At 48.9% G+C, this 55,397-nt stretch carries 46 protein-coding genes; 22 read left to right on the top strand and 24 right to left on the bottom strand.

The features are described 5' to 3' along the window. Nucleotides 1–1,093: calcium-binding protein (locus B152_RS23185; RefSeq protein ID WP_020592240.1), on the top strand; the 1,093-nt coding region annotated here is incomplete at its 5' end. 85 nt (nt 1,094–1,178) lie between these two features. On the opposite strand, the gene B152_RS0109785 is transcribed toward B152_RS23185, so the two are convergent. Next, nucleotides 1,179–2,594 (bottom strand): amidase, encoded by a 1,416-nt coding sequence (locus B152_RS0109785; protein ID WP_026261438.1) that lies wholly within the window; start codon nt 2,592–2,594, stop codon nt 1,179–1,181. Nucleotides 2,595–3,087: 493 nt separating this feature from the next. On the opposite strand from B152_RS0109785, the gene B152_RS0109775 reads away from it, so the two are divergent. Together B152_RS0109775 and B152_RS0109770 are read left to right on the top strand one after the other, a co-directional pair. Beyond that, complete coding sequence (locus tag B152_RS0109775; RefSeq protein WP_083921858.1) at nt 3,088–3,651, top strand: substrate-binding periplasmic protein; 564 nt, start codon at nt 3,088–3,090, stop codon at nt 3,649–3,651. A 425-nt stretch (nt 3,652–4,076) separates the two neighbouring features. Then, the gene (locus B152_RS0109770) at nt 4,077–5,663 is read left to right on the top strand and encodes a PAS domain-containing sensor histidine kinase (RefSeq protein WP_020592236.1); all 1,587 of its coding nucleotides are present in this window, start codon (nt 4,077–4,079) and stop codon (nt 5,661–5,663) included. A gap of 93 nt (nt 5,664–5,756) precedes the next feature. On the opposite strand, the gene B152_RS0109765 is transcribed toward B152_RS0109770, so the two are convergent. The 3 genes from B152_RS0109765 to B152_RS0109755 form a co-directional block, all read right to left on the bottom strand. Further along, on the bottom strand, nt 5,757–6,344 hold the full coding sequence (locus tag B152_RS0109765; RefSeq protein ID WP_020592235.1) for a cytochrome P460 family protein: 588 nt from the start codon (nt 6,342–6,344) through the stop codon (nt 5,757–5,759). Nucleotides 6,345–6,585: 241 nt separating this feature from the next. Further along, entirely contained in the window at nt 6,586–9,366 is a 2,781-nt protein-coding gene (fdhF, locus tag B152_RS0109760) for a formate dehydrogenase subunit alpha (RefSeq protein WP_020592234.1), read from the bottom strand. Then, nucleotides 9,366–11,078: an NAD(P)H-dependent oxidoreductase subunit E gene (locus tag B152_RS0109755; protein WP_020592233.1), complete on the bottom strand. Its 1,713-nt coding sequence runs from the start codon at nt 11,076–11,078 to the stop codon at nt 9,366–9,368. The genes fdhF and B152_RS0109755 overlap by 1 nt, the downstream gene beginning before the upstream one ends. 498 nt (nt 11,079–11,576) lie before the next feature. Here B152_RS0109755 and B152_RS25280 point away from each other — a divergent pair, with 498 nt between their 5' ends. Next, nucleotides 11,577–12,212, top strand: coding sequence for a histidine phosphotransferase family protein (locus B152_RS25280; protein WP_020592232.1), 636 nt, complete (start codon nt 11,577–11,579; stop codon nt 12,210–12,212). 266 nt (nt 12,213–12,478) lie between these two features. Then, nucleotides 12,479–13,504 (top strand): Fe(3+) ABC transporter substrate-binding protein, encoded by a 1,026-nt coding sequence (locus B152_RS0109745; protein ID WP_020592231.1) that lies wholly within the window; start codon nt 12,479–12,481, stop codon nt 13,502–13,504. Nucleotides 13,505–13,587: 83 nt separating this feature from the next. Here the strand turns inward: B152_RS0109745 and B152_RS0109740 are convergent, their stop codons facing one another. Beyond that, on the bottom strand, nt 13,588–15,309 hold the full coding sequence (locus tag B152_RS0109740; RefSeq protein ID WP_020592230.1) for an ABC transporter permease: 1,722 nt from the start codon (nt 15,307–15,309) through the stop codon (nt 13,588–13,590). Nucleotides 15,310–15,581: 272 nt separating this feature from the next. Between B152_RS0109740 and B152_RS0109735 the strand changes: the two genes are divergently transcribed. From B152_RS0109735 to B152_RS0109715, 5 genes are all read left to right on the top strand, one after another. After that, nucleotides 15,582–18,302 (top strand): hybrid sensor histidine kinase/response regulator, encoded by a 2,721-nt coding sequence (locus B152_RS0109735; RefSeq protein WP_020592229.1) that lies wholly within the window; start codon nt 15,582–15,584, stop codon nt 18,300–18,302. Nucleotides 18,303–18,368: 66 nt separating this feature from the next. Continuing rightward, entirely contained in the window at nt 18,369–18,824 is a 456-nt protein-coding gene (locus B152_RS0109730; protein ID WP_020592228.1) for a chemotaxis protein CheW, read from the top strand. 86 nt (nt 18,825–18,910) lie between these two features. Further along, on the top strand, nt 18,911–19,276 hold the full coding sequence (locus tag B152_RS0109725) for a response regulator (protein WP_020592227.1): 366 nt from the start codon (nt 18,911–18,913) through the stop codon (nt 19,274–19,276). Next, nucleotides 19,276–20,460: a protein-glutamate methylesterase/protein-glutamine glutaminase gene (locus B152_RS0109720; protein WP_020592226.1), complete on the top strand. Its 1,185-nt coding sequence runs from the start codon at nt 19,276–19,278 to the stop codon at nt 20,458–20,460. The genes B152_RS0109725 and B152_RS0109720 overlap by 1 nt, the downstream gene beginning before the upstream one ends. Beyond that, nucleotides 20,457–21,296: a CheR family methyltransferase gene (locus B152_RS0109715; RefSeq protein WP_020592225.1), complete on the top strand. Its 840-nt coding sequence runs from the start codon at nt 20,457–20,459 to the stop codon at nt 21,294–21,296. The genes B152_RS0109720 and B152_RS0109715 overlap by 4 nt, the downstream gene beginning before the upstream one ends. Nucleotides 21,297–21,432: 136 nt before the next feature. Here the strand turns inward: B152_RS0109715 and ctrA are convergent, their stop codons facing one another. Then, nucleotides 21,433–22,146, bottom strand: a complete 714-nt coding sequence (gene ctrA, locus B152_RS0109710) for a response regulator transcription factor CtrA (protein WP_020592224.1) — start codon at nt 22,144–22,146, stop codon at nt 21,433–21,435. 295 nt (nt 22,147–22,441) lie between these two features. On the opposite strand from ctrA, the gene fliI reads away from it, so the two are divergent. Together fliI and B152_RS0109700 are read left to right on the top strand one after the other, a co-directional pair. Further along, nucleotides 22,442–23,833: a flagellar protein export ATPase FliI gene (gene fliI, locus B152_RS0109705; RefSeq protein ID WP_020592223.1), complete on the top strand. Its 1,392-nt coding sequence runs from the start codon at nt 22,442–22,444 to the stop codon at nt 23,831–23,833. Further along, the gene (locus tag B152_RS0109700; RefSeq protein ID WP_020592222.1) at nt 23,830–24,258 is read left to right on the top strand and encodes a hypothetical protein; all 429 of its coding nucleotides are present in this window, start codon (nt 23,830–23,832) and stop codon (nt 24,256–24,258) included. Before fliI ends, B152_RS0109700 begins: the two co-directional genes overlap by 4 nt. 61 nt (nt 24,259–24,319) lie before the next feature. On the opposite strand, the gene B152_RS0109695 is transcribed toward B152_RS0109700, so the two are convergent. The 17 genes from B152_RS0109695 to rfbA form a co-directional block, all read right to left on the bottom strand. After that, a complete protein-coding gene (locus B152_RS0109695; RefSeq protein ID WP_020592221.1) occupies nt 24,320–25,813 on the bottom strand; it encodes a hypothetical protein in 1,494 nt (497 codons plus the stop codon). Continuing rightward, on the bottom strand, nt 25,810–26,604 hold the full coding sequence (locus tag B152_RS0109690) for a MinD/ParA family protein (protein WP_020592220.1): 795 nt from the start codon (nt 26,602–26,604) through the stop codon (nt 25,810–25,812). Before B152_RS0109690 ends, B152_RS0109695 begins: the two co-directional genes overlap by 4 nt. Further along, nucleotides 26,604–27,581 (bottom strand): flagellar biosynthesis protein FlhF, encoded by a 978-nt coding sequence (locus tag B152_RS23175; RefSeq protein WP_020592219.1) that lies wholly within the window; start codon nt 27,579–27,581, stop codon nt 26,604–26,606. The genes B152_RS0109690 and B152_RS23175 overlap by 1 nt, the downstream gene beginning before the upstream one ends. Before the next feature lie 61 nt (nt 27,582–27,642). Then, nucleotides 27,643–29,760: a flagellar biosynthesis protein FlhA gene (gene flhA, locus B152_RS0109680; RefSeq protein ID WP_020592218.1), complete on the bottom strand. Its 2,118-nt coding sequence runs from the start codon at nt 29,758–29,760 to the stop codon at nt 27,643–27,645. A gap of 43 nt (nt 29,761–29,803) precedes the next feature. Beyond that, complete coding sequence (locus B152_RS0109675) at nt 29,804–31,240, bottom strand: sigma-54-dependent transcriptional regulator (RefSeq protein WP_020592217.1); 1,437 nt, start codon at nt 31,238–31,240, stop codon at nt 29,804–29,806. A 39-nt stretch (nt 31,241–31,279) separates the two neighbouring features. After that, a complete protein-coding gene (locus B152_RS0109670) occupies nt 31,280–32,122 on the bottom strand; it encodes a motility protein A (protein ID WP_020592216.1) in 843 nt (280 codons plus the stop codon). Nucleotides 32,123–32,210: 88 nt separating this feature from the next. Continuing rightward, the gene (fliN, locus tag B152_RS0109665) at nt 32,211–32,585 is read right to left on the bottom strand and encodes a flagellar motor switch protein FliN (RefSeq protein WP_020592215.1); all 375 of its coding nucleotides are present in this window, start codon (nt 32,583–32,585) and stop codon (nt 32,211–32,213) included. Next, nucleotides 32,582–33,256 carry a FliH/SctL family protein gene (locus tag B152_RS0109660; protein ID WP_157231024.1) on the bottom strand — a complete coding sequence of 225 codons (675 nt, stop codon included), beginning with the start codon at nt 33,254–33,256 and terminating at the stop codon, nt 32,582–32,584. Before B152_RS0109660 ends, fliN begins: the two co-directional genes overlap by 4 nt. A gap of 137 nt (nt 33,257–33,393) precedes the next feature. Continuing rightward, nucleotides 33,394–34,404 carry a flagellar motor switch protein FliG gene (gene fliG / locus B152_RS0109655; protein ID WP_033405992.1) on the bottom strand — a complete coding sequence of 337 codons (1,011 nt, stop codon included), beginning with the start codon at nt 34,402–34,404 and terminating at the stop codon, nt 33,394–33,396. Between the two features lie 45 nt (nt 34,405–34,449). After that, the gene (gene fliF, locus B152_RS0109650) at nt 34,450–36,204 is read right to left on the bottom strand and encodes a flagellar basal-body MS-ring/collar protein FliF (RefSeq protein ID WP_026261435.1); all 1,755 of its coding nucleotides are present in this window, start codon (nt 36,202–36,204) and stop codon (nt 34,450–34,452) included. A 258-nt stretch (nt 36,205–36,462) separates the two neighbouring features. Next, nucleotides 36,463–36,768, bottom strand: a complete 306-nt coding sequence (gene sciP / locus B152_RS0109645; RefSeq protein WP_020592211.1) for a CtrA inhibitor SciP — start codon at nt 36,766–36,768, stop codon at nt 36,463–36,465. A 208-nt stretch (nt 36,769–36,976) separates the two neighbouring features. After that, nucleotides 36,977–38,644, bottom strand: a complete 1,668-nt coding sequence (locus B152_RS0109640) for a flagellar hook protein FlgE (RefSeq protein ID WP_026261434.1) — start codon at nt 38,642–38,644, stop codon at nt 36,977–36,979. 87 nt (nt 38,645–38,731) lie between these two features. Beyond that, entirely contained in the window at nt 38,732–39,439 is a 708-nt protein-coding gene (locus B152_RS23170) for a flagellar hook assembly protein FlgD (RefSeq protein WP_020592209.1), read from the bottom strand. Between the two features lie 21 nt (nt 39,440–39,460). After that, on the bottom strand, nt 39,461–40,957 hold the full coding sequence (locus B152_RS0109630) for a flagellar hook-length control protein FliK (protein WP_020592208.1): 1,497 nt from the start codon (nt 40,955–40,957) through the stop codon (nt 39,461–39,463). Between the two features lie 15 nt (nt 40,958–40,972). After that, nucleotides 40,973–41,410 carry a flagellar protein FliS gene (locus tag B152_RS0109625; RefSeq protein ID WP_020592207.1) on the bottom strand — a complete coding sequence of 146 codons (438 nt, stop codon included), beginning with the start codon at nt 41,408–41,410 and terminating at the stop codon, nt 40,973–40,975. 200 nt (nt 41,411–41,610) lie between these two features. After that, a protein-coding gene (locus tag B152_RS26005; RefSeq protein ID WP_245549960.1) for an IS5 family transposase occupies nt 41,611–42,326 on the bottom strand; the annotation gives its coding sequence in 2 pieces (ribosomal slippage) (nt 41,611–42,050 and nt 42,050–42,326; 717 coding nt in all). Between the two features lie 107 nt (nt 42,327–42,433). Then, nucleotides 42,434–43,303, bottom strand: coding sequence for a glucose-1-phosphate thymidylyltransferase RfbA (gene rfbA / locus B152_RS0109610; RefSeq protein ID WP_020592204.1), 870 nt, complete (start codon nt 43,301–43,303; stop codon nt 42,434–42,436). 450 nt (nt 43,304–43,753) lie between these two features. Here rfbA and B152_RS0109605 point away from each other — a divergent pair, with 450 nt between their 5' ends. The 9 genes from B152_RS0109605 to B152_RS0109570 all read left to right on the top strand — a co-directional run bounded on the left by B152_RS0109605 (nt 43,754) and on the right by B152_RS0109570 (nt 54,859). Next, a complete protein-coding gene (locus B152_RS0109605) occupies nt 43,754–44,635 on the top strand; it encodes a flagellin (protein WP_342664234.1) in 882 nt (293 codons plus the stop codon). A 169-nt stretch (nt 44,636–44,804) separates the two neighbouring features. After that, a complete protein-coding gene (locus B152_RS23165) occupies nt 44,805–45,926 on the top strand; it encodes a DegT/DnrJ/EryC1/StrS family aminotransferase (protein WP_051083005.1) in 1,122 nt (373 codons plus the stop codon). Between the two features lie 271 nt (nt 45,927–46,197). Next, on the top strand, nt 46,198–46,998 hold the full coding sequence (locus B152_RS0109595) for a flagellin (RefSeq protein WP_026261431.1): 801 nt from the start codon (nt 46,198–46,200) through the stop codon (nt 46,996–46,998). 114 nt (nt 46,999–47,112) lie between these two features. After that, nucleotides 47,113–47,526, top strand: a complete 414-nt coding sequence (locus B152_RS26000; protein ID WP_157231022.1) for a hypothetical protein — start codon at nt 47,113–47,115, stop codon at nt 47,524–47,526. Nucleotides 47,527–47,579: 53 nt separating this feature from the next. After that, nucleotides 47,580–49,265: a flagellar filament capping protein FliD gene (fliD, locus tag B152_RS0109590; protein ID WP_020592198.1), complete on the top strand. Its 1,686-nt coding sequence runs from the start codon at nt 47,580–47,582 to the stop codon at nt 49,263–49,265. A gap of 27 nt (nt 49,266–49,292) precedes the next feature. Further along, nucleotides 49,293–49,760 (top strand): flagellar export chaperone FliS, encoded by a 468-nt coding sequence (fliS, locus tag B152_RS0109585; protein WP_083921856.1) that lies wholly within the window; start codon nt 49,293–49,295, stop codon nt 49,758–49,760. Nucleotides 49,761–49,809: 49 nt separating this feature from the next. Beyond that, nucleotides 49,810–50,481: a PglD-related sugar-binding protein gene (locus tag B152_RS0109580; RefSeq protein ID WP_020592196.1), complete on the top strand. Its 672-nt coding sequence runs from the start codon at nt 49,810–49,812 to the stop codon at nt 50,479–50,481. A gap of 64 nt (nt 50,482–50,545) precedes the next feature. Further along, complete coding sequence (locus B152_RS0109575; protein WP_020592195.1) at nt 50,546–52,843, top strand: tetratricopeptide repeat protein; 2,298 nt, start codon at nt 50,546–50,548, stop codon at nt 52,841–52,843. A 69-nt stretch (nt 52,844–52,912) separates the two neighbouring features. Then, entirely contained in the window at nt 52,913–54,859 is a 1,947-nt protein-coding gene (locus B152_RS0109570; protein WP_020592194.1) for an O-linked N-acetylglucosamine transferase family protein, read from the top strand. Nucleotides 54,860–54,877: 18 nt separating this feature from the next. Here the strand turns inward: B152_RS0109570 and B152_RS23160 are convergent, their stop codons facing one another. Beyond that, nucleotides 54,878–55,174 (bottom strand): transposase, encoded by a 297-nt coding sequence (locus B152_RS23160; protein ID WP_020592193.1) that lies wholly within the window; start codon nt 55,172–55,174, stop codon nt 54,878–54,880. Nucleotides 55,175–55,214: 40 nt separating this feature from the next. Between B152_RS23160 and B152_RS0109560 the strand changes: the two genes are divergently transcribed. Beyond that, nucleotides 55,215–55,397 (top strand): transposase (locus tag B152_RS0109560; RefSeq protein WP_020592192.1); only part of this gene is annotated, 183 nt, incomplete at its 3' end.

Below are 55,397 nucleotides of genomic sequence, written 5' to 3'. Positions count from 1 at the left end.
CCGTATCGATGGTGGTGCCGGAAATGATTCGATCACCGGGTCTGCCGGGGATGACACCATTGTTGGTGGCACCGGGAATGACAATCTGCGCGGTGGTGATGGCGATGATACTTTTATCGTTGAAGGCAACGGACAGGGAGCTGATCGTTATAACGGTGGTGCGGGCCGGGATAAAATTCAGGGCACAGATGGCGACCAGACGGTTGTTGTCTCGCATCTGACCGCGGGTGATTCAATTGAAGAAATTGATCTGAGCTCTGGCATCAATGTGCTGTCCGGGACTTCAGGCAACAACACGATTGATTTGAGCAATACCACTCTGGCCAATGTCACCCGTATCGAAGGCGGTGCCGGAAATGATTCGATCACCGGGTCTGCCGGGGATGACACCATTGTTGGTGGTACGGGTAATGATAACCTGCGCGGTGGTGACGGCAATGATACTTTTATCGTTGAAGGGCAGGATCAGGGCGCGGATCGTTTCAGTGGTGGCGCGGGTGCTGACAGAATTCTGGGTGGTGACGGCGATGATACAATTACCGTTTCGCATCTGACCTCGGGAGATTCCATTGAACAGATTGACGGTGGAGCAGGCGTTAACATTCTGTCCGGAACGTCCGGCAACAACACGATTGATCTGAGCAACACAACCCTGACCAACATTGACCGTATTGATGCGGGTGCTGGGAACGATACGCTGATCGGTTCAGACGATGATGATATTCTTTTCGGTGGTCTTGGAAATGATCGTCTTACTGGGGGCGGGGGAGATGATAGCTTTGCCTTCAGTCTTTCGATGAATGCTTCTGGCAGTGTTGAAGCCCAGGGTAAAGATACTATTATGGATTTTGATTCCGGCGATCGGCTGGTCTTTGAAGATATTTTGGGTAGTCTGGGGGGGGCAGCTGACCCTCTGGCGGCTCTTGATAGCCTCGGGGGTGTTACGGTCGTGGATGGCGGTGCTGGCCGCGATGTCTCGATCCAGTTTGAAAATGGCGACAGCATCACATTGCGGGGGCTGGGAACAGCGGATCACTCACTTGATTCCCTGACGGACCTGAATGATAACGGCGTCCATATCGACGTTTTCTGATAGTTACGTAATATTGCTTTGATCGGCTTTAAGAGGAGCTTTCCACAGGGAGAGCGCCTCTTTTTTTTGAGATTTTCAATCTTGCTCAGCACTTTTTTGGTAAAATCGGAGTTGGTATCCTCGGCAGAATATCTTCCAGAAAATTGGCTGCCGAGAGAAGGGCACCATCTGCGCGGGGGCGTCCGACAAGCTGGAGACCCACAGGCAACCCTGTTGCGGTGAAGCCGCAGGGGAGCGAAAGGGCGGGGGAGGCTGTTATTGTGATGCTTGATACGATGGCAAGCCAGTCGATGTAGCTCTCGAATTTCTGCCCGGCACATTCGCTGACATAACGCTGTTCAATTGGAAAGGGAGGGACGATTGTTGCCGGGCAAAGCAGCAGATCATATTCCCCGAAAAAGTTTTGCATCCGATGATAGATTTCACCGCGTTTTCTTTCAGCCCAGGCGATGTCTTCGGCAGAAAGAGTCCGACCGTATTCAATATTGAGAACGATGTCTTCCTTGAGCTTGCCGGGGTGCTGCGTCTGTAGTGGTCCGAGGCCAACAAGAAAGTCCAGCCCGCGAAGGCGCCGGAAGACTTCCGGGGCATCGGACAGGTCAGGGCAGGTTTCTTCGACAATAACGCCTGCCTCTTGAAAACGCAGGGCGGCTGCTTTGCAAATATCGACAATTTCCGGGTCAACCGGGCTCACGCCCAGGTCAGCACTGAAGGCAATCTTCTTCGGGGGAATTTTCTTCTGGCTCGTTGACAGAAAACGCTCTCCAGATGCGGGTAGAGCCAAAGGGCTTGTCGGGTGGAAGCCAACCATAGCATCAAGAAACAGGGCAGTGTCTTCGACATTCCTGGCCATGGGGCCTTGCATGGAGAGTGTTTGGAACGGCGTTGTTGATGGTCCGCTTGCCAGAAGGTGCAGGGAAGGTCTGAGACCAACAACCCCGCAAAAACTTGCCGGGTTACGCAACGATCCCCCCATGTCAGAACCATGAGCAAGCCAGGCTGTGCCACTTGCCAACGCAGCAGCAGCTCCTCCTGATGATCCGGCGGCTGATTTTGCCACGTCCCAGGGATTGCAGGTCGGACCAAAAACTGGATTAAAAGTGTGGGCCCCGGCTCCAAATTCAGGGGTGTTGGATTTGGCATAGATAACCGCGCCGTTTCCCTCCATTGTCTCAACCAGAACATCCGAATAGTCCGGGATGTCATCGGCAAAAATTGGACTGCCGTATGTGGTGCGAACTCCTCTGACGGCTGTAAGATCCTTGATGGCAACGGGGATACCGCCAAGGATACCTCTGTCTGTGACAGGCTTTTTCTCCAGCTCGTTTACTGCTGCTCTGGCGCGCTCGAAACAAAGTGTTGGCAGGGCATTGACCTCTCTTTCGACAAGGTCAATACGGCTCTCCAACGCGTCGAGAAGGTCGTTAGGTGAAATCTTATTCAGGAGCAAAAGCTCTCTGATTTCACAGGCACTGGACTGGATAAGTTGTTCGCCGGTCATCTGAGGCATTGTTCCTTACTCTGAACCATTAAACGATTTTGGGAAAAGCTTATCTTGGGGAATAAATGTCAGGAAGGAAAAAAATATCTCCGAAATGTTTCTCGTCCATCAAAATCCGGTTTGCAATAAAAGGAATTCTGATCCTTGAGCGTCTCGCCGAGAATAGTAGCATTCCAGAGCATACGATTATCAAGAGTATTGGTCAGGCTTTGTTAAGTTTAACTGGGTAATCTTTTTCAGCATCAATCAGATCCTGTGAACGTTGTCAGTCGGGGAATATGGCGGAAATGGAAAAATCTCTATCGTGTCTGAGGGCGAGATATGGGGTCAAAATTTTTCCTGTGCTGTATTTTTGTCTTTTGATTACTGTCTTCTCAAGGACTGCCCTTGCCGAGGAAAAGATTGAAATTCTCGCAGTTGACTTTCCGCCCTATGAGTTTGAGCATCCGGTTGATGGGTTGGCAGGTTTTGATGTTGATACCCTTGTTACCGCATTCGCCCGGAGGGGGTTACTGCTCATGTGAGATTTGTTCCCTGGGCACGAGCACTTGAGATGGGCAGTCGGGGCGAAGTTCCTGGAATATTATCCTGTGCAAGGAATGCGGATAGAGAAAAGTACTTTTTACTTTCAGAGCCCATAAGTTATGCAGAATTCGGATTTGCAGCTCTTGCCAGCCGTGAGGTTAAAAAAATCAATCACCTTTCGGATGCAGACAAATATAAGGTGGGCTCAATTATTGGATACACCTCCAGTACCGAATTGACCGACGCGGGCATAGAGCATGATCTTTCTCCTACGGATAGAGTGGCGCTGAAAAAACTTGAGGCTGGCCGTATTGAACTTTTATATTCAGAGCTCAACACGACCAGATACCTTGTTAAAACTGAGCTCGAGGGAGTGAATCTAAAGTATTTTCTTATGGGGAAAAGGGCTTATCATCTCTGCATTAGCAAGCAGTGGCCTGATGCACAGTCTTTGTTGTCCATGTTTAACGCCGGATTGGCAGAAATACAGGCCGACGGCACCTTTGACAGTATCCAAAGAAAATATCAGTGATACCTTAAGCCTGCTAAGATGTCCGTTGATATCCGTGCTGAGGGATGCGATCAACCGGAACAGGAGAAACAGATTTTCCGGGAAATATTATGCAGACGAATTTGAAAAATATACATCAAATAGGATCTGACTGGATTGTTATTGTTGCTTAAGTAAATAGAATATATTCCTCAGGATTTTTGTTAATTCTGGAGTATGCGGGTAGGATAATATTTAGTTACAGGTTTCTTTGGAGCGGTTGTTTTCAATTTATTGGTGTTAATTCTGATTGTCATCTTTCTTGATAGTAACAAAATGACGTTTTTGTAACAGAATTTCTTCTTTTCATTTGATTTTATAACCTGTTTTTGCTTTCTGGGTACTGGTTGGTGTTCCCTACAGGGATTGGCCGACAGGAAACCGCTTCAAGAGAAAACAGGTCTTAAATGAAGAGTGAACATTCGCAAGAGTGTCCGGATGTTGCTGGTGTGTGCCGTGACGTGAGCAGTCTTTTTCTTGAGCAAAGTTTTGAGGCTGTTTTTGTAACGGATCTTTCCGGTTTGGTTCTTTATTGCAATCCTTCAGTTTCCAGAAATTTTGGTTTCCCGGCAGAGGTACTGGTCGGCCGCTCTGTTTTCGAGCTGATCACCCTGCCTGCCGAAGATCAGCAGAAAATTCTGTTGTCTGGATATCAGGGAAATCCCGAAAGAGAAGCCGAGGTGATAAATGGCGAAATCTGTTCGGCCAGGGGAACTATTTTTGATGTCCACCTGCGAGCTTATCCGCTGCTATCCTCCGGACAGCCGCTCATAATGGTGCTGGTGCGGGACATCAGCGCGAGAGTGTCTGTCCGTAAGGAGCTGGAAACGTCCCGCGAGTTGATGGGCCGGATTGTCGAAGGTGTTGCTGATGCCATTATTGCGACTGATGAAGAGGGAGATCTGACGCTTTTTAACAAGGGGGCGGAAAAGATGTTCGGCTATCAAAGCTCTGAAATTATCGGCACCAGTCTGGAGCATTTGATACCCGACGCTTTTTGTGATCCCGATACGGGCAATCCGGAAGACCTTGGCGGCAGGCAGGATAACAGCAGAAGCCTGGGATTTCGGAACGGCATTTCTGCCCTGAGACGCAATGGCGAGATCTTTCCGGCAGATGCGACGATTATGAAAATCAAACGGGACAATAGCTATATCTTTGCCGCTGTTGTGCGCGATGTGTCTGAACAGATCTCTGTTCAGAATGAATTGCGTCAGGCAAAAGAAATGGCCGAGGCCGCCAATAGAATGAAAACGACCTTTCTGGCGAATATGAGCCATGAGCTCAGAACACCGTTAAATGCCATCATCGGTTTCTCGGAGTTTATCAGCGAAGAACATCTCGGACGGATCGAGCCGCCAAAATACCGGGAATATATAAAGGATATTCTCTATAGCGGCTGTCACCTTCTGACCATTGTCAACGATATCCTTGACCTTTCGAGGGTAGAAGCGGGGGAGATAACCCTGCATGAAACAGCGGTTGATATCGAGGCTGCTATTGAGTCAGCCTACCGCTTTGTCAAAAGGCAGGCCCAGGAAAAAAATATCAGGCTACAAACTGTAGTTGACGCAACTCTTCCTTATCTTTTGGCAGACGAACGCCTGTTGAAACAGGTTGTTATCAATCTTGCCTCCAATGCGGTGAAGTTTACGCCAGAAGGTGGTTCTATTGTTGCCAAAGTTGTTCCGGGCACGGCCGAGGGAGAGCTGGCAATTATCATTTCCGATACAGGGATCGGGATTGCCAAAGAGGATCTTGATCGGGTGATCAAGCCTTTTGAACAATGTGAATCAAGCTATACCAAAACCATTGAGGGTACCGGTCTGGGCCTGTCTTTGGCCCTCTCCTTAATGGAGTTGCACAACGGACGCCTGTCCATCGAGAGTGAACTGGGCGTCGGCACTTCGGTAATTCTTACCTTCCCGGCGAACCGGGTCGTTACTGGAAATTCTGTCGAGGAGCTTCCGCAGCAAGCCATGATGAGCGCCTGATATTTCTCGAAGTGTCATTTGGGCGGAGGTTACAAAAAGGAGGCAAGGATAGTTCCCTGCCTCGATAAGGGTATATCTTGAAATCCGGACAGGTCAGTTTTGAACCCGGTAGTCTTCAGGCAGGAAAAACAGATAATCCTGATCTTCGCCAACAGCATTATGACAATCGGCGCAGAATTTCACTTTCTTTGAATTGGTTCCATTGGTTTCTCCGAATATTTTTCCGTCAGGAGTCACCAGTGTGTATTTCCAGTCGCCGCTTTCAGGGCTGAAACCCGCAGCCATTTTTTCCATCAGAAACAGGGGGCCAGGTTTCACGCCATTCTTGGTCACCTTGAAGCTGTCCTTGGCGGCAATCGCGCCAACGGGCAGGGTGCCTACCTCTTCGAATTTACCGTAATTCTTGGCGATATCATTGGCGTAGTTATGGACCAGACGGCCGCCATGGGTGCTGGAAGCGTAGGGAACAGTGCTGTAACGAGACCAGTTAAAGTACTCAGTTGCCACCGGATGACCTGACTTTGCGTAACCTTCTCTCAAAGAGGGGGCAATAGTCTCGTATTCTGCCGCGGCTTTCTCGTCTGAGATTTCTTCGGCTGAAACAGAAGTATGAAGAGTGGTCAAGAAAGGAAGCATGGCTGTACCAATAGCCATGGTCTTGAGTATAGAGCTGATTTTCATCTGGGTTCCCTCTGTTTCTCTGACGTTGGAATGGATGTTTTGTTCTTAATCTTGTTATCGCGCCTTGCTGATATTCGCTTATCTTTGATAGCACCGCATGCACCTGGCTGTTGCATAAAGCTTTATCACGTTCATGTGAATTAGAGGGGGGGGAGAATTCTTTTTGGCCTGAAAACCCGGGACGAAAAAAAGGGCCGCCTGTGCGACCCTTTTTCTGTTGGAAGGTGATCTTATGCCTGAACTATTCGGCGGCAACCGAAATGCGTTCCATTCTGGCGGCGCTGTATTTGAATTCCGGGATCTTGCCGAAGGGATCAAGTTGAGGATTGGTCAACATGTTCGCTGCTGCTTCAGAAAAGCAGAAGGGCATAAAGATCATGCCTTCGGGAACTTCCCGATCCTGGCGGATTTTCAGACTGACTGTGCCGCGGCGGGTTGAAACACTTACCCAGTCACCCGCAGAAACACCGAGCTTGTTCATATCCAGCCGATTGACAAAAACCACCGCTTCCGGCTCCAGATTGTCGAGAACCTGGGAGCGTCGTGTCATGGCGCCGGTATGCCAGTGTTCAAGCAGACGCCCGGTGGTGAGGACCAGCGGGAACTCCTCGTTCGGTAACTCGGCCGGATCAACAAGTGCTGTCGAGACCAGCTTGCCGCGACCGGATGCTGTCGGGAAACCCTGGGCGAAGAGAATTTCTGTACCAGGACCATCTGCGCTGGAACAGGGGTAGGTAACGACGTTTTCACGCTCAAGTCTTTCCCAGGTAATGTTGTTCAGGGATGGCATGATCTGGGCCATCTCGTTGAAAACATCGCGGGGATGACTATAGGACCAGCTCAGGCCCATACGTTTGGCAATTTCCTGGATCAATTCCCAATCCTGACGCGCTTCGCCGGGAGGAGAGACTGCAGCACGGCCAATTTGGACCTGCCGATTGGTGTTGGTAAAGGTTCCGTCCTTCTCGGCGTGGGCCGAGGAAGGGAGAATTACATCTGCATGCCAGGCTGTTTCTGTCATGAAAATGTCCTGAACCACCAGGTGGTCAAGCATTGAGAGGGCTTCGCGGGCGTGTTTCTGATCCGGGTCGGACATGGCCGGGTTTTCACCCTGGATGAACATACCGTTGATTTCGCCGTCATGGATGGCATCCATAATCTCGACGACGGTCAGCCCTTTTTTGCGATCCAGTTCCATTCCCCAGAAATCCTCCATCCTGCTGCGGATCTCGGCATTTTCCACGGACTGGTAATCCGGGTAGAGCATGGGGATAAGCCCGGCATCGGAAGCACCCTGGACGTTGTTCTGTCCACGCAGTGGATGCAGGCCAGTGCCCGGACGGCCGATCTGTCCGGTAATCAGGGACATGGCAATCAGGCTGCGGACGTTATCTGTACCGTGGGTATGCTGGGAGACACCCATGCCCCAGAGGATGAGTGACGCTTCTGAAGTGGCGTAGGTACGGGCGACTTCACGCAGGGTCTGGGCATCGATACCACAGATATCTGCCATATCTTCGGGCGAGAAGTCCTTGATGTTGGCTTTCAGTTCCTCAAAGCCCTCGGTGTTGGCCTGAACATATTGCAGGTCATAGAGGTTCTCTTCGATGATGGTATAGATCATCGCGTTGAGCATGGCGACATCACGCCCTGGCTTGAACTGCAGGTGCTTGTCAGCATAGCGCACAAGGTTCTGGCCTCTGGGGTCCATCACAAAGAGATGCTTATTGGGATCCTTTGCCGCCTGTTTGATATAGGTGGCGGCGACGGGGTGGTTCCAGCCGGGACGACAGCCGATAATGATGATGCAGTCGGAATCCGCAACAGAGGTAAAGGGGGCTGATACCGCCCCTGAGCCAACACCTTCCATCAGGGCGGCAACAGAGGAGGCATGACACAGCCGTGTGCAGTGATCCACGTTGTTGCTGCCAAAGCCGGTGCGAACCAGCTTCTGGAAAAGATAGGCTTCTTCGTTTGATCCTTTGGCCGAACCAAAACCTGCAAGAGCTTTGGGGCTTTTGTTGTCTCGGATCTTGCTCAGGCCGGAAGCCGCCCGCTCCAGGGCCTCTTCCCAAGTTGCTTCGCGGAAAAATTCCGAAAAGTCATTGTCTGGAACCTGAATGTCCCAGCCACGGGGGGCATCATCCCGGCGGATCAAGGGTTTGGTCAGGCGGTTGGGGTTGTGAATATAATCGAACCCGAAGCGGCCTTTGACGCAGAGACGTTTTTCGTTGGCAGGACCATCACGTCCATCAATCTTGAGGATCTTGTCGTCCTTGACATGAACCTCGGTCTGGCAGCCGACACCACAGAAGGGGCAGACGGAATTGATGATTTCATCAGCATATTCCGTACGTGTTCCTGCCGCGTTGAGCAGGGAGCCTTCCATCAGGGCTCCGGTCGGACAAGCCTGAACACACTCACCACAGGCGACACAGGTGCTTTCGCCCATTTCCGTATCAAAATCGAAAATGATGCTGGCTTTAGATCCGCGATAGGCCATGCCGATCACATCGTTGACCTGAACTTCACGGCAGGCCCGCACGCAAAGGTTACAGTTGATGCAGGCGTCAAGGTTGACGGCAATAGCTGTGTGACTGAGGTCGGCTACAGGGCTTTTGCGTGCCGGGAACCGGCTGGAAGTTACGCCGATGTCGGAAGCCCAGTTCCAGAACTTTGAATCGGGTTCATGGGCGGTTTCACGGGCTGGCTGATCGGCGACCAGAAGTTCAAAAACCATCTCGCGAGCTTTTTTCGCCCGCTGGGTTGCCGTATTGACTACCATGCCTTCGCTTGGTGCCCGGATACAGGAGGCTGCAAGTGTCCGCTCGCCCTCAATCTCGACCATACAGGCGCGACAGTTTCCGTCAGCGCGATAGCCGGGTTCCGGTTGGTAACACAGGTGCGGAATCTCTGTGCCGAGGCGGTCTGCGACCTGCCAGATGGTTTCACCGGGCTGGGCTGCGACCTGTTCACCGTTAAGGGTAAAGGTAACCGGGGCTTTATTTGCAACTACAGACATTACAGTTCCTCCGGAAAGTGTTTCATTACCGATAACAAGGGATTGGGGGCGGCCTGGCCGAGACCGCAGATGGAGGCATCCATCATCACAGTCGAGAGTTCTTTAAGCAGATCCTGATCCCAGGTTTCTGCCTGCATGAGCTTGACGGCCTTTTCCGTGCCGTTGCGACAAGGCGTGCATTGTCCGCAACTTTCGTCTTCGAAAAAGCGCATCAGATTGCTGGCGACATCCCGCATATTATCCTGATCGGACAGGACCACGATGGCGGCAGAACCGATAAAACAGCCATGAGCCTGTAGTGTATCAAAGTCGAGCGGTACATCCCCGAGGCTGGCGGGAAGTATGCCACCTGAGGCTCCGCCTGGTAGATAGGCCTTGAATTCGTGACCATCAGCCATGCCGCCACAATATTCGGCAATCAGTTCTCTGATGGTGATACCGGCTGGTGCAAATTTTACCCCGGGATTTTTGACGCGACCAGAAACAGAGAAGGACCGGAGCCCTTTGCGGCCGTTCCGCCCTTCGCTGGTGAACCACTCTGGGCCTTTTTCAATCAGATCCCGGACCCAGTAGACCGTCTCGACGTTGTTTGTCAGCGTTGGCAGGCCAAAAAGACCAACCTGTGAGGGGAAAGGAGGTTTGTGACGGGGAAGGCCGCGTTTGCCCTCGATAGATTCAATCATCGCGGACTCTTCACCACAGATATAGGCTCCGGCTCCACGGCGAAGATCGATTTTAACCCCGTTGTTCAACCCTTCGGCATAGAGGCGGTCGATCTCTTTTTTCAAGAGTTTGATTACCGCCGGATATTCATCGCGGATATAGATGTAACTGGCTTCAACTTCGCCGACCCATGCACCGATCAACATACCCTCGAGAAAACGGTGCGGATCGGTTTCAAGGTAGTGACGATCTTTGAATGTGCCAGGTTCACCTTCATCCCCATTGATCGCCATAAGACGGGGTTTGGGTTGCTGGCGAATAATGCCCCATTTGAGTCCAGTCGGGAAGCCTGCACCACCAAGGCCACGAAGACCTGTGTTTTTCAGCAGTTCAACGATCTGGTCGCGCTGATATTTGCCTTCGTAGCAATCGCGCAGGACCTTGTATCCACCATCGGCAAGATAGGCATCGTAATCTCTGTAGGGAACCTTGGCAGGTTCCAGATTTTTGGCCTTCGCCGTCTGGACGATTTTCTCAACGGTCGCATGTTCAACATGATGGTGACCAACTTCGGCAACAGGTGCACAGTCACAGCGGCCCATGCAAGGTGCTCTTACCACCCTCACATTCTTTGCAACAGCTGATGGAAGCTTGCTGAGGAGTTCATCAGCTCCGGCCATCTCACAGCTGAGGCTTTCACAAACCCGAACTGTAATCTCGGCGGGGGCGGCTTCTCCATCGAGCACGATATCAAAATGTGCATAGAAAGAAGCAACTTCATAGACCTCGGCCATGGGAAGTTTCATTTCATCTGCCAGGGCCTGCATATGATCCGCAGAAAGGCAGCCGAATGAGTCCTGTATCAAGTGCAGATGTTCAATCAGAAGATCCCGCTGACGCGAGCGGTTGCCAAGCAAGGCATGAATGGTTTCCTGTGCACCGGGGTTCAGTTGACGCCCTTTGGCGAAAACAGGGGGTTTGCGGCGGCCTGAACCCGGATGGATCTGGCGCTTGACGGGGGACTTGTCCAAGGTGGCATTATCCGACATTACTCATGCAACTCCACGACACGCCCTGCTGTGCGGGCGATGAACACCGGTTGATCCGGGCTCTTTCTGTTTCAGTTATTCGGGCGGAAAAATCCGGGCCGATATTTCCATATTCCTGTTGGCATCTTGCGGTCTTCCCGCATTCCCGGACATATCTGGAGCATTTTATAGCGCTTTGCCAGTGTTGGATAGCGATGGGGCATTCGCAAAGTCCTATGCCTTGATAGGCGATTGCTATTAATGTCGCTTGCCGGATGTCTGGTGTCGTTTGTCGAACCTCGGAGCCTGAATTCCTTGGCCAGAGCGTTCAATATATCAGACTGATTATGGAAGGATAATGACCGGAAGGCGGATAAAGATATCAGAGCAGCGCAGAAAGCCGGGGTCAGTAGTTTTTCTGTTAATATTTATGTGTTTAACTGATCGCAATCTGAAGCTTTTTTGGTATGTCGATTTCCAGAGCGAGTGTTTTTTTAGTCAAAGCGAGTATTTTTTAGAATGAGTGATCAAGTTGATTTCCGGGTTCTCGAGCTTCTGACATCGCGTTTGTGTCATGATCTTGTCGGGCCAGTCGGTGCTGTTAACAACGGCCTTGAACTGATGGAAGATGATTCTTTTGGTATGGCTGCTGACGCCTTGAAACTGGCAACAGGATCCGCTGTCCAGGCCGCGGCAACCCTGCAGTTTTACCGTATTGCCTATGGTCTGGCTGGCAGTCGGCTTGGAAGTGATTTTGCAACATTAAACCAGCTTGCGAGTAACTATCTTAAACACACCAAAGCGGAATTTAACTGGCCGAACCTGACGGTGCCTGAAGGCTTGCCGGAAGATGGGGGCAAGATTCTTCTAAATCTTATTGCCTTTGGGCTTGAGATGCTTCCTCGGGGCGGGGTTATTACTGCCCATAGTGGTGAGGCGGATAATCGTACTTTCGTTGCTGTTACAGTTGCCGGAGAATCCGTCGCGATTCGCGAGGAGGTGCGTTATGCTATTTCGGAAAAAGTTGATCCGGGAGAGCTGACACCAAGAAATGTTCATGCCTATTTCACCCGCTTTCTCGCTCAAAGAAGAGGAAGTGACCTGTTGGTGAACAGTTCTGTCGACGGGCATGTGCAGTTAATTGTTTCATTCTAAATAGACGGATAAGGCCTTCCTGTTTCTGGTAATTCAGACTGAAGTCCTTATATCTGAAAATGGCTATAGCCTGGGAAAAGCAGCTTCGGATCGATGAAGCTGCTTTTTTCTTTAAATTCAATGATTTTAATTTGCGAATAAGTCTCATTTCTAACTTGATATATTGCGAATGATTTGCAATATTCCGGGTGCTTTTTATCGGAAGAATTTTGTTCCGGTCAATTTTCTGATCACTCCCTGTGATAAACAATTAGGAGACAGTCGAAATGAAGACTGCTTGGTTCGTAACGACAGCAATCCTTTCTGCGACAGTACTGAGCGGTGTTTCCGCCAGTGCAGAAGAGGTTGTCAACGTTTATACAGAACGTCATTACCAGACTGATGACGCACTTTATGCTGGCTTCACCAAAGAAACCGGTATCAAGGTCAACCTGATCGAAGGTAAAGGTGCCGAACTGGTTGAGCGTATTAAAAGTGAAGGTGAAAACAGTCCTGCAGATATTCTGGTGACGGTTGATGCCGGTAACCTCTGGCGCGCGGACCAGGACGGGATTTTTAAATCCGTCTCTTCTGATGAACTGAATGAGCGCGTTCCGGCCAACCTGCGCCATCCCGACGGTAACTGGTATGGTTTTTCTACCCGCGCCCGGATGATCTTCTTTGATAAGGCAAAGGTAAAAGAGGGTGAAATTACCTCTTATGAAGATCTGGCTGATCGAAAATGGAAAGGCAAGGTTTGCATCCGCGAGAGCTCAAACATCTATAACCAGTCCTTGCTGGCTTCGATTGTAGAGCACAAAGGTGAAGCTGCTGCTGAAGAATGGGCGAAAGCCGTAGTTGACAACTTTGCGCGTGAACCTGTTAAGGGTGATACAAACCAACTGCGGGGTATCGGTTCAGGGGAATGTGAGATTGCCGTGGCAAACTCTTATTATTTTGTTCGACTGCAGACAACACCAGAAGAACAAGATAAAGGTATCGCTGACAAGATCGGTTACGTTTTTCCGAACCAGAATGATCGTGGAACCCACGTGAATATCTCTGGTGCCGGTGTTGTTAAAACAGCCCCACACAGTGAAGCAGCAGTTAAGTTTCTTGAATATCTGACCAGTGCTGACGCCCAGAATTATTTTGCTGACGGGAACAATGAATTTCCGGTTGTTGAGGGTGTTGCTGCCAACGCGGCTGTGACGGCTCTTGGTGATTTCAAGAAAGACACGGTAAATGTTTCTGTTTATGGCACCAATCAGGTGACAGCCCAGAAAATCTTTGACCGTGTTGGCTGGAAATAATTGAACGAGGCTCTTGTGCCTCAAGCGGTTCCAACTGTCGAAAAGCACCTCTGGATAATCCCAGGGGTGCTTTTTTTTAGGTTTTACAGGTCTTGTGGTGGCTTCGCCTGGCTCCCCGCCCGACTTTTTGCAATCGCCCGCGAGAGGAAAATCAATGGCAGGATACCAACGGCGACAATTGTGAGGGAAGCCGTTGATGCTTCCGAAAGTCGTTCATCAGAAGCAAGGTTGTAGGCATGAACAGCCAGTGTATCAAAATTGAACGGGCGCATGACAAGAGTGGCTGGCAACTCTTTCATGACATCAACAAAAACCACTAATCCAGCCGTAATAAGGCTGCCGCTCATAATAGGGGTGTGAACATGCCAGAGTGTTTTGATTGGCCCCATGCCCAAGGTACGTGACGCATCGTCCATACTGGGACGTATTTTCCCTAGACCGCTTTCAACAGTATTCAGGGAGACAGCCAGAAAACGGACAAGGTAGGCAAAAACCAAGGCTGTAATCGTACCGGTCAGCAGGAGGCCGGTTGAGATATCAAAAGTACTCCGCATCCAGGAATCTATAGTGTTATCCAAGGCAGCAAGGGGAAAGAGGGTACCAATGGCAACGACGGTACCGGGAATTGCATAGCCCATGGAGGCAATCTTTGTCGCTGTCCGGGAGAAGAAGTTGGCCTGCATCCTGTTGGTGTAGGCCAGCAAAACAGCAATCAATACTGCAAGACAGGCCGTCACTGTGGCCAAGGTAAAGCTGTTGAAGGCCAGCGTGATAAATTTGATGCCAAACTGTTTGTCACCCAGGGAAAGGGTCTTGTTGATCAGAATAACTGCGGGCAGGACAAAGCCGAGAAACAGGGGGATACTGCAAGCGGCAACGGCGAAACATTTTTTCAAGCCATGCAGCTTGTAGCCCGGCAGGTTTTGATAGCGATTGGTTGCGTGATGATACCGCGCTTTTCCGCGGCTGAGCTTTTCGATGATAAAAACCGAAAAAATAAAGACGAGTAAATATGTCGACAGCTGTCGCGCAGCAGCCAGATCGCCGAAAGTTGTCCAGGCGTTCATAATCCCTGTGGTAAAGGTCTGAATACCAAAAAAAGAAACCGTGCCGAAATCAGCAAGGGTCTCCATAAGGGCAAGAGATGTTCCAGCGATAATGGCAGGGCGTGCCAGCGGCAGAGCAACTCGGAAGAAACTCGATAGAGGACTGCAACCGAGGGTACGGCTGACTTCGAGCGCACAGACGGACTGTTCGAGAAAGGCTGCTCTGGCGAGCATATAGACATAAGGGTACAGGACGAGTGATAACATGGTGATCGCACCGCCCATGGAGCGGATTTCCGGGAACCAGTATTCTCTGTATTGCAGGGCAAATACTTCGCGGAGCAGGACCTGCAGCGGACCACTTGTCTGAAGAAAGTCGGTGTAGGTATAGGCCATTACATAAGCGGGCACAGCAAGGGGCAGGATAAGAGCCCACTCGAAGAGTCTGCGGCCCGGGAAGCGGCACATCGTTACCAGCCAGGCAGTGCCGCCACCGATTACCGTCACCAGGCAGGCGACCCCGGAAGCCAACAACAGAGTGTTGATGACATAGTCAGCAAGGACGGTTTGGACAAGATGATCCCAGACATCGCTGGTGGCGGTGAGGGCTGCAGTGGTCACACTCAAAATGGGGAAGGCAAAGAGGCCGGCCACAAAAAAAGCAAGCCAGGTCAGGACGCCTTTTTTACCTGAACGGGCGAAGACCCTGCCGCTGTCTGTTGTGATCTGGTTTTGAAGTGTTTTTCCCGAATCCGCCAAACTTCAGCCCTGTAATTATCTAATAACGAGTCTCAAAATCAGCTATCAGCTATACTTTGCGTCAGGGGCTTGTAAAAGGTCTTTCTTGCCGTGCTGCTGTCTCTACAGCTCTAAAATCATTAAATTTTGCATCTTTCCAATTAAAGTTAACAAACCAGCGTCGCGGGGTAAGAGGTTATTAATCTTCCTTTGACAAGCTTGTCGTTGATAAAGGCGGATAGCACACAAGCTGTGACCGCAGTGAATGATCAAGATGGAATGGAAGCGCAGTCATGGATGATCTTTTGAGCGAGTTTTTGACGGAGACCAATGAAGGTCTGACCACATTGGATGTGGAGCTTGTCAAACTCGAACAGAACCCAAACGACACGGAGCTGCTGAGTAACATCTTCCGGCTCATGCATACAATCAAGGGCACTTGCNGGTTCCTTGGTTTGCCGCGGCTTGAATCTGTTGCCCACGCCGGTGAGAACATCATGAACAAGTTTCGCGATGGAGAACTGGTGGTTTCTGCGATGGGCGTTTCGCTGATCCTGGAGTGTCTTGACAAAATCCGGGAAATTCTCGCGACGCTTGAAGCGACAGAAAAGGAACCTGAAGGGGACGACAGCGACCTTATCGCTCGACTGAATGCGCATGCTGAAGGGACCGATGGTGGTGAGGCTGAAGCTCCCGCACCTGTGGCTGCTGCGGGGGTCGCAGATGTGGATGAGGATGATGATGAGGAAGAGGATGAACTGGAGCGGGCGTTTCGCGAAGCTTTGGGTCCTGAAGAGCTGGCCGCACAGGCTGCAGAAGAAGAGCAGCCCGTTGCTGAAGTTGTGGCTCTGAAGCCTGAGCCAGCACCAAAAGCTCCTGCTGCCAAGGCGAAAAAGGCTGCACCTCCCCCTCCACCACCTCCTGCTGCCCCTGCCGGGGATGCTGCTTCGTCAGTTGCCAACCAGTCAATCCGCGTGAGTGTTGATGTTCTGGAAAACCTGATGACGATGGTCTCAGAGCTGGTGCTGACGAGAAACCAGCTCTTGCAAATTCTTCGGGCGCACAAGGAAAGTGATTTTGCGACACCACTGCAGCGTTTGAACCACGTGGTCTCGGATCTGCAGGAAGGGGTGATGAAGACCCGGATGCAGCCGATCGGGAATGCGTGGGCGAAACTGCCGCGTATCATTCGCGATCTGTCGCACGAATTGAATAAAAAGATCGACCTGGTGATGAAGGGTGCTGATACAGAACTTGACCGTCAGGTTCTGGAGCTGATCAAAGATCCGCTGACCCATATGGTGCGTAATTCGGCTGATCACGGGCTGGAAATGCCGGATGACCGCGTTGCTGCCGGCAAACCGGAAATTGGTCAGGTTGTCCTGAATGCCTATCACGAAGGTGGTCATATTATCATCCAGATCTCGGACGATGGTAAGGGGTTAAATACCGAGCGGATCAAGGAAAAATGTGCCGAGAACGGACTTGCTTCTGAAGCCGAACTTGATGGAATGTCTGATCAGCAGATACAGCAGTTTATCTTCAAAGCTGGTTTTTCCACTGCTGCAGCTGTAACCGCGGTTTCTGGACGTGGTGTTGGTATGGATGTGGTGCGCACCAACATCGAAAAAATAGGTGGTACGATCGAGTTGAGCTCGACGGAAGGAAAAGGGACGATCTTCACCATCAAGATTCCTTTGACCCTTGCGATCGTTTCCGCCCTGATTGTTGAGTGTTGTAAAGAACGATTTGCGATACCGCAATTGTCTGTCGTGGAACTGGTTCGGACATCAAATCATTCCGAACATGTGATCGAGCACATTAACGATACACCTGTTCTGAGACTTCGTAATCGTCTTCTGCCTCTTGTTAAACTCCGCGACTTGCTCAAGCTCTCGGTTGAAGGTGAGGAGAAGGAAACCAAACTGCGTGATGACAACTTTATTGTTGTGGCTCAGGTAGGGACTTACACCTTTGGTATTATTGTCGACCGGGTCTTCGATACAGAGGAGATCGTGGTCAAGCCGGTTGCACCGATCATCAGAAATATTCAGCTGTTCTCTGGTAATACCATTTTGGGTGATGGTGCTGTGGTTATGATCCTGGATCCAAACGGGATTGCTGCTGCTACTGGGGAGATTGCTGTGGGTGAAACAGAACTCAGTGGTCTTGCTGATCGCCATCATACTGCGAATGATGAAAAGGTGGCCATGCTGGTCTTCCGATCTGGGGATGATGCGCCAAAAGCTGTGCCTCTAGCGCTTATTGCCCGACTGGAAGAAGTGGATCTTACCAAAGTCGAGAGCTCCGGCGGGCAGCATGTGGTCCAGTATCGTGGCCAACTGATGCCGCTGATCCCGATGCAACCAGATATGAAGCTGGCAAAAGAGGGGCGCCAGCCGGTGCTGGTCTTCTCTGATCGGGAACGTTCCATGGGGCTGGTGGTTGACGAGATCATCGACATTGTTGAAGACCGGATGAACGTGGAACTCAGTGCAGAAAAACGCGGTTATATCGGCAGTGCGATTATTGCCGGTAAAGCGACGGATGTTGTGGATGCCGGTTTCTTCCTGACCCAGGCCTACCCTGACTGGTTTGGCTCTGAAACTGGTAAAGAGAATTTCGACAGTTCCCGTTCCCGTCTTCTGCTTGTTGATGACAGCGCCTTTTTCCGCAATCTCCTGATGCCGATGCTTTCGGTTGCCGGATATGACGTAAAGGCTGTTGATTCTGCAAAATCCGCTCTGGATCTTTGTGAGAAAGGCGAACTGTTCGACGTTATTATCTCTGATATTGAAATGCCGGGGATGAATGGCTTTGAATTTGCCGAAGCGGTTCGTGAAAACACGAAGTGGTCCAGAATCCCAATGGTTGCCCTTTCAGCCTTTGCTTCAAATTCTGATCTGGCGAGAGGGCGGGCTGCAGGCTTTAAAGACTATGTCTCCAAGACTGACCGTGAAGCTCTGTTGATGACATTGCAAGATACCATTGCCGAGATCAAAGGCGCGGCTTGATAGTAAAACGGGTCCACGGGCTCCCCGGTTATCGGAGCCTGGATCAAAACCATAGAGAGTAAAGCTGTGAGTGATACTTACAAAGAGAGCGAAGATTTTGTCACCTTCTATATCGCAGGCCAGCTCTTTGGCGTGCCAGTGCTCAGAGTACAGGACATTATCAACCCGCAACAGATTACACCGATCCCCTTGGCTCCGCCGGAAATTGCAGGATCTCTTAATCTCCGCGGACGTATTGTAACTGCTATTGATGTTCGTAAACGTCTGGGACTGGCACCGAGACCTGATAAGACCTGCATGAGCATTGTTGTCGAAAACGGTAATGACTTATATAGTCTTATGGTTGATAGTGTTGGTGAGGTTCTGGGCGTGGATGCTTCTTCCTTTGAGCGTAACCCGCCTACTCTCGATCAGAGATTCAGGGAGTATTCGATTGGTATATACAGGCTTGACGGGAAATTGCTTGTCATCTTGGATGTTAACCGCTTCCTTGATTATAATCGCGGTGTTGATGCTGCCTGAATTAATTGAGCGCCGACTGTTTTCTTATACAGAACAGGTGTGATGAATATGTTTTTGACAGATAAAAATTAAGCTGGAGCAATAAAATGAAAACCTGTTTGGTTGTCGATGACTCCAAAGTAGTCCGCATGGTTGCCAGGAAAATACTTGAAGGGTTGAACTTTCAAATTCAGGAAGCTGAAGACGGTCAGAAAGCATTGGATTCCTGTATAAACTCCATGCCTGATGCGGTATTGCTGGACTGGAATATGCCGGTAAAGGATGGCCTTGAATTCCTTAAGGACCTGAGGGCATTGCAAGGAGTTGAGCAGCCTATAGTTGTGTTTTGTACAACAGAAAATGATATGCAACATATCCAGCAGGCGATTGCTGCCGGGGCCAATGAATATATCATGAAGCCTTTTGACAGTGACATCATTGAATCCAAATTTACCCAGGTAGGCCTGCTTTAATGTCATTGCCACTGAATACATCACCTGCCCCTAAAGCCGAAAATGCCTATCGTGTGATGGTGGTGGATGATTCTGCAGTTATCAGAGGGCTTTTGACCAGAATGCTGGAAAATGACCCAAAGGTATCTGTTATTGAGTCTGTTTCCAATGGCGAGATTGCGATCAAACGTATCGCGACCCTGGACGTTGATGTGGTGGTTCTCGATATAGAGATGCCGGTTATGGATGGCCTGACGGCCTTGCCAAAGCTGCTTGAAGCCAAGCCCGGTGTTCAGATTATCATGGCGTCCACATTAACGCGCAAAAATGCCGAGATCAGTTTCAAGGCAATGCGGTTGGGAGCCGCAGACTATATCCCCAAACCGACAAGTTCGGGTGAACTCACCAAAGCTGATGATTTTAAATATGAGCTGGTTGAGAAGGTGAAAGCCTTGGGCCGTGTTGCACGAACGGCCAGACATGCCCCATTACCATCGGAAGCTTCTGCGACAGTTGCTAAAACGGGGATCAGCCAGACAACAGCTGCCTCGTCGGCTCCGGTTAAAAGGACGACCGGGGGGCTTTACGCCAACAAAGAGATTACTTTGCGGACCACAGCGATTGCGCGCCCTGATATTCTGGCTATTGGCAGCTCCACTGGCGGTCCCCAGGCCCTGTTCGATGTGCTCGGTAATTTGGGGGTGGTCAGTCAGCCTGTTGTCATTACCCAGCATATGCCAGCAACCTTTACAGCTCTTCTGGCTGAGCATATCGGGCGTATTTCCCAGATGCCAAGTAAAGAGGGCGAGGATGGGGAAGCAATACGTGGCGGGAGAATTTATCTGGCTCCTGGCGGCTATCATATGGTTTTTGAAAAAAAGGGGACAGACACCATTATTCGCCTCAATCAGGAACCGCCAGAAAACTTTTGTCGTCCGGCGGTAGATCCGATGCTAAGAAGTCTGTCTAAAATATATGGCTCTCATCTCCTTGTCCTGATCCTTACGGGGATGGGCAGTGATGGTTTACGAGGTTCTGAAGTTGTGACAACCGCAGGCGGGAGTGTCATTGCACAGGACGAACATACAAGTGTTGTATGGGGTATGCCAGGCGCGGTAGCGACTGCAGGTCTCTGTTCCGCTGTTCTTCCTATCAAGGAAATGGCAGCGCATGTACGACAACTTGTGCTGAGGTCGGCGGCATGAACGTGAACGATTTCGAATTTATTTCACAGTTTCTAAAGAAGCGTTCCGGGCTCGTCTTAAGTCAAGACAAAGCCTATCTGTTGGAAAGTCGCTTGAATCCTGTGGCACGTAAATGGAGCCTTAGCGGCTTCGACGAGCTGGTACAGAAGGTCAGATCAAGCAACGACGAACGTTTACTTAATGACATCACAGAGGCAATGACGACCAATGAGTCGTTCTTCTTCCGTGATCAAAAACCCTTTGATCAATTCCGGGATCTGGTGCTTCCACATATGTTGGAAAAGCGGGCTTCCAGTAAAACGATCCGGATCTGGTCTGCCGCTTGCTCGAGCGGGCAGGAGCCCTATACCCTCGCTATGTTGCTTAAAGAAGCGGGGCCCAAGCTGGCTGGCTGGAAGATCGAGATTATCGCAACGGATCTGTCCAACGAGATTTTAAACAAGGCGAAAGAAGGCGTTTATACCCAGTTTGAGGTACAGCGCGGTTTGCCGATCAATCTCCTGGTAAAATATTTCCAGCAAGCCGGGGACCGGTGGCAGATTGATCCTTCCATCCGCAATATGGTGACCTATAAAACTTTCAACCTTCTTGAAAGTCCGGCGGCGCTTGGTAAATTTGATATTGTTTTTTGTCGCAATGTTTTGATTTATTTCGAACAAGCGACAAAATCACATGTTTTGAAAAATATCGCAAAGCAGATGCCTGATGATGGCTTTCTGTACCTGGGTGGTGCGGAAACCGTATTAGGGATATCTGACGATTTCCAGCTTATCCCGGGGCAAAGAGGTATCTATGGCCTGGTGCGCGGACAGGCCGCGCGTGCTGCAGTAGGGTAAGTATTGATAAAAGCCGGGGGGATATCTTCCCCGGCTTCGCATCTTGGTAATAAAAAAACAGAGGCTGAATTTTCGGCCTCTGTTTTTTTATTACGTATTTTGAGAACTCTTGAGATATTCCCTTCGGGAATAAAAATCAGGCAGAAGCCATATGAGCTTCATTTATTCCCTGATCAACAGGATCTCTCAGGACATAGCCGCGTCCCCAGACAGTTTCGATGTAGTTTTCACCGCCTGTGGCATTGGACAGTTTTTTCCGGAGTTTACAGACAAAGACATCAATAATTTTGAGTTCGGGCTCATCCATCCCGCCATAAAGGTGGTTAAGGAACATTTCCTTTGTAAGAGTTGTTCCCTTGCGCAGGGAAAGCAGCTCCAGAATGCCATATTCCTTGCCCGTTAGGTGCAGGAGTTTACTTTCAACTTCAACAGTACGGGTGTCCAGGTTCACACGGAGCTTGCCAGTGTTGATTACTGAAGCGGCGTGACCTTTGGATCGGCGAACGATAGCCTGAATTCTGGCGATAAGTTCTCTTTTATCGAAAGGTTTGGTCAGATAGTCATCTGCTCCAAATCCCAGACCCTTGATTTTGTCATCCAGGCCGTTGAGCCCGGAAAGGATCAAAATTGGCGTTTCTACCCTGGAAGCTCTCAAACGCCGGATGACTTCATAACCATCCATATCAGGGAGCATAAGATCCAGGATGATGATGTCATAATCATAGATCTTACCAATTTCGAGGCCGTCTTCACCCATGTCAGTTTTGTCACACACATAGCCTTCTGACTTGAGCATCATTTCGATGCCTTGGGCTGTTGGGGCGTCGTCTTCTACTAACAGAACTCGCATGTTTGGTTCCGGTCATTAATGTTGGTTAAACGAATATGAATGCTGTTAACCATTTTCAGCATGTAACGTTAACAAAATATTACCAGAAATTCATAGAAACTCAAAAAAACGGGAGAAAACTATGATTAATTTTATTAAAAGTAGTTTCTTCGGCAAATTTTGATCTTTTTGAAAGGAAGCAGAGTTAAGCTGACGTTAAATGCTCTGTGTCAAAGTGGTGATGAAATCATGTGATGAGTACATCCTTGGGTTATTTTTATGTAGTTTATGTTCAATTTAAGGTATCTAGATCGGTATGACACTTAAAAGTCTGGCACGGGAAATTTCAGAACTTTCTGATTATCAGGTCTATGGCCGGGTCTCGGGTGTGCTTGGCATGCTTGTTGAATTGTCCGGACTTGATCGTTTGTTAGCGATTGGTTCGCGTTGCACCCTCATTGCCCGTGATTCCCGACAGGTTCCTTGTGAAGTTATCGGTTTTCGCCAAGGGCGCGCGCTCTTGTTGCCTTTTGGCTCTCTGGATGGAATAGGCTTGGGGTGCAAAGCTCTGCTGGCTCAAAGCGAACCATCAATTCATCCCTCCGATGCCTGGCTTGGCAGGGTCGTTAATGCCCTGGGAGAGCCGATAGACGGCAAGGGGCCACTTCCCATGGGGCCCGACCCTTATAAAGTAAGAAACATGCCGCCTCCCGCACATGGTCGACAGAGAGTGGGAGGGAAAATTGATCTGGGTGTGCGGGCAATCAACAGTTTCCTCTCCTGTTGCCAGGGGCAGAGGATGGGTATTTTTGCCGGTTCTGGAGTAGGCAAGTCCGTCCTGCTGTCCATGTTGGCCCGCTTTGCGTCTCTTGATGTCAATGTGATTGGATTGATCGGGGAGCGCGGTCGGGAGGTTCAGGAGTGGCTTGAAGACGATCTTGGCCCAGAAGGTCTGGCAAAATCAGTTGTAGTTGTGGCGACCTCGGATGAACCTCCGTTAATGCGGCGTCAGGCTGCCTATATGACCATGGCCGTCTCAGAGTACTTTCGTGACAATGGCAAGGATGTGCTTTGTTTGATGGACTCGGTGACACGTTTTGCCATGTCTATGCGTGAAATCGGTCTGTCTGCTGGTGAACCTCCCGCAAGTAAGGGGTATACTCCGTCTGTTTTTGCCGAATTACCCCAGTTGCTAGAGCGTGCAGGCCCCGGTGTTCTGCCGGAGGGGTCGATCACAGGTCTTTTCACTGTTCTGGTCGAAGGGGATGATCACAACGAGCCGATCGCGGATGCTGTACGCGGTATTCTGGATGGTCATATTATTCTCGAGCGGGCAATTGCCGAACGCAATCGCTTCCCGGCGATAAACCTTCTGCGCAGTATCTCCCGAACCATGCCGGGATGTAATAATGAAAACCAGAATGATCTGGTAACTCGGGCAAGACAGCTTCTATCAACCTATGAAAACATGGCGGAGTTGATCCGGATCGGGGCCTATTCTGCCGGGGCAGATCCTGCGATTGACGAAGCCATTCTTTATCATGATGCCCTCGAGGCTTTTCTCAAACAGGATAAGTTTGAGCAAAGTAATCTCGAACTGGGATATGAGCAACTTGCTGCAGCAATAGGGATGCCTTGGCCTGAAGCGGGTGAAACCCTGGAAGCGGGGGAATTCCAGGACGCCGGCTTGATGGGAACTGACGCATGAAAACACCTGTGGATAGCCTCGTTCGTGTCAGCAGCTGGAAGCTGGATGAAGCACAACAAAAACTATCTGATTTGCAAACACTGGAAAAAAAGTTGATCCAGGACCTGGAGAAGCTTGATCGGGATGTCCAGCATGAACAGGATTTTGCAGTCCAGAATCCCGAAATGGCACATACCTATCCGGTTTATGCCGAGGCAGCACGGGAACGCCGAAAACGCATTGTTTACTCGATTGAGGAAATAATTGGCTGGAAAGAGCAGGCACAGCAGGAGCTTCAAGCTATTTATCAGGAATTGAAAAAATACGAAGAAGCCCAGGCCAATGACATTCGTAGACAAAAAGATGTTCTGCGGAAAAAAGAACAGGCGGCTTTGGATGAAATGGGGATACAGCTTTATCGTCGACGCAAGTCTTCAGAAAATTGATCCCGGACCAAAAATTCTTGTGAATACAGATAGTGTGTCAGGTTTTATCTTTGATTATGACTTAGGCAACAGTGCTCTGGTGGATGCTGGGAATATTGCGATCACTGATTTCACTTAATCTTTCCCATTGATTGGAAGCCTCGAACGATATCCGGCCCGCATAGCCTGTTGCTTCGTTTGCGGCATAGAAAATATCGGATATTTTCTGGTGCATGTACCGGGGCAGGGTATTTCTGCTGCGTACCACCAGATCGAAATGGTGTTTTTTGACCAGCCCGTCGAATTGCATATCTCCGTCCCGGCTCATTTCTACTTCGAGTTTGAAACGGGTTGCCTCTTCACGCTCAGGATCATCCTGTTGCTGGCTTCCCTGTTCCCTGTCCCGGACAAAGAGATTGGCTTTTTGCAGCATACCTTCGTAGAGGACGGGAAGGGGAGTCATACGCCATTCTCCCTGAGATGTTTCCACCTGTTGTCCTATCAAGGGAGTATCGGCAGAAAGCTTCTGGGCGAGTTCAGTCTGCCCACTGTTCCTGAGTAGAGAAAGAGTATCTTCCCCAAGCCAGCTTTTGGTGGAACCTGATTTTAGAGCATTTAGGAACAACAATATTCCTGAAGTCAAAGCAGGCCCTTGATGGGGGAGATGGCTCGCCAGGGCATTGCCTTGCCCCTGATGGATCAGGCTTGTCAAGGCTGTCTGTAACAAGCTGCGCAGATCTTGTCCGGCGGCTCCTTCTCGGGTTGAAAGTGAAAACCCTGACAAGGGGTTCTCCTCTCCAGCCTGTGGAGAAAGTGTCAGGGTGAGGGTGGTGCCAGGTGTAATTGGTGCCTTTATGGACAGCTGAATTGATCCCAGAGGTGTTTGTACAACCGGGAACCCCTGATTGGCACCTGTTACTGTTCCTTGAATGATGACTGTACCTGAAGCCGTGGTGACAATTGGTGACGTGGTTGCTGTGGTTACTCCCGCCCCTGTGTTTTGGAGGACCGGGGCTTGGGGGGCGGCTCCTGCTGATGACGGGGCTGCAAGACCCGGACCGGGGGGCGTGATAAAGGGTTTTGGAGCCTGAGGTGTGATCTCTACTCTGACAAGAAAACCATTTCCAGGCTGGAGCTGTGCCAGGGCAGGAGGGAGAGAGGGGGTTCCGGAGGGGGGCGGGGAGGTTGAAAGCACCAGCGCCTGCAAGGTATGGCCAAGAGTGAGTTTGTCATTTGGCAGAGCATGGTGAGGGGAAGATGTCTGGGCCGGGGCCTTTGACGTCTGGGGCAGCAGCAGGATCTCAAAGGGGGGGCGCTGGGTCTTGAACTGAAGTAAAACTTCTGTTCCGGGGGGGAGTTTTTGCAGGCTGTTGATGGCCAGTTCACCAAGGAGAGTCTGGACCAAAAGCTGCCCCTTTGTATTTTGGCCAGTGACTGTTCCAGGCAACTGTTCCTGCACGGGCCGGGTGGCAAGGGCAGGAGGGTAGTTGGCAATTGTGCTTACCTGAGCAGCCTGTGTCGTAACACCAGCTTGTGGAGACGGGGCTGAAGCAAGCGGCAGGCTGACCTTGTTCATCTATCCGAGAGCAAATTCCTTGCAATCTGCTCGACACGCTCGGCCGCAGGGGATGTGGGATACCTGACCAACAGAGGTGTTTGATTGCGAATTGCTTCCTTTATCTTGCTGTCCTTGACAATAATTCCCGCCAGGGGAGGCGTGATTTTGAGAAACGACTCACAAGCCTTGCGAATTGTATTGTAGGTCTTGTGTCCATCGTGCTCGGTCTCGGCCATGTTAACTATAACACGAAGATCAGCGTCTGGCCTCTGCATTTTGGTCAGCTTGATGAAGGCATAGGCATCTGTCAGGGATGTAGGCTCGTCGGTTGTGATCACCAGACAAACCTGAGCCTGAGCAGCCAGCTGGCGAACGGTCCGGTCAATGCCAGCGCCGAGATCAAGAATGACCCGGTCATAGGAATCCGACAGAGAGGCCAGATCACTGGTGAGGTGACTGAGGCGCTGGGCAGGCAGGTTGGCCAGACTTCCAGAGCCTGAGCGCCCGGCCAGGACATCAAAGCCCCCCTCGGGGTACCGTACAGCCGCGTCCTTAAGGGCATAACGACCTGTAAGGACGCCGCCCATATCCTTGTTCGGGGCAAGGCCCAGCTGGATATCGACGTTGGCGAGGCCCAGATCCCCGTCAAAAAGCAGGGTTCTGCAACCGAGATTTGACAAGGCGTGGGAGAGTGTGATGGAAAGCCATGTCTTGCCAACACCGCCTTTGCCTGACGCGATGGCAATCATATTCTGACAAGGCACCTTGTCGTGCAGGGACTGTACATTAAAGTTCTTGGCTTCGTTCATCAGCGTGTGCCTGTTGCAAGAGTATGCTGTTGGTGTTCCAGCCTGGTAGGAAGCAATAATCGCGCCAGTGACACCGGATTGATTGGAGATAATCCATCGACGATATGAGGAGATGTCCCCGCGGCCATAAAGGCAAGTCTGGTACTGTGAGCTGCCGTTAAGAGACCACCAAACCGCCGGGTCATATCAAGTTTTGTCGGAATAATGTATTTACTGTTCATGATCGAAAAGGCTGCGGCCTTATCAGCGGTTTCATATACATCCCCCCCGGCTGGTGTGACGAGTGCAATCTCTGCATTTGCGGCAAAGGCATACTGGCTCAGCTCATTAAGGCTGGTGTCATCAAAAGGATTGATGCCCATTGTATCAATCAGGATCAATCTGTCCGTACTGGTCCGTTCAACTATTTCTGCCAGCTGTTCGGGGGTTTCTGCAATTTCAAGATTCACCTGGAGGCGATGACAGAAAGTCGCGATCTGTTCGATTCCTCCGGTTTTTTCTGAATCTATTGTGATCACGCTTGTGGGGACATCTGACAGCCGCGCTTTGGCGCAGAGCTTGGCGATGGTCGATGTTTTGCCATCCCCGGGCATTCCAACCAGCATCAGGGGGCGTGGCTGGGGGCGGCAGGGAATTGCGGCAAAGCGAAAATGGTTATCCAGGGCACCTGCCAGCGAAATATGCCACTCTGATGCTGGAATGCCGACGGCGTGACCGACAAGGGTTTCGATCAGCTGAGGCGGCAGACGATGGAAGTCGAGGACTTCGGTAATTTCGTCGACAATGTCTACATCATCGACAGGGTCCTGGATGGAGAATTCCTGTCCTGCTTCCTCGTCGAGACCAGCGGTCACCCGCACACCTTTGCCCGGGCCCAGTTCGTCCGTTGCCAGAATGATGGCATCTGTGCCGAGATCCTGCCGGACTTTGTGAATAGCATCGGGAAGGCTTTCCGCAATGTAATGCTTTAACCGCATTTTTGGCGCCTCCTTACTGCTTCAGCTGTGCTACAGACATAAAATAGGTATCTCATGGTTCTTAAATAACCCCGAGAGTCTTAATTTTTGCCTTAGGATGTACTTCATTCTGTGACATCACCACGGTCGTCGGTCTGAAACGTTCGATAATCGAGCGAACATAAGGGCGAATGACAGGACTGCTGAGCATGACCGGTGTTTCGCCCATCATTGCGTGACGTTCAAAGGTCTGGCGAACAGTTGTGATGAATTCCTGCAGCTGGGTTGGTGGCATGGAAAGCTGTTTTTCCTCACCATCCCCGACAAGCGCCTGGGCAAAAGCTTGCTCCCACTGTGGAGAAAGGGTGATCATGGGGATGAAACCCTGTTCGTTTTCATTGGCGCTGGAGATCTGCCGCGCCAGCCGCGATCTGACATGTTCGGTGATGAAGGTTGCATTTCTTGTATAGGCGCAGGCTTCTGAGATTCCCTCGAGAATAGTCGGAAGATCCCGAATGGAGATGCGTTCGGCCAGAAGATTTTGCAAGACACGTTGTAAAGCACCGACAGAAATCTGGCTCGGGAGTAGATCGGCGATGAGTTTCTGGTGATCATCCCCGAGTTCATCAAGCAGCTTCTGTGTTTCTGCATAGGACAGCAGCTCGGAGATATTGTCTTTGACGACCTCGGTAATATGGGTAGTGATCACGGTTGAGGCATCGACAACGGTATAGCCTCTGAACAGCGCTTCTTCTTTTTGACTGTTATCGACCCACATGGCGGGCAGCCCGAATGTCGGTTCAACTGTTTCCTCACCAACAAGCTGGATCTTATCGCCACGAGGATCCATCACCAAAAGCATGGCGGGGCGCAATTCGCCGTTACCTGCAGTAATTTCCTTAATGCGAATAACATAGCTGTTGGCTCCCAGCTGAAGGTTGTCCTGTATCCGGACCGAAGGGAGAACAAATCCCAGTTCCTGGGCAAGTTGGCGGCGCAAGCCTTTGATCTGGTCTGTGAGGCGCTCTCCTCCTTGTCCATTGATCATGGGCAGCAGTCCGTAGCCAAGCTCTAGCCGCAGATTGTCGATCTGTAAGGACGCCGAAATCGGCTCTTCTGCCACAGGCGGCGGCGCGGTATCTTTTTTCTGCTTCTGTTCGGCAAGTAATTCTTTTTTGTTTGTTCCCTGCTTGGAAACCCAGCCAAGCCCGCCAGAGATAAAGGCAAGAAGTAGAAAGGGCAGAACCGGTGTGCCGGGTACTGCAGCCAAGCCGACCATCAATGCAGCAGATAGTCCCAGGGCGCGAGGGTAACCACCAAGCTGGGCAAAAACAGCTTTGTCAGCAGAGCCAACGGAAGTGGTTTTGGAAACCAGAAGGCCTGCAGCGGTTGAAACAATAATAGCCGGGATCTGTGAAACCAGTCCGTCACCAACAGTCAGAATAGTATAGGATTCAGCGGCGTCACCGATTGCCATATCTTTTTGGGCAACTCCGATGATAATGCCGCCGATCACATTGATAAAGGTAATCAAAAGCCCGGCAATGGCATCGCCACGAACGAACTTTGAAGCACCGTCCATCGCCCCGAAAAAGTTACTTTCATCTTCCAGAGTTTTCCGGCGTTCCCGGGCATCGGCCTCGTCAATCAGCCCGCTGGATAGATCCGCGTCAATTGCCATCTGTTTTCCAGGCATGGCATCCAGGCTGAAACGGGCCGAAACTTCGGCAATGCGGCCGGAACCCTTGGTGATGACAATGAAGTTCACAATGACCAGAATACCAAAGACAATGATCCCGATGACAAAATTGCCGCTCATGACAAAGTTGCCGAAGGCCTGGATAACCTGTCCGGCTGCGGCCGTTCCCTCATGCCCGTTCGCCAGAATCAATCTGGTGGAGGCAAGGTTGAGCGATAGTCTCAACATGGTCGCAATCAACAGGATTGTGGGAAAAGAACTGAATTCCAGCGGTCCCTGGATAAAGAGGGACGTCATGAGGATCAGGACCGACAGCGTGATAGACAAGGCAAGGGCAATGTCCAGCAGCCAACTGGGCATTGGCAGGATCAAAACGATCAGAATCGCGACAACGCCAAGCGCAAGGGCAATATCCCCGCGTTTCATGACTTCGATAAAATCGAGGATCGGCTGGGGTAAACCCAGTTTATTTCCGCCCGGTTGTGGACTGGCGTCGGTCATAGAAGCAGTATCACCCTTAAAAGAAAACTAATCTGGCCGCGTCTCAAAGTGAGGGACTCAGGCTGTCATTTCCGCCCGGCCCGGTAATTTCAATCCCGTCTTCACTGTATAGCTTCAGTTTGTTTCTCAAGGTCCGGATGGAAATCCCGAGAATATTTGCCGCGTGGGTTCTGTTGCCCAGACAATGGTCAAGTGTATTCAGGATAAGATCTCTTTCCACATCGGCGACAGTTCTTCCGACCATTGCTCCCCCGGCTGCTTCCGAACCTGACATGGGCTGGGAGGAGGCAACGGCTTTTCCGGATGCAGGGTATCCCGGAATTGACGGGGCAACTGCTGGGGAAGCCGAGGGTGTTGCGGTGGGCGTTGGCCCAAAGGTGGCGCTGCCTGTCAGCATGATTGCTTCAGGGCTGATCAGATTGTCACGGGACAGCAAAACAGCCCGGTGCATGGTGTTTTCCAGCTCACGTACGTTTCCGCGCCAGTGGTGCTGAAGAAGCTGATGTTTGGCTTCAGGGGTCAGAGCAGGTTTGGCGATGCCGTTGGACTTGGCATATTTACCAATGAAATGCTCGGCCAGGATTTCGATATCCATTGGCCTTTCCCGCAGGGCTGGCATCTCGATGTTCACCACATTCAAGCGGTAATAGAGATCTTCCCTGAAGTTGCCCTTCTTGACTTCTTCTTCCAGGTTTCTGTTCGAGGTCGCCAGCAGGCGGATATCAACCTTGATTGGCTGGGTCCCGCCGACACGATCAATTTCCCTCTCCTGCACCGCACGCAGTAGTTTTGCCTGAAGGCGGGGATGCATTTCTGATATCTCGTCCAGCAGCAGAGTGCCGCCATTGGCTTCTTCAAACTTTCCGATCCGACGGGAAATCGCGCCGGTAAAAGCGCCTTTTTCATGACCGAACAATTCTGATTCCAAAAGGTTTTCCGGGATTGCAGCGCAGTTGACGGAAATAAAGTGATTTTTTGCCCGTTTCGATTTTGAATGCAGATAGCGGGACATTACCTCTTTACCTGTCCCGCTCTCGCCTGTGACCAGAACACTGGCATCGGAGGGAGCGATCTGTTCTGCCAGTCGCAAGACTGCTGCTGTCGCCGGGTCCTTGAAAACCAGAGCGGTTGTTTCTTCCGTCACAGCTGCGAGAACAGCTGCGATCAGTTCGGCGTCAGGCGGCAGGGGGATATATTCTTTTGCCCCGGAGCGGATCGCATCACCAGCTTTCGAAGGCTGAGTACCGATACCACAGGCAATGACAGGAACAGAAAAGCGTTCGGCCAGAAGATTCTTGCAGAGGGTATCAATGTCGAGGTCAATATCGACCAGCAACAGATCTGCTCCCTGACCGGTACGAAGCGAAGACATGGCTTGTTGTATATCATCGACAGTTGCCACTTTGGCTCCTCGCTCAAAGGCAATTTTTCCGGCGGTTATCATGTGACCTTCAAGCGAGCCAACAATCAATAGACGCATTACTTACTCTCCTGGTGGACGATTTTTGTGTGGGTCGGCTCAGTCAAAATAATTCACTCTCTGGTCTGGAGGGAGAATGGTGTTCATCATTATTTCAAGGCGCCTCGGGTTTTCCTGGCGTCCAATGGAGCAGATTCCAATGGCATAGATCTGATTGACCGTAGCTTCAACCTGCGAGATGCGCTCAAGCTTGGCGGCAAGGGGATTAAAAACCATATTGGACAGGATCGCCCCATAAAAGGTTGTCAGCAGAGCCACGGCCATACTCGGGCCGATGGTGCTGGGGTCTTCCAGATTACTCAGCATCTGCACCAGTCCGACAAGGGTACCGATCAGGCCCATAGCGGGTGCAACTTCCCCGGCACGTCTGAGAATGCTCGCTGCCCGCTGGTGACGGGTCAGGATTGCCTGAACCTGCTGCTCCAATACGGCTTCAAGCTGTTCGGGGGTGATACCGTCGACAAGCATTCCGGTTGCTCTGTGCAGGAAAGCGCTGTTTTTGATATCAGCAAGATGCTTTTGCAGGGAAAGAATACTGTTTCGTCGGGCCTGATCAGCCAGAAACAGAACCTGCATGGCTGCATTACTTGGCATTTCCGAATGATAAATAGCTGCTTTGACCATGGTTTTCTGGGATCTGACAATTTCATCGAAAGTGAATGATGTTGTCGTGACCAGAAACGTTCCGCCAATAACAATGAGGATCGAGGGCAGGTTAAAAAACGAACCTGCTGATCCCCCGAGGAACATGGCAATCAAGATAGTCAGGAAAGCGCCTCCAATACCGACTAGCGTGGCATAGTCAACCTTGGCCTCTGACTGCGGGCGGCTGGGGCCCTGCGGGCTAACTGTGCTTTGCGTCGTTGTGGTGGTATTGGCCATATCAGGCGCAGCTCCAAGAAAATTCTAATGAAAACCGCAGGGATTAATTTCCTGAATTCATTCAGGTGGTTCGTCCCTGTGAAAAAAATTAATTGCGATCCATCTTGATAATTTCTGTCATGGTGACACCCAGACGGTTTTCCACAACAACGACCTCTCCACGGGCAACAAGACGGTTGTTCACATAGATGTCTATTGCTTCCCCGACTTTCCTGTCGAGTTCAATTACGGCACCGCGCCCAAGCTTCAGCAACTGGCTGACTTGCATGTTGGCCTTGCCCAGAATTGCTGAAACCTGCACGGGAATGTCGTAAACAGCCTCAAGTTCTTTGGCATTGGTTGGTGGTCGTCCACCTGCCTCGGGCATGTCGAATTCATCTTCCATCTCAGGCATGTCAGGAGCAGAGGAAAAAGTATCGTCTGCTGCACCCACGATTTGATCTTCTGTGTCTTCATCGCTCATTCGACAACCTCATTGGTTGGTGCACCTGTCGTATCAGAAGTATCCTTGGGCACTGTGTTTTGCCCGGTCTGGCCGGGCCCTTCTATCGGCTTGATTACCCGATTAAGAATTGTTTCGATTTCTGTCAGCATTTCGGCGCTGTTCCGTTCTGCGCCACCTTCGGCCCATTCAACCAAAACATCGCCAGGCTGCATTCCTGGTTCGGAAAGAAAGACCAGTCTGCCGGTAAACCCGCTTTGTCCGGCAACTTTTTGCAGCTGGTCCTGAACATCATCAAGAATGGTATCGGCAACACGAACCACCAAACGGGGTTCCTGGGGAAGACGATCCAGACATTCTTTAAAGACAAGCGTGATTTCTTCAAGTCCTCTGGTCTTGTCCAGGGTCGGAAACAGCTTTTTTATCGCCTTCATGGCGATGTCCAGAGTTACCGTTTGCAGTTCCTCGACCTTGTCGGAATATTCCTTTTCCATCGTCACCAGTTGTTGACCTAATGTTTCCAGCGCCTGCCTGGTCAGGGCTTCGTGCATCTGCGTGGCCTGCTCCATGGCTTCATTTTTGCCAGCGGTCATTCCCTCGTCATAGGCAGCCTGCCTAAGTTGCTCGACCTCCTGAAGGGGCACTGTCTCTTCTGGAACAGGTATAATTTCTTCGGGGGGGGGCTGTGGCACGGTCTTTTCAGCAGGACTGGTCCTGTCACTTACAAACCCATCGATTTTATTACTGGTAGCTTTCCCTGATCCTTCTTTTTTTTCGAAAGAGTTATTAAAGAGAAATTTCGAGTTTGGCTGTGACACTGCAGCGTCTCCTAATAGACCAACTCGTCTTCGCCTTTGGAATCAGCGAGTACGATGTCCCCTTTTTCAGCCAGATCTTTTGCGATTGTGACCATGTACATCTGGGCTTCATCGACATCCTTAAGCCGGATGGGGCCCATAGCCTGCATGTCTTCTTTCATGATTTTTGCAGCACGTTCGGACATATTCGAGAAAAACAGCTCGCGCAATGTTTCCGATGAACCCTTGAGAGCAATAGCCAATTTGTCTTTTTCAGCGGCACTGAGAAGGGTCTGCACCCCACCTGGATCAAGATTGCTCAGATCCTCGAAGGTGAACATCAGGGCCTTAATCCTCTCTGCGGAATCCTTGTTGCGTTCCTCCAGGGCATTCATGAAACGGCTCTCCACATTCCGATCCAGGAAGTTGAAGATATCAGCCATCATTTCATGAGAATCCCGGCGATTGGTTCGAGCAAGGTTGGACATGAACTCGTTGCGCAAGGTGCGTTCGACGTCGTCCAGGACGTCTTTCTGAACGGCTTCCATTCTCAGCATCCGCATCACCACTTCCATGGCGAATGGTTCAGGTAATAACCCCAAAACCCTTGAAGCATGTTCAGGCTTCACTTTGGAAAGGATCACTGCAACAGTTTGGGGGTATTCATTTTTAAGATAGTTGGCGAGGACGTTTTCGTTAACGTTGGCAAGTTTTTCCCACATGGTTCGACCTGCAGGGCCGCGAATCTCTTCCATGATGGTGTCGACACGATCGCGATCAAGAACTTTCATCAGCAACCGTTCGGTACTGTCGTAGCTACCGACAATCGTCCCGGTGGTGGAGATTTGATCCGCAAATTCTACAAGCAGACGTTCGATCAACTGTGCACTCACTGTTCCCAGTGTTGCCATGATCTGTGACAGTTCCCGGATCTCGTCGTCTTCCATCAGAGCAAAGATCTGGGCGGTTTGGGACTCACCAAGAGCCATCACCAAAAGCGCTGCTTTCTCGGGGCCGGTCATTGTTCTGTAGTCGTCGCGCATATGCTTGCTCTTTACTGGTATTTCAAATGTCGTTGTGACGCAGGGTCAGCCTTTGTTTCTTTCTTGGTACAGCCAGCCGCGAATGATCTGAACGGCTTCTTCCGGATGTTTTTCAACAATCTCGCCAATCTTGTTCAAAGAAGAGGCCCTGACCCGACCCTCGACTTTGTTCATATCGATCATCTGTTCAATCTCGGAGGATACCTTTTCGCTGTCGGATGCTGTCATGGCCCCTTCTGAGCCTTGCGAGATGAGAAGTGGCGTGCCATCGGCCCCGATCTGGGCGGGCATTCCCGGAATGAGGGGTGATCCGGCCATTCCCGGAGGAGCCGCGACGACCATCGGCTGTCCGTTTGGACCTGTTACGGTGATGGTGCCACCGCCGCCTTCGCCGGAGGGCGCGAAGTCACCATCAATAACACGGCTGACCAGAGGGCGAACGACCAGTAGCAGGATAAGAATAGCGACGACGCCAAGGACAAAGAGTTCTGCGAAACGCATCATGTCTTCTTTGCCCATTCCCAGAAGTCCATCCTCAGGCAAGAACAGAGGATCAACATCGGCAAAACGGAAGTTGGCAATTTCGACCTTGTCTCCCCTGGCTTCATCAAATCCAACTGCGGAGCGGACAATAGCATCCAGCGAAGCAACTTCTTCGGGGCTCCGGGCTTCGAATGTGCGGGTACCATCTTCTGCTGTTGTGCTGATGTCATTGACCAGAACAGCAACGGAAAGGCGCCGGATGGACCCGGTTTCGTGAACACGGGTCTTGATAATCTTGGAATTCTCGTAGTTGACGGTTTCTTCCAAACGTGAAGAATTGCTTTGGGCGCCGCCAGGTGCGCCGAGTTGACCCAGGTTTGCATCAGGCAGATTGTTGCCAACGGTTATGCCATCGTTACCTGCGTTGTCAGCCTCATTGGCACTTTCTTCAACTGTCTGGGTCGAGAGGACGACCTGTCCATCAGGATCAAATGTTTCAGAATTTTCGGTAACGCGGTCAAAATCCATTTCTGCAGTAATCTGGACCCGGGCATTGCCCCGCCCAACATAGCGTTCCAGCAATTCTTCAACCGTGCGCATCAAGCGGGTTTCGTAAGCCACGCGGCGCTCGTCTGCAGTACTGGTTAACTGGTTTAGATCACCTTCGTCACCACCCCGGGCAAGGAGGTTTCCCTTGTCATCAATAATTGAAACATTGTTGGGCTTCATGCCGGGGACTGCAGCAGCAATCAGATGTTGTATCGAGAGGATTTGTTGCTTGTCGAGCAGAAAACTGCCCTGTGTTGTCACCACAACGGATGCTGTCGGGGATTGTTTGTCCCGGCTAAACAGTTCTCTCTGTGGCAGGACGAGATGAACCCGGGCCTGTTTAATCCTGTTGATGGACTTGACTGTCCGAGAAAGTTCTCCTTCAAGCGCCCTTAGGTGGTTGATATTTTGGACAAAACTGGTTGTTCCAAGGGCTTCGGACTGGTCAAAGATCTCGTAGCCAATTGATCCGCCACTGGGAAGTCCTTTCTCTGCCATGGTTACCCGCATTCTGGCAACCTGGTTGCCCGGGACATAGATTGTGTTCCCGGCAGGAGAAAGCTTGTAGGGAATTTCCAGCTGCTCGAGTTCACTTACAATCTGCCCGCTTTCCTGCGGGTCCAGATCTCCATAAAGCAGGGCCATCTCGGGAGTGGCAACACGGCCTGTGAGGTAAATGAAAAAAGCAATAATAGCCGCAGCAACTGCAGCCATTATCCCCAGCCGGATGGGGCCGAGATTTTTCAATGTATCAACGAATGTGTTCACTACCGCTAAGTCCGAATTGTTAACAAGCCATCAGCAGGTAACAGAACCTGCTTACATAAACCTATAGTTATTCGGTAAAGAGGACGTTAACAAAGGAAAATATTGCCTAGTGGTAGGAAAAAATTGCCGAGAGAGTGTTTTGATCTATTCTTAATATGTTACAATTACTTAGAGCAAAGGTATCTGCTTTGCTATTTCAAATGCCAATCCCTTGGTAAAATAAATTTTCAATTCTGGCTGTGGCGGGGTGTTGGAGCATCAGATTTTAGCAGAAGATTTCGTTTCTGCATCGTTTCTGTATTGCTGAAGACGTGTCGTCCTGAGCCCTCGCAAACCATGGTTTTCAATAAGCCTCTGCCAGGAGAGAAACTCTTCGAGGGATAATTTGTATCGTTTACAGGCATCTTCAAGACTGATCAATCCTGTCCGTACACCTGCGACGACCTGAGCCTTCCGCCTGATAACCCAGCGTTTGGTTTCCGGGGGAGGGAGGTCATCAAGTGAAAGTGGCAAAGTTGTTGTATCTGAAACAGCTGCCCGTCGCTTTAAGCTGCTAGACGGCATCGTGTCGGTCTCCGGTTTTATCGAATAGCAGAACCTTTTTAACGCATGGATATTGAAAAACTATTAATATCAATAATTTAGACAATTTATCTTAAATTTTATGTATTATATTTTTTACCTTTTAAGACAAAGAACTAGAGATAAAAAAAACGGCCATCCCCAAGGAATGGCCGCGTAAAAATAAAATATATAATCTTGAAGTTACTTTTTATCTGGCGATTCTGATCAGCTCATCCAGCATTTCATCTGCAGTTGTAATGATTTTTGCACTGGCTGAATAGGCGCGTTGTGTCACGATCATATTGGTGAATTCTTCTGCAAGGTCAATGTTGGAGGCTTCCAGTGACGCAGAAGCCAGCAGGCCTGCTCCCCCGATTTTGGGGCGATTGAGCAAGAAGTTACCGGATTCAGAAGTCGGGCTGAATGCGTTCCCTGTACGGCCTTCCAGCCCATTGGGGTTAGGAAACAGTGCCAGGGGAAGCTGGGATATATCGAGCTGTTCACCGTTATCAAACAGGGCAGTAACAATACCTTCGTCACTGATCGAAACACCACGGAAGTTCCCAAAGGTGACGCCGTCCTGTTCGATTTGTGTGACAACAAAGTTGCCGCTGAACTGGGTGATGCCATCTGCCTGCCCGATGGTGCCCGGATCAAGTGCAATTGTACTGGCTGCCGCGCCGATGGCAGGATTCCAGGCAATCTGCAGATCCGGCATTGTAATTGTCGCCGGACGACCACTGGCAAAGGTTATGGTCCGGATTGCTGGTGTGACGGTACCACTGCTTGTTCCGTTAAGAGTAGGGTTCTGGGGGAACATTTCCCAGGTGTTTGACCCTGTTTTTCTGAACAGAAGATCCATGTTATGGGCGTTACCCAGATCATCAAACACCTGAACTGTTGCGGTATGTTCTGCTGGCGCGGTTCCGCCAACCTGAAGAATCTGGGTGGCGTTAAAGACTGTACCAATCTGGGTCATACGGTTTGTACTGCCAGCTGAGCCAATATCGACGGTCAAAGGGGAGGCTGCCGCACCTGAGTTCCATGTATAGTTAGGTGTTACAGCTGGTACAGGGGCAATCGGCAAACCTGTTGCAGGACTAAAGTCTACTGTGTAGGGACCACCGGCAACGGTACCGCTTGCGACGCCGTTGATAGTCGGATTTTGGGGCGTAACAGACCACTGGTCAGCGGCTGTTTTGGTCCAGAGAAAAGAAGTGGTCTGAGCATTCCCGAGTGAGTCATAGACAACAGTCGACACTGTCTCTGTCGCACCGACAAGAGCAGTGCTTGAAAGGTTAGCCTGCATAGTGATGCCTGTGGAGGCCACAGGAACCGCTCCGGTTGAAGGAAGATTCAATCCGAGTTCAAGGTTGGTCGTTGGACGGGCAGCGCCATTGAGATTGGATATGTTAACCGTTGCAAGACCCGCAGTTGTGGCTGCACTGGTCGGCGGAGTGGAGCCGGCAGTGATCGGCCACCCCTGCAGGTAATAGCCGCCAGCATTGACCAGATCGCCACTGGCATCGGGCCGGAATGACCCTGCGCGGGTAAAGAGGTACTGGGTATTGGTACCTGCGTTAGGACGGTCACTGACAACAAAGAAACCATTTCCGGCGACGGCAAGATCGGTTGCCGCGGCTGTTGCCTGTAGCTGCCCTTGCTTGTCCACATTTCGCAGGGGAGCAGAACGCACACCGCCGGGCGAGTATTTTGTCTGGCTGGCTGACTGGGCAACCAGGGTGGAAAAGCGTGCTGAAACACCCTTGTAGCCGATAGTATTCACGTTGGAGATGTTATCTGAAATCATCCCCATGGCGTTACTCTGGGCGGAAAGCCCTGATACACCTGAATAGAGGGCGCCGTAAATACTCATGATCCAATCTCCCTATGCGTGAAAGTCTTCGCGAGGCCCTCTGAGCCTGTTGCAGGGTTATTACCGGGGTGTATGTGTTTTATCATTTCAACTGCTCCCGCTACCGGCTGCGGGTTTCTGAAGAACGGCCTGAACATTTTCAAGCGGGATTTCAACTTCGCCCAAATTAAGAACAACTGTACCGTTACTCATCTGAACACCAGTGACGGTACCCTTGATGCCTTGTGCTGTCTGAATGACCTTGTCATCACTGTCTGTCGCGACAACGGCAAAACCATAGAGCCCTTTTTCGAGAGGGTTTCCGCTTTCGTCATTGCCGTCCCAATGGATCTCGTGCTGTCCAGCAGTTAAGGATCCGTTGAGAACACGGACAGTTTTACCAGTCGCATCGATAATCTTGATCTCTGTTTTTGCAGAGTTTCCAGTGAGGGCGTAGGCAATATCAGCGCCACTCTCGTCAAGATTTAGCACAATGCTGTCCGCTTTGATTACATTGCCGACATATCCCAGTGCCGAGCTTAACTGGCTGTTGCCCTGAAGGGCGATCAGACTGTCGAGCTTGGTGTTTGTATTCAGCGCGGCCTCTGTTTGTGAAAACTGGGTGAGCTGATTAACAAATTCATTGTTGTCTGTCGGGTTCAGAGGATCCTGGTTCTTGAGCTGTGTCGTCAAGAGCTTGAGGAACATGTCGAATGTACTGTTCAGCGAGGTTCCGCCTGTCAGCGATCCGGAATCACTATTTGTCTTGTAGGTAACACCATTTACCGGAGCGGGGCCTTGTAGTGCTGTATCCATGGTTTCTCTCCCGTCTTTCGGTTAAATGCTGATGTCCAGGTCGCCGTCATGTCTTGAGACAAGAGGGCCCTGCTGTGACAATTCATTTTCTGCCAACTCAGTATCTGAACTTTGGTTGTCGCCCTGCTTGGCAGCAAAGGCACTGCGATCACCCGATGCGCCGTTCTGATCGCCATTCTGCTTGAGATTGAAGCTCAGGCTCTGGCCATCTGTTTTTAGACCAGCCTCTTGAAGAGCTTTCTCGAGCAGTCGTGAATCTCTTTGCAGAAGATCCAGTGTGTCCGGGCGTTCGGCACTGATCATGGCTTTCATGACCCCGTTATCGGCAATCTCGAGTTTAACGTCGACCCGCCCGAGTTCAGAGGGATGCAACTTGATCGAGATGCTGTCCTTGTTCTCTCCTACGGCTTTCTTGATTGATATCGAGAGCTGGTCAGAGGCGGTAACGTTCAGTGGTTTTTGTGGTTTCAGCTCTGTTGCCACGCTCGAAGAACCAGCGGTGCTTGTCGCATTGCCCAGGCTCTGGGCGAAGCCGGTTGAAGTGGTTACTGCTGTCGGTTTGGCTGCGGTTGCTGCGCCAAGTTCTGCGCGGGCAAGGTTGTTGCCATTCTGGGACTGGGTATTATTGTTGGCGCCCTGTCCGGATGCGCTGGCCATTACGGCTTGCGGGGATGTTCCTTGGACAGCGGATTTGACCCCAGTCGTTTCAGCTGTGCCAGAAGAGATGCCCTGTCCCTTGTTTTGTGCTGTTGCGCTGACGGCAGAAGCAACCGTTGCAACCGTATCGTCTGCTGTATTAATGGCCGAGACACTGGCGGCAGCAGTCAGATTGCTTGTCGGTTGTGATGTGACGGCCGCTTGGGTTACCTGTACCGAAGCTGTGTTTCCTTTTCCAGATCCTGTGCTCTTGCCCTGATCTGCGGCCGCTGCCGAAGCAGCCTGCTGTCCAGCTTGCGCTGAAGGCAGTGCTGTGCCTGGTACGGTAGCCGTCTGGAGAGTGGATGTTCTTGTTAGGTTAGCAGCAGTATCCGGGACGGAGGCTTTGGCTGCATCAATAACAACAGCATCAGCATCCGGTGTTTCAGTCTCGCTCTCATTCTGCTGGGCAGATTTTTCATGTCGGGGACGATCTTCGGGCTGATTTCCTGTAGATTGCTCGGTCTGCTTTTCAGGAACGGTTTCTGTATCGTTGTTAGGCGAGGCAGATTTTGCGTCCTGATCATCTGTCAGGGCTTTCCGGTCGCGGGATGTTTCAGAAATTTCATCAGTTTTTCTACCAGGACGGCTTGATGAAACATCCTGATCCAAATGCCAGGTAGGTTTGTTGAACAGCTGGTTAAACGCTGTAGTGTCGTGCTTCAGGACAGGGGAGGCCACCGTCGTTTTCGCGGTTGTTTTCGCGCCGCCGAGAAAATCACTAAAGGCCTGGGCTGCCTGTGAAGCCTGCGTCGATTGGGCAGCTTTACCCACGGCCTGCGGTGATGTGGTGCGGTTGGTTTCGAGTGAATAGTTGTTCATCTGCCTGTCCTTGACTTATGCCAGATGTAGTCCGGAGCGTTGATGCTGTTGCAGGGCCGAATGAGGCCAGGCAAAGCACTCTTCTTCCAGCGACGGATATAACGTTGTCCAGATCTGCCGGAATGAGATCATCAATGCGAGGGCTTCTCTGGCGGATGCCAGGTCATTCTTCACATTGGTTCTGAGCATGTTGGCGATCAGGCTGAGATTGGTCTGGGTAAAAGCGTCCCGTACTCCCTCAGAAATATCTGCCTTCATTTCCTGTTCGATGCTGTCGAGCAATGCAGTTGCCTTGACTGTGGCATTAAATCGTTTTTCGATCTGGAGTGTGGTGACAGCTTCCTTGGCTTCGCCGAGGGCATTGATAACCTGGTTGATCAGCATCAGAACTTCGCTGGGCGAGGTGTCAATACTGTCCAGACCTGTCGCTGTATTACCTGGCTGCCATTGCATGATACTTCCAATCCATCTCGAGTGATAAAATCTCCCGAGTGTTTATGCAAAGCTTGGGCCAATTTTTATGTTCGGCTAATAAATTGTTTTATAATAATAATTATTGCTGTGTTGATTGTTGGGAAAAGACTGCCGGGTGGTTTGTTCCGTCTGGAGGACCAAAGTGCCGAGTTGAATTTCGATAGATCTAGGGTGTGGACTCAATTGATCCAACATCTAATGGAGAATAGGTATATCATGTTCAGGAAGTTTTCTGCCTTTTTCTCAAACCTTGTTGCCAGCCGCCTCATATCCTTCATTTTACAAAAGAACCGCTCGACAATATTTCGCATTGCATAGAGGTTTTTATCGTGGGGGATCGGCTTTCTGGCATTGCTTTTTGAAGGAATGACCGCGACAGCTCCTTCATCGGTGATTTTTTTTCGAATTTTGTCACTGCTGTAGGCCTTATCAGCAACAATGGCCAGAGGTGGCACTTCCCAGTCCAAAAACTCAGGCATCAGTTTACTGTCATGAACATGACCACCACTGATCACAAGACGGATCGGGCGACCTTTCTGATCTACGGCCGCGTGAACCTTACTTGTCCGACCTCCGCGTGAGCGGCCAATACTTTCCGCCAGTTCCCCTTTTTTGACCCAGCCGCTGCGCGGTGAGCCTTTACGATAGAACCATCAATAAAAATCAGGACGTCTTCGCATTCTTCAGCCAAAGCATCAAGTATACCCTTCCAGACACCACGCTCTCCCCAGCGGACATAACGGTTATAGACCGTTGTATGGGGGCCGTAGCGCTCAGGAAGATCTCGCCACGGCGCGCCTGTACGCAATATATAAAAAACCCCGTTCAGAATGACCCGATCATCCCGACGGGACGGACCACGACCTTTTTTCGGTAATAAAGGTTCAATAACCAACTATTCTGGGTCGCTTAAATCAAATTTTGCCATGATAAAACTCCATTATTCGGAGTTATGAATCATAAAAAATCATACACAGAAAGGCATTGAATTGGGGTCACACCCTAGGTCAGACGCTGTCTTAAATAGTCACCATAGCTATTGTTACCAAACTGGTTGGCGATGATTTCTAGTTGTGCGCTATTAATGTAGCCCATGTTGTATGCTACTTCTTCTACACAGCAAATTTTTAAACCTTGGCGATCTTCAATGATCTGAAAAAAATTAGATGCGTCCATCAGTGAGTTGATCGTGCCTGCGTCTAGCCAGGTCGTTCCGCGGGAAAGGAATTTGGCTTTTAGCTGGCTTTTTTTGAGGTAGATATTGTTAAGGTCGGTTATTTCCAGCTCTCCGCGCTTGGAAGGTGATAAGCTTTCTGCATAGGTAATGACATTGTTGTCGTAGAAATATAGTCCGATTGCAGCAATATTGGATCTTGGGTGTATTGGTTTTTCTTCTAGAGAGAGTACATTTGAATTTTTATCGCACTCAATTATGCCGAAGCGGTGAGGTTCTCGGGTATGGGCGCCGACAATATAAGCGCCTTCCTGAACAGAGAGGCATTCATTCCAGATAAGGTTGAGCTGCCCCCAATAGAGGATGTTGTCACCTAATATAAGACAGATCGGATCAGCTCCGATGAACTCCTTGCCTATTATAAAAGCGTCTGGTAGTCCGCGTGGCTCTGTTTGAATGGCATAATGTAATTTAATTCCGATTTGGCTTCCGTCTTTTAAGTTGTGCTGGATGAAGGGGAGATCTTTCTCTGTGCTGATGATGAGTATTTCTCTTATTCCCAGTAGCATCAGGGTTGCCAGGGGGTAATGAAGCATGGGCTTGTCGTATACAGGTAGTAATTGTTTGCAAACGACATCGGTTAAGGGTCTGAGGCGAGAGCCATTACCGCCAGCAAGAATAATCGCTTTTTTTATCAAACCAATGTACCTGCCTGTTATCTATGAGTGGTGAATGAATGTAAATGATAATGCGGGCAAGAGGAGAAAGTCCAAAATATTCTTGGACTTAAAAGATACCGGATTACTGAAGTCTTGTATTTCGATTTTGTGAAAAGTTCTTGAGAGGCCCTTTTATGAAAAACTTGTAGTGGCATTAGCGAGATTTGATCATGAAAGGTGCTTTTCTAGGAAGTTAGTACTGCATTTAAAGGGTGTGTAGCTAGGAATAGTTTTCCATGTGTCTAGGTAAAAGGCGCACTTTGTTGTTGAGATGCAGACAAAAAATTCACAGGTAATGTACTCTATTTTCATTCTATCCATTTGAAATATATTGATATATTAAATTGGCATGAGCTTTGCTTTGTATGGGGGAATTCAACATCTGCCGTATTGACGGTGGAGCGGCAAGAAGCTGTTCCGTTGAGCAATGTGAAAGGAAAGAAAATGCCTACAGTAACAACAAACACAGCGGCTAATTCTGCGCTCAGGTTTCTGAATTTGAATGCAGGTCGATCTGGAAGTGCTATTTCTAAGCTGGCCAGTGGATCTCGAATTGTTAATGCTTCTGATGATGCGGCAGGATTGGCGATTGGTACGCGATTGCGTGCTGATAGTAATGTACTTCAGCAGGCATCTATCAACTCAGCTCAAGGTGCTTCCGTGATGCAGGTCGGGGATGGGGGCCTTGCTCGTATTTCTGATATTCTCCAGCGGATGAAGTCTTTGGCTGCAGCTTCTCTTTCGGGTGTGCCAACGGATACTGAGCGTAGTTTTATTAACGCTGAATATTCTCAACTTGTCGCGGAAATCGATGGTGTTGCGGCGAGTACAAGATTTAATGGAGAATCTCTTCTTGATGGTACTGGCGCCCAGTTCGGTGCAGGAGCAGTTAACTTTTTTGTTGGTGTAAGTACCGCAGACGTAATCAGTGTAAATATATCGACATTAAGCGGGACGGCCAGTAATTTTCTGGCGGCGAGTCTTGCAACTGGCGGGACGGCTTTAGGATCGACGGGTGTTGGTACTTCTGCAAATGCATCGACGGCTATGAACTCAATTGATTTAGCGATTAACGAGGTTTCAGAAGCGCGTGCTAATATCGGATCTATTGTTTCTCGTTTTGAATTCAGACAACAACAGGTTGCGACCTCAAAAGAGAACATTGATGCTGCACTTTCTTCCGTGATGGATGTGGATCTTGCTGCGGAGCAAAGTCGTCTGGTATCTAGTCAGGTCTTGGTGCAGGCTTCGGTCTCCGCTCTTTCGCAGGCAAATCAATTGCCTCAAACCTTGCTGTCGCTACTCCAATAGTCTTCTTAGCATAGCAGGCAGGTTTCTTTTCGTGCATTGTTAAAGGGGTTCTCAGGAGGAGAGCCCCTTTAAATTTGATAAACACTCATGTGGGTGTTCTTTACTATTGTAAGAAGTTATTGCCCCAAAAATTGCATCCTGTTTTGTCGAGATAACTTACACAAGGTTAATGCCATTGATTCCACTTTTTACCCCAGATATGCCGACTGCAGAGCAATTGTTGCCTTATCTCCGAGAGATAGATAAGGATCGCTGGTATAGTAACTTTGGCCCTAAGGTGAGGCTGTTCGAAGAACGCCTTGCTGACTACTATCATCTGGATTGTTCTGATGTCGTTACTGTATCCAATGCGACATCGGGGTTGGTTGCAACGCTTTCCTGTGTTTTCCCGTACGGGAATAATCGAGTTCCTGGTCAACCGGTTAGATGTTTGTTGCCCGGTTGGACATTTGTTGCCACGGCGCAATCTGTGCTGCTGGCAGGAATGACGCCGATCTTTTGTGATGTGGATTCTGTCACGGGAATTTTGGAGCCAGAGCTGGTTAAGAATTTTATAGAGAATGCCGATACGCCGAAGATTGATGTGGTGCTTACTGTTGCTCCCTTTGGGAGTGGTGTTGATGTGCAGTCTTGGGATTTGTTTTCTGCCGAGTATGGTATTCCGGTTGTGATTGATGCTGCTGCGTCATTCGAAGCTCTTGTGCCTGGAAACTCCCCGGCTATTGTTAGTTTTCATGCAACTAAGTTTTTTGGTATTGGCGAGGGAGGTGGCATTTTTACAAAAAACACCCCTCTCGCTGAGAAGATTAAGCAGTTTACCCGATTTGGTTTTGGAGATTCCCGCGTAGCAATGAGAGCAGGCGGAAACTTTAAGCTCAGTGAATATCATGCTGCTGTCGGTCTCGCCCAATTTGATCGATTTGATGAGTTGAAGGCTCGATATCAATTTGTCAGAGATTGTTTCGTTAGTGAATTGGGGGGCTCTCACTCGGTTAGGCTGTTTCAAGGCGAGGCAAAGAAGGTTTCGTCAACCTTCAATGTGATTGTTGATGGCGTCGGTGTGGAAAACTTGGTGTCAGGACTTAATAGTGCTGGGGTGAATGCGGGTGTATGGTGGCAGGATATTCTTTATAAAAACCCGGTTTTCTCTGCAGAGGGTATTTCTGGGTTATTCCCCGTTTCAGATTTTCTCTATTCTCATGTTCTTGCACTCCCTTTTAGCTCTTCATTTACGGACAAGGAGGTAGTCAAGGCTGTGGGTAGCTTGAAGTCCTTGATCGAAAACGTCTAGGCAAAAAGTGCCGGATGCCGATCTGAGTGGGTAAAAATTTCCTAGTAAGTTTGCAATATTTGCCGCATTTTGTTTATTAACAAGAGATTAATTTATTATATATCAATTGGTTAGTTGTGTTTTTTATTTTGGCACAAGCCTTGCACTTGTACTGGCATCTACATCTGATTTCAGGAAGAAACTTTGTAGATGATTGCCAAGAAGGCGATCTTGACGGCCTTGTCCATGAAGGACTTGGCTTAACATACTTCAAGTAGAAGGATTTAGTATTATGCCAGTAGTTACTACAAATACAGCTGCGAACTCTGCAATTCGCTTTCTCAATAATAACTCATCTATGGCTGCAAACTCGGTAGGTAAACTCGCCTCCGGGTCAAGAATCGTGCGTGCATCTGATGATGCTGCAGGATTGGCTATCAGTGCCAAGCTTTCTGCGGATACAACTGCACTGAAGCAGGCTGCAACCAACGCTTCTCAGGCTGCTTCTATCATACAGGTTGCTGATGGTGGTCTTGCCCGTATTGGCGACGTTTTGCAACGTATGAAGGCTCTGGCTGCTCAGTCTCTGTCCGGTGCTGTTACCAACACTGAACGTGGATATATCAACACTGAATATTCTGCATTGAACTCAGAGATTGCTGATATCATCACGACAACACAGTTCAACGGCCAGCAGTTGATCAACACCTTTAACCAGAGCTTCTTTGTTGGATCTTCTGCTTCTCACACGATTACAGCAAACTTGACTGCTACGACAGTTGCAGGCCCAGGTGGGGATGTGTCTTCATCTGCTAACGCTTCTACAGCGATGGGCAACATCGATACTCAAATTGGGAACGTTTCTACTTCTCGTGCTAACGCGGGTGCTTTGATTTCCCGATTTGAAACTCGTGGTCAGGCTGTGGCAACTTCAATTGAAAACATTGAAGCTGCGAACTCTGTTATCAAGGATGTTGACCTTGCTGCAGAACAGAGCCGTCTGGTTTCTGCAAACGTGCTGACGCAGGCAGCGGTTTCCGCTCTGTCTCAGGCCAACCAGATTCCACAGTCTCTACTGAGGGTTCTTCAGTAAAATAATTGGGTTAGGTCCAGGGGCTTGGCCTCTGGACCTTCATCCTCTTAGTATGGTTTAATCGAATTAACTATGGTATTGTGGTATTTATTATGGAGATAGGGAGTAAGGAATATGTCTTCTGATATGACTATCCAAAATCTGCCCGCTCGTGCTGTGAAAAATGCTCCGGTTGTGACTGGGGCAATGCAGTCCTCCGCCCCGTCTCCTCAATCTGGATTGGCGCAGGGGAAGGCTCCGGCGCGATCAGAGAAATCAGTAGTTACCAATTTATCTGCGGCAACTGAAAACGCTTCCCCGCAAAGAACTGCTGTTCGTGATCAACCTTCCAGTAGTTCGCCGATGATAAGCTCTTCGTCGAATATTGTAACCTATCGTGATAGCGATTCAGGTAGACTGGTTGTTAAGTTGATTGATGAAAACAGTAATGCCGTTGTTACCGAATTTCCGAGTAAAACGATGCTGGGTAATTATCCTAAGCCTACGTATGGCTTTACCAAATCGCCGAGTATAGACACAGAGGCCTAAACTGGAATGCTAATTGCATAACAAGTGTAGTAGCTTTTGATTTGGAGTGAGACATGGAAACTGGCGCATTAACATTTGTAAACGGCGTTCCCAGGATCACCGGTCAGTATTCCGGTTTTGATACCAATGCAATTGTAGAGGCAACTCTTCTCGCGAAGCGTATACCTGCTGTGCGTCTTGAGAGCACCATCAAGCAAAATGATTTAAAATCAGAGGCATATGGGGCAATTAATACATTGCTTCAGACCCTGAAGTCGTCGTTGAATGGACTTAGAAATCCGCCAGGTCTCTCTGGTTTGGACAGTAATGCTTTCGAAACGAAAGCGGCTTTCCTGACATCTTCGAACTCTACCCCCGCAACGGAACTGCTTGGAGTTTCGACAACTAATAGTGCTGTAGCTGGTACTTACGAAGTCGAAGTTCTGCAAATTGCCACTGCGAATAAAATTTCTTCTGGCACTGTTGCAGACGCTACCGCAGCACAAGGTTTGACGGATACGCTAACTATCGGGTTGGCTGGTGGAACGACAAAAGATATCTCGATTACCTCTAGCATGACCTTGAATGATATTGCGGAGGCGATTAATGGTGTAAAGGCAGACACCGGGGTCCGTGCTTCTGTTATTAAGGTTGCAGATAACGATTTTCGTTTAATTATGACTGCTGAAGAAACGGGCAAGGCGATCACACTTTCTGGTTCTTCTGGAGAGTTTTTAACTGCGTATGGCGATGGGGCCGTCCTTTCAGAATTGCAAGCTGCAAAACTTGCTAGGATTAAAGTTGATGGTATCGCTACTGTTATCGAGCGCACAAAAAATGATATTTCCGATGTTATTACAGGAGTAACTCTACAACTGTACAAAGCCGATGTTGGTAATAACATTAAAGTCGAGATCCAGAGTAATCTGGGGGGCGTTAAGGAAAAAATTGCCGACTTTGTGAATGCCTATAATGCAATTAAGGATGTTTTGATAGAACAGCGGAATTATGATCCAGCGAGTGCTTCTTCGTCAAAGCCTCCATTGTTCGGCGATGATATTTTACGTACCCTTGAGACAAGTCTGTCATCCATAATCAGCGGTGGTGCGATTGGTACAGCGGATGCCAATTTTTCTAGTTTAGCTGTTCTTGGAATAACACTCGACGATAATAGTAAATTAACGATTGATGACAAGAAACTGGATGCTGTTCTTATCAGTGATCTTGATAAGGTTCGAGGTGTGTTCGAATTTTCCTTTTCCTCGGACGACAGTCGGTTGAGACTTCTTGGCCGAACGAAAAACATCAGCGTAAATAACTTTGAGCTTGTGATTAATGGTGTCGATGGCAGCGGGAATATTACCGGAGCGTCGGTCACAGGATATGGAAATGTTTTTGATGTCAGTGGAGCAAGTCTTATCGGGAAAGCTGGAACGGCTTTCGAGGGTATGACAATGGCTTTCGTTGGCACCCCGGGAAGTGGAGCTCAGACAATCCAGGTCAAGACGTCACTTGGGATTGCTGAGAATGTGTACCAGTCTGTAGATAATTATATAAAGCCTGGTTCCGGGTTGATTTCCTCACGCATATTGACCTTGAATGATAATAACAAGGATATGGCTGAAAAAATTAATGCTATTGATAGTCGATTAGAATTAACACGCCAATTTCTTTTCGAGAAATATTCTCGCCTTGAGCAGTCATTGGCTCAGGCTGAAGCGTCGCGGAAGCAGCTGGAAGCGTCGTTCAAACAAAGCTGATTTAAGTAAACACGGAAAGGGGATGATATGTATCCTAATCCCTATAGCTCTAACGCCTATTCTCAGGCATCGCAGAATGTAAGCCCAATGAAGGCGATTATCATGCTCTTTGATGGGGCAATTCGGCTTATTGGGGAGGCTGCCCGGGCAAATCAAGAAGGTGATTTTGAGCGTCGGTTTAAGTCAGTTGAGAAAGCATCAAAAATTATTTTAGGTCTTCAGAGCCAGTTGGATTTTGAAAATGGCGGGGAAATATCTCCGGTCCTTCATGCCTTTTATGATAATTTGTTTATGAGAATGATGCAGATTAATTCAAGGAACGCCGAACCTGTTATTGAGGATGTACTCGCGAGTTTATCCGAAATGAGAAAAACTTGGGAGCAAGTCGCGTCTCAGGTGGAGGGTGGAGAGCAGGTGCAGAAAACAACACCTTCTGTTGCTCAGAATAATCAGGGAACGGTGAAAAGCGGTCAATCTGCTTCACTGAGAGTTTGAGCCCTGCTGAATACAATATTTGTGAGTTTTTGTAAGTCAGGGTTTCATTGTGAAACCCTTTTTTATTAAAGTTATTTATATGAAGAAAATTGTCATTCTGGGTGCCGGTGGTTTTGCCTTGGAGCTTCAGGGGTATATTTCTGACTGTTTGGCTGTCGGAGCGCTTACAGGGGAGTTTCTTGGATTCCTGGATGACACTATTCCTGTTGGTACTCATTTGAGTTCGAAGTGGGGGGTGCTGGGGGGTATTGTTGATCATAAACCTGACCCAGATTTGCTCTATTATATCGCTCTTGGTAATCCTGTTGATCGACGACATCTGTACTCTGTGTTGAAGGCGCAAGGGGGGGAGTTTGGAGTGTTGAAGCATCCTTCGGCATATATTTCATCTGCTGCGAAACTGGGCGAGGGAGCAATTCTTTGCCCCTTTGCGTTCGCAGGACCTCTTAGCCAGATAAATGAAAATGTACTTATCAATATTTATGGTTCGGTGGCTCATCATTCTGAGGTTGGAAAACATAGTGTCCTCTCTCCTTATGCGACCTTAAATGGTCATTCATCTGTGGGAGAGGCGGTTTTTTTAGGAACCTCATCTGTGGTTACGAGTAATGTTTCAGTGGGTAGCTTAGTCAAAGTTGCCGCGGGCTCGGTAGTTTATAACAATCTTAGTGAAAATGCTGAAGCTTTTGGTAACCCGGCAAGAGTAAAAAAACTAACTTGATCATATGGTTGTGTTTCTCCATTCTGTTGTTGGGTAGGCATCAAGAATAGGGCGATCAAGAATTATGGATTTGATCCAAAAAAAACTTTCCAAAGATGACCTAAGACTAGATGAGCTTCTCAGGTGTGTATTTGAGGGGCGATATACCGATGCGATTTCGATGGGGGAGAGCTATCTCAAGCGAAAAAATTATAAAGCCTGGGAGTATGTTGTTGGTTATGCCTACGTAAAGTCAGGTGATTATCAAAAAGCTTCTCTTATGATGAGAAAGCTCGTGGTTAAATCGATCAAGGATCCCTATTGTCTATATCGTTTGGGACACATCGCTTTTGAATTCGATTTATTTGAAGATGCTGTGGCTTGTTTCAAGAGGGCTGTATCACTTGATAAGAGGTTCTGGGAGGCCTTTTATAACCTTGGAAATACCCAGAAAGAGCTTCTGTTATATGATGAAGCCCTTAATAATTATAATAAAACTTTACAACTCAATCCTGAGCTCGTTGACGCTGCATTTAATGCTGCGTTGCTCTGGGAAAAAATGGGTCGACTAGAACAGGCTCAAGATTATTATCAGGCAGTACTTCTTAAGTCTCCAAATGATGCTGAGGCTCTGTGTGGTGTCGGTCGTTGTATGGTCCAAAAAGGTGATTTTGACACAGCTCTGCGCCATTGGCAGAGGGCCCTTGAATTAGATTCTCAGTGTGTTGAGGCATATAACAACATTACGAATGCACTTATATCGCGTGGGCAATTTGATCAAGCCTTGGAGCTACTTCAAAGTGCTATCGACAGAGGCATTGCCCATTATGCTGTTTACTACAATATTGGCCGTGTTTTACAGCAGAAAAACAACTCTCAGGATGCCCTGTCAATATTTGAAGTTGGTTTAGAGAAATTCTCTAATATTCCCGAGCTTTGGTCAGGTTATATCCAAGCGTTAATTAATTTGAATCGTAATGAGGAAGCGGAAAGTATTCTGAATAGCTTATTTGCTGCAGGGTATCACCAGTGGTACCTCAAGGCGAGTATGGCAAAAATTTATATCGAATCAGCGCGGTTGGACGATGCTAAAAGTGTACTGGAAGAGCTTTTAAGCCAAAATCCGAATAATCCTGCTTTGATCAGCTCCTATCTCGCTTGCATGGTTTACAGTAGTTCTCATACGACAGAAGAACTTTTTGCTGCACACCAGAAGTATGCTGCTCGATTGGAGGTTCCTGTCGGTCAACGATTGCCTATACGAGAATATTCGGTTTCTTCTGGAAGAAAAATAAGAATTGGGTATGTGTCACCTGATTTTAGGGAACATGCTACCAGCCGTTTTATGGAGCCGATTATCGCGAATCATGATCGGGATAAATTTCATATATCGCTTTACGCTGAGAGTAAGATTGTTGACGCTGTAACAAAACGTTTCCAGGAACATGCAGACAGTTGGTGTTTTACAACAGGTACGAGCGATGCTCAGTTAGCACAGATGATACGTGATGATGAAATTGATATTTTGGTCGATCTTGCGGGGCATACGCCAGGTAACCGACTGGGAGCATTTGCATACAGGCCAGCACCAGTACAGGCGAGCTGGATGGGCTACCCTTTTACCACAGGAATGAGGTCTATAGATTATTATTTTGCGGATAAAGAAATGGTTTCTGAACAACAAGGGCAGTTGTATTTTACTGAACAAGTGATTCATATCCCTTTCGATGAAAGAAAAAAACGACCATCAAAAGTGAATTGGTTGCCTGGCAAAGTTAATTTTTTAGAGAAACTTCCGTTTGTTTCTAATGGCTATTTTACATTTGGGTGCCTAAACCGACTTGAAAAGATGTCAATCCATCTGCGGGAAGCTTGGGTTGAGATTCTCAGACAGGTTCCTGATTCTAGGCTATTGCTTATGAATCGTAATTTTGATGAAGAGGCTTATCGTCAGAAGTGCATTGGATGGTTTGCTGAAAATGGTATTGACGAACACAGATTAGACTTTCGCCCGAGTACATCTTTGGTTGACTACCTGTTAACCTTTAACCAAATAGATCTTGGTTTGGACACATACCCCTACAATGGGAGTACAGTTTCCTATGATTCCTTGCGGATGGGGGTGCCCTTTGTGTCCTTAACTGGGAAATCTGCTCAATCACGAGCTGGAGAGGGGTTGTTAGCTTCTGTGGGGCTCAGTGATTTTTCTGTGCAAACATATGAAGAGTATGTGCGTCTCTCTGTTCAACTGGCTACTTCATCTGACAAGTTGAGTGCTATACGTAAGAATCTTGTACTGCACACGCAAGATCCTTGGAATAAAGTAGCAATGGATTGGGCTGTTGTCCCCATTGAAGAAATATATATACAAATTAGTAGATAATTAAGTCGAAATATCTTTCATGAAAAATATCCGGTATGTCCATTATTCATTATTGGTGGTTCTGTTTTGATGCAGACTTCGAAATATTGCTTATCTTACAAATATAATCAAAGAAAAAGGCTTGTTGATTATAACATACAAAAGTGGCGGGGGGAGCGTATTGTCATTGCCCAGCGCTGGCTGAATTCTGGTTCGCCGTTGATTCTTGATGAAATATTAGCCCCTAAGTTATCATCATCTAAGTTACCTGGTTATTGGTATAGATACAAATCTTACCTTCTTGCGTCATTGTATCCTATGACGGATGAGGAAAATAAGTTAATCAAAACAGCGGTTTATAATTACAAGAACACATTTAAAAAAGAAGAGAAAATTAAATTTTTGTTTGTTTTGAGTCTTTTTTATTATGCCCACGATTTGAAATTCAACTTTAATATTGACGTTGATGTGGAATTTGAAGTAATTCCTGAGGTATTTGTTGTGCAATATATTGTTTATCTTATTAATTTTCCTCAGATGCAATTTAGGGAAACCGAAACCGGAGATGTTCTTTACCACTATGAATGCGTCTTGAGTGGAATATTGGCTTTTGTCCAGAGAACAAGAAATATAGTTTTAAAGCGCGATATTCTGCGTTGGTGCACGACGATTTACATTGGAGCAAATATGACGGATATAAGTTTGAAAAAACTTTATCAGTTGAGGGGGGCTTTAATTGAAGAATATGTATGTGCTTGTGGTGAGGATTTACCTGCTCTTGATTGTGTATTTGATGAGAATAATTGTGGGGTGAGGCGGGAGAAAATCAAAGTCGGTTTAGTGATCTCTCGGGTGAAGCCAACTGCAGAAACTAGTGTTTGGCTCTCTCATTTTAAATACCTCGATAAAAATAAGTTTGAAACATACCTTTACTATGTATCGTTAGGCCAAAGGGGGGATGATGAGTTTGAAGATTGTTTTCTGTCTTGTTTTGATGTGGTCCGTGAAATTGGATCTGATTATGTTTATGCCCCTAATTCTGAGGTTGAGAGAAATAAAGCGACAACAAGTGCTGTTAGATTGATCCGTTCAGATAGTCTTGACCTTCTTGCCTTCTCCAGTGTCCCAAGTAACAGCTTTGTCGGATTTGAAAATACTCTTACTCCCTATCGACTTGCAAAAAAACAGTTCATGGTAACTGCGATTAGTCCTCAAACGACTGGTCTGCGATTCACAGATGTTGTTATTTCTGTGCCTCTGGTTGAGCCAGAGAATGCACAGGAGCACTTTACTGAAAAAGTGATTCTTGGAGTTGGAAGCAATAATTGTTTTTCTTTTTTTGGTCGAAAACAGAATACTGATTCTGGTGTGACTAGAGAATCTCTTGGAATAAGTGCTAGTCAAACTGTACTTATTAATGGCAGTAGTATGTACAAATTATCAACAAAAGTGTTGAGGATTTGGTTCAATGTGATGAGGGAAAATGCAAATACTGTAATGGTACTTTTTCCCTACAATCCGTTGTGGAGTAATAACTATCCAATGAGGGTGTTTGAAGAACATTTGATGCAGTTGTGTTTGAGGGCTGAAGTGGACCCAAAGCGAATTTTTATTTTGCCCCCAAGAAAGCATTATTACGAAGTGAGCTCTGTTCTTCAGGTTGGCGATATTTACATGGATAGTTTCCCGTTTTCTGGGGCGACGTCTATTCTTGATGCGTTTATGGCCGGACTGCCTACAGTTGTAATGCGAGGGAAAAGCCAAAGGGCGATGCAGGCGTCTGCTATGCATATATTGATAGGGTTGGATGTGTGCGTGAGTTATACGGGTTCTGAGTATAAAGAGAAACTCGTGCGATTGATAAAAGATAAACAATGGCGCGAATATTTATCAGAAAAAATCATAGGAATAATTGCATCAAAACCAATATTTTTAAATGTTGAGCAGTTTTCTCTGTCATTCGAGCAGAATTTGTACAAGGTTCTTGAGTATGAACCAGCGAAAGTTTGCGCAGGTGAAATCCCTAGTTCTGGCTGATGTTAGAGCATTTCCGAATTAACCATCCTCGTATCCAGCAGCGTTGAAGAAATTGTAACATTCCTCTTCGGTAAAGAGATCACATACCTTCCCAACAGCTTGCCAGAGGTCATGATATGTTCTTGCGGCATGTTTCCTTAAAAGAGCCTTCAACTTTGCAAAGGCCATTTCGATTGGGTTTAGGTCGGGACTGTAGGGAGGTAAGAACAGGAACCATGCCCCAACTGATTTCAGCATCTCCACAGCTTGAGGGCTTTTATGAGATATGAGGTTATCCAGAACAAGGTAATCCCCCCGAAAAATAGATGTGTTCAAAAGTAGAATTTTCTCGGCAATATACCTGAGGAGATTTTAGATGAAGAATTCACGATTTAGCGAAGCCCAGATCATGTCAATTTTAAAGCAGGCAGAAGGTGGTGCGCCGGTTTCTGAGCTTTGCCGTGAACACGGGATGAGCAGTGCGTCTTTTTACAAATGGCGGGCAAAATACGGCGGCATGGATGCCTCTCTGATTTCTGAGATGAAGGACCTGGCAGAA

Source organism: Kiloniella laminariae DSM 19542 (assembly GCF_000374005.1).
Classification (GTDB): Bacteria; Pseudomonadota; Alphaproteobacteria; order Kiloniellales; family Kiloniellaceae; genus Kiloniella; species Kiloniella laminariae.
Note: the sequence above shows the minus strand (reverse complement) of the source record. Positions and strands in the feature narration are given on the sequence as shown.

Bases quoted from the DNA above. Each gene is read 5' to 3' on its own strand.
- B152_RS0109785 (WP_026261438.1), bottom strand. From the start codon at position 2,594: ATGACCGGCGAACAACTTATCCAGTCCAGTGCCTGTGAAATCAGAGAG.
- B152_RS0109770 (WP_020592236.1), top strand. From the start codon at position 4,077: ATGAAGAGTGAACATTCGCAAGAGTGTCCGGATGTTGCTGGTGTGTGC.
- B152_RS0109765 (WP_020592235.1), bottom strand. From the start codon at position 6,344: ATGAAAATCAGCTCTATACTCAAGACCATGGCTATTGGTACAGCCATG.
- fdhF (WP_020592234.1), bottom strand. From the start codon at position 9,366: ATGTCTGTAGTTGCAAATAAAGCCCCGGTTACCTTTACCCTTAACGGT.
- B152_RS0109755 (WP_020592233.1), bottom strand. From the start codon at position 11,078: ATGTCGGATAATGCCACCTTGGACAAGTCCCCCGTCAAGCGCCAGATC.
- B152_RS25280 (WP_020592232.1), top strand. From the start codon at position 11,577: ATGAGTGATCAAGTTGATTTCCGGGTTCTCGAGCTTCTGACATCGCGT.
- B152_RS0109745 (WP_020592231.1), top strand. From the start codon at position 12,479: ATGAAGACTGCTTGGTTCGTAACGACAGCAATCCTTTCTGCGACAGTA.
- B152_RS0109725 (WP_020592227.1), top strand. From the start codon at position 18,911: ATGAAAACCTGTTTGGTTGTCGATGACTCCAAAGTAGTCCGCATGGTT.
- B152_RS0109720 (WP_020592226.1), top strand. From the start codon at position 19,276: ATGTCATTGCCACTGAATACATCACCTGCCCCTAAAGCCGAAAATGCC.
- B152_RS0109715 (WP_020592225.1), top strand. From the start codon at position 20,457: ATGAACGTGAACGATTTCGAATTTATTTCACAGTTTCTAAAGAAGCGT.
- ctrA (WP_020592224.1), bottom strand. From the start codon at position 22,146: ATGCGAGTTCTGTTAGTAGAAGACGACGCCCCAACAGCCCAAGGCATC.
- fliI (WP_020592223.1), top strand. From the start codon at position 22,442: ATGACACTTAAAAGTCTGGCACGGGAAATTTCAGAACTTTCTGATTAT.
- B152_RS0109700 (WP_020592222.1), top strand. From the start codon at position 23,830: ATGAAAACACCTGTGGATAGCCTCGTTCGTGTCAGCAGCTGGAAGCTG.
- B152_RS0109695 (WP_020592221.1), bottom strand. From the start codon at position 25,813: ATGAACAAGGTCAGCCTGCCGCTTGCTTCAGCCCCGTCTCCACAAGCT.
- B152_RS0109690 (WP_020592220.1), bottom strand. From the start codon at position 26,604: ATGAACGAAGCCAAGAACTTTAATGTACAGTCCCTGCACGACAAGGTG.
- B152_RS23175 (WP_020592219.1), bottom strand. From the start codon at position 27,581: ATGCGGTTAAAGCATTACATTGCGGAAAGCCTTCCCGATGCTATTCAC.
- flhA (WP_020592218.1), bottom strand. From the start codon at position 29,760: ATGACCGACGCCAGTCCACAACCGGGCGGAAATAAACTGGGTTTACCC.
- B152_RS0109675 (WP_020592217.1), bottom strand. From the start codon at position 31,240: ATGCGTCTATTGATTGTTGGCTCGCTTGAAGGTCACATGATAACCGCC.
- B152_RS0109670 (WP_020592216.1), bottom strand. From the start codon at position 32,122: ATGGCCAATACCACCACAACGACGCAAAGCACAGTTAGCCCGCAGGGC.
- fliN (WP_020592215.1), bottom strand. From the start codon at position 32,585: ATGAGCGATGAAGACACAGAAGATCAAATCGTGGGTGCAGCAGACGAT.
- fliG (WP_033405992.1), bottom strand. From the start codon at position 34,404: ATGCGCGACGACTACAGAACAATGACCGGCCCCGAGAAAGCAGCGCTT.
- sciP (WP_020592211.1), bottom strand. From the start codon at position 36,768: ATGCCGTCTAGCAGCTTAAAGCGACGGGCAGCTGTTTCAGATACAACA.
- B152_RS0109640 (WP_026261434.1), bottom strand. From the start codon at position 38,644: ATGAGTATTTACGGCGCCCTCTATTCAGGTGTATCAGGGCTTTCCGCC.
- B152_RS23170 (WP_020592209.1), bottom strand. From the start codon at position 39,439: ATGGATACAGCACTACAAGGCCCCGCTCCGGTAAATGGTGTTACCTAC.
- B152_RS0109630 (WP_020592208.1), bottom strand. From the start codon at position 40,957: ATGAACAACTATTCACTCGAAACCAACCGCACCACATCACCGCAGGCC.
- B152_RS0109625 (WP_020592207.1), bottom strand. From the start codon at position 41,410: ATGCAATGGCAGCCAGGTAATACAGCGACAGGTCTGGACAGTATTGAC.
- B152_RS23165 (WP_051083005.1), top strand. From the start codon at position 44,805: ATGCCATTGATTCCACTTTTTACCCCAGATATGCCGACTGCAGAGCAA.
- B152_RS0109595 (WP_026261431.1), top strand. From the start codon at position 46,198: ATGCCAGTAGTTACTACAAATACAGCTGCGAACTCTGCAATTCGCTTT.
- B152_RS26000 (WP_157231022.1), top strand. From the start codon at position 47,113: ATGTCTTCTGATATGACTATCCAAAATCTGCCCGCTCGTGCTGTGAAA.
- fliD (WP_020592198.1), top strand. From the start codon at position 47,580: ATGGAAACTGGCGCATTAACATTTGTAAACGGCGTTCCCAGGATCACC.
- fliS (WP_083921856.1), top strand. From the start codon at position 49,293: ATGTATCCTAATCCCTATAGCTCTAACGCCTATTCTCAGGCATCGCAG.
- B152_RS0109575 (WP_020592195.1), top strand. From the start codon at position 50,546: ATGGATTTGATCCAAAAAAAACTTTCCAAAGATGACCTAAGACTAGAT.
- B152_RS0109570 (WP_020592194.1), top strand. From the start codon at position 52,913: ATGCAGACTTCGAAATATTGCTTATCTTACAAATATAATCAAAGAAAA.